The organism is Rahnella inusitata (genome assembly GCF_018288855.1).
In the GTDB taxonomy this organism is placed as follows: domain Bacteria; phylum Pseudomonadota; class Gammaproteobacteria; order Enterobacterales; family Enterobacteriaceae; genus Rahnella; species Rahnella inusitata.
This window is the reverse complement of the sequence record NZ_CP065024.1, coordinates 1,725,281-1,782,951: the sequence shown is the minus strand read 5'-3', so window position 1 is coordinate 1,782,951 and position 57,671 is coordinate 1,725,281. Positions and strand designations below refer to the sequence as shown.

The following is a 57,671-nucleotide window of genomic DNA, read 5'->3' as shown; positions in this document are numbered from 1 at the left end:
TGCCACGCGGCTGCGGCTTCGCCAAACGTACTTGCGAGATGTAATTCAATGGCGTGACCCGCACGCGCGGCGCACTCATCCAGCTCAGGCGCCCAGTCGGGCTGATGCTGCGCCGGATGCTGAAGCAGAAACGCCGGGACCGGAGTCTGAATACGACGACCGCGATGCTGCGCCGGATCCAGACGCCCCGGCAGTGCATCGATCAGCCAGTATTCTTCTGGCTGGCAGGCTGCCTGCCATTGCAATAACCGTTTACCGGTCAGCCCGCCACCGAACTGCACCACCAGCTGCGCGCGCTCAAGCACGCTTTTCGCCTGCGGTGATGCCAGCCATAAATCGGCGTACGGCAGCGGATTGCCGGTCGCAGCCTGTACGTCACTGATCAACGGCCAGCCGAGCTTATCAGCCCACTGCACCAGCAATTCACTTTCATGCGCGCATATCCGCCCGGCGATAATCACGCCGCGTTTCTGTCGCCAGGATAACCAGTCTGGCTGCGCGGGAGAATTCTGCACCGGCGCGAAACTCAGCCACGGCTGATGCCCCTGCCACCAGTCGCCGAGCTGCTCCAGCCATTCGGTATATTCGCCGGTATCCTCGCCGTAAAGCGGTTCTGCGAACGGACAGTTAATGTGGACCGCGCCGTGGGTTTGCTGCGCCATCGCGTTGTCGATGGCCGACACCAGCCAGCGCGCGCTGATTTCAGGGGTCGGACGTGGTAAATCCAGCGCCTGCACCGGATAGCTGGCGAACATTCCAGGCTGGCGGATAGCCTGATTGGCGCCGCAGTCAATCAATTCCGGCGGACGGTCGGCGGTCAGCAGAACAAGTTTTTCGCCGGTCAGACTGGCTTCGATCAGTGCCGGATAAAGGTTCGCCACCGCCGTGCCGGAGGTCACTATCACCGCCACCGGCGTGCCGCTGGCTTTCGCCAGACCGAGTGCCAGATGACCGAGGCCGCGTTCGTCAAAATGGGTGTGGCAGATGAGATGCGGATGCGCTGCTGCCGCGAGCGTCAGCGCGGTGGAACGCGAACCCGGCGCAATGCAGACATGCTTAACCTGATGGCGTGTCAGCGACTCAAGGATCAGCGTCGCCCAGCGGCGATTGAAGACGGCAACGGACATGAATGACTCTCCCGGCAACGGATTATCCGGCCTGAACGACAGGCGTGTAGTGTTCTTCCAGTAAAGTCCGCAATCCTGCGGCTTTATTTTCGATCTCCTGCCATTCCTGTGCAGCATCGGAACCGGCGACAATTCCTGCGCCCGCGAAGAGTTCCAGATGATGTCCTTTCACCGCCGCTGAACGCAGCGCCACGGTAAATTCGCTTTGTTCATTGCTCAGATACCCGGCGGAACCGGCGTACCACTGGCGGTCAAAAGGTTCATGCTCGGCGATAAATTTACGCGCCGCCTGACGCGGTAATCCGGCCACGGCGGCGGTAGGTTGCAGACGTTGCAAACATCCCGCATCGTCTGCGTCAGTCAGTTCACCGTGGATGCTACGGCGCAGATGCTGCACTTTGCGCAGTCGCAGGATTTCAGCGGGCATCACATCCAGAGAGTGAGCCCCGCCCTGCAAACGCTGGCAAATATCATCGACCACCAGCAGGTTTTCACGCTGATTTTTTCCGTCGCTGAGCAGCCATTCGCCGAGTTCATGGGCTTTCTGATTATCAGAATGATTAGCTACCGTGCCGGCCAGCGCTTCGGTGAAAAGCTCGGTGTGATCGCGCAGAAAAAGACGTTCCGGGCTGGAACCAAGAAACGCCTGTTGCGGCGTGAAAGCCAGCATAAAATGATAGCAATGATGATTCACCGCGCGGCTTGCGGCGAGGAACGCGCAGGCATTCAGCGGCTGACTGAGCGTCAAAGTGGTTTTGCGCGCCAGCACGACTTTGTCAAACCTCTGCTGTTCGATACTTTTCAGTGCGCGGGTAATAAGCTGGTTCCATTGCGGCTCTGCGGGTAAATGCTGGTGCTGGACGACGCGGGAAGTGATGGGCGGTAACGCGCGACTGGCGACCAGCGAACGGAGGAACAATCGCGTGCGGTGCGCTTCTTCATGCAGCGAAACCGCGCTGAATAACGTGCAGCGCAGCCAGTAAGTATTGCCAAGTCGGCAGAGTTCGATGCGCGGCAAAAACAGCGCATTTGCGGGGACGTCAGAAGAGTCAGCACCGTTGAAGGCATTGAGGCCCCAGATGTGCAGATCGGGAATGTCCTGATGCTGGCGGATAAATTCCTGAGCCCGCTGCATATCGCCGAAAGAACAGCAATCGCCGCAGACGGCGGCTTCTTCGTGGCCGTCGCGCTGTTGCCAATAGAATTTCGGGTAGCAGGGTTGCGCTGACAACCATTCAAGCAGGCCCGTATCAGGCTGTTTTTGCAGGGAATAACTGAGCTGCCGGATGCCCGGCGCGTCAGGCCATTCGCCTGCGAGCGCTGTATCAAGCTGGTCAATGATTGCTGAGATTTGTTTCACCGCTACCTCGGGCCATACCGGATGTTTTGTGACGGGCAGAAATGCCCTTCTGGATCAAAAAACGGGTTGGATCAATTACGGATGAATTATGCGGCGTTACGAAAAATGAAAATATGCGACAGATCAAGCTGCAGTGAGTGCAGTCAGATAGGAAGGAGTATAGGAGGAGAAAAAAGGATTATCCAAGCGAGAAAAACGAAAAAAACAAGGGCAGCCATAAGCTGCCCTGCGGTATTGTTTTTACATGGTGCTATCTGGTAATCAGTCTGCGGTTTAGCGGCGCAACAACAGGCCGACAACTAAACCTACCGCAGCGCCGACACCCACGCCGTGCCACGGATTTTCACGCACATAGCTGTCGGTTTGCTCGGCGACGTCACGAGCTTTGCGGCAGTATGAGCGCGCTTTCGGATCAAGACGGGATTTGATGTCTTTCAGCGCGTCTTCTGCGCGGGTCTTGATTTCAACGTATTTATCGTCAGCTTTATCACCGGAAGATTTCAGCACTTCTTCCAGCGTTTCAGTCAGCATGCGTAAATCGTCATCTAACGAATTCTGCTGTGCTTCAAATTGGTCAGCCATGGTTATCTCCTTATGATGTGATCGTTCACTTGCCTTTAACCCTAGCGCAGATCGGGATGAATTGCCTGTGAGATTTCACATAAACTTCCATAAAAACGGGGTTTTAAGAACCTTCCGAGCCTTTTGCCTGACCGAGTGCGTGCGTATTTTTCGCGTCCAGCAGCTGCTTCTCGCGCTGTTTCGCCAGCCATAATCCGCTGTTTTTCATCGCGTATCCGAAAACCAGTCCAACCAGCAATGAGATGACCACCAAACGCCAGTCGCCCTGTGCCGCAAATGTCGCACAAGCGCCAATGAATGTGCCAGGCACAAACGCCAGCCACTGCTGGCGTGCCTGAATGCACATCAGGAACGCCACGACGCCGGTCAGCATGTAACCCAGAATGCTCCACTCGGGGCGAATAGCGCTGCCCGCGATGATGACCACAGCCCAGAAGACGCCGCTCATGCAGGTCAGCGTGCTGATCGCCAGTCCGCGCAGGCCGCCCTGAGGGCAGGCGAAATAGGCCGTGCAACCGAGGAATCCCGCCCAGCCGATCAGACCCAGGCTGATAGCCACCCAGCCCCAGATACCAGAGAGGATCCCGGTAGTGATCGCGATCATTACTAAAACATTCATGGTTTAAAACCTGCGCAAATTTGGACAAGCGCGAAGTGTACTCATTGGCGGGAAGAATGGAATGGGCGAGATCACAAATTGAATGTAATTTTATGTTGAACGTACATATAAATGTGATTTAAGTCACACTAATGAGCATTATTGATTAAAAAAGCCGCTCAGGTGAGCGGCTTTATCATGCATTGCACTCTTGATCAGAGCATCGGTTGCGCCATCTGAACCAGCGTGATCAGCGGTTGCGGGAAGATCCCCAGCAACAGCACGAGAATCGCGGAAATCAGTACCACGACGCCGCCAGCCGTTAACGCCCAGTTATTCGGTGTGTCACGAACCAGCGTTTCCGGCGCACTGAGGTACAGACTCACGGTCACGCGCAGATAGTAGTAAAGACCAATAGCCGAACCGACGACGACTGCACCGGTCAGCCACCACAGATGCGCGGTCACACCGGTAGCAATCACGTAGAACTTACCAATAAAGCCAAGGGTCATCGGGATACCGGCCAGTGACAACATCATCACGGTCATGACCGCAGACAGAATCGGCTTGTGCCAGAACAGACCACGGTAGGAGAACAGTGATTCTGCGTCCGGACCTTTGTACGGGCTGGACATCAGACTGACCACACCGAACGCACCGAGGCTGCTGAACAGATAACCGGCCAGATACACACCGACGGTTTCCATCGACAGCTGATGGGTTTGCACCGCAATCAGCGCCACCAGCAAGTAGCCGAGGTGTGCGATGGAGGAGTAACCGAGCAGGCGTTTAATGTTGTTCTGACTGATCGCCATGATGTTACCGACCAGAATCGAGCAGAAGGCAATAATGCCCAGCACGATGCGAATCGCTTCGCTGTCGGCCACCGGTGCGTACAGGAACAGACGCATGACCACGGCAAAGATGGCGATCTTGCTGGCGGTGGCCAGGAAGGTCGATACCGGTGCAGGTGCGCCCTGATACACATCGGGTGTCCACAGGTGGAAGGGAACCAGCGACAGCTTGAAGCCCAGACCGACGATCATCATACCGAGGCCCGCCAGCAACAGCGGCTGGTGTAACATCACGCCATCTGCCAGGTTTTTACCCAGCGCCGCGAAGGACAAATCCCCTGACTGTGCGTACAGCAGCGCCATACCGAACAACAGGAAAGATGATGCGGCAGCAGACAGCAGCATGTATTTGATGGCTGCTTCCAGTGAGCGTTTCTGGCGGTAGGCATAACCGATCAGACCAAACAATGGCAGGGAAATCAGTTCGATTCCGAGGAACATTGACGCCAGATGGTTAGAGCATGCCAGCAGAATGCCGCCCATGGCCGCGATGAGCACTAACAGATAGAACTCTTCGCGGTTGTCCGGATAACCGGCCAGCCACGGGTAGGCAAATGTGCTGGTTGCCAGACTCGCCAGCAATACCAGCCCGATGTAAAACATCGAGTAACCGTCAATACGCAGCAGCGGCGTGACGTCCTGCGGCCCGGCCTGCCCGACGTAGTACAGGGAAAGTAAGGCAACGTTCAGCCCGATGACTGTCAGTGTGGCATTAAGAAAATGGTCGCGTCGCCACGCAATGGACAGCATCACCACCACCACCGTCAATCCGACGATCATCAGCGGTAATAGTGCGATCAGATTTTGAAGTGTAAATGTCATGGCGAGTTACGGCCTTGTCGTTGAAATAGTGGAAACTGATGACCCGAACCAGTGCTGAATGTTGGTCATCGCTGCACTTGAAGTATCGAGGATTGGCTGCGGGTACAGACCCAACGCCACCAGCAATACAACGAGTAACAGAATGATCGACAATTCGCGTGCGGTCATGCCTGGCAGCGGCTGGTCAGACTTCGCTTTACCGTAGTAAGCGCGCTGCATCATCACCAGGGAATACACCGAGGCAAATACCAGACCGAAGGTCGAGATGACAGCGATCACCGGTACAACCGGGAAGCTGCCAAACAGGATCATGATTTCACCCACAAAGTTACCGGTACCCGGCATCCCTAAGGTCGCCACGGCAAAGAACAGTGACAACGCTGGCAGGTATTTTATGCGTCCCCACAGTCCGCCCATCTGGCGCATATCGCGGGTATGCAGACGCTCGTATAGCTGACCACAGATGATGAACATACCAGCTGCGGACAGACCGTGTGCAATCATTTGAATCACTGCGCCCTGGTACGCCAGCTGGCTGCCGGTGTAGATAGCAATCAACACGAAGCCCATGTGCGAGACAGACGTGTAAGCAATCAGACGTTTGATATCAGTCTGCGCAAAGGCCATCCACGCACCGTAGAAGATACCAATCACACCCAGCCACATAGCAATCGGGGCGAATTCATGCGAAGCGTTAGGGAACAGCGGCAGACAGAAACGCAACATCCCGTAAGCAGCGGTTTTCAGCAAAATACCCGCTAAGTCAACGGAACCTGCAGTTGGCGCCTGACTGTGCGCATCTGGCAACCAGCCGTGCAACGGTACCACCGGCATTTTCACCGCAAAGGCGATGAAGAAGCCCAGCATCAGCAGATATTCAACATTATTCGACATCGGCGTTTTCAGCAGATCAGCGTAGTTGAATGTCCAGATACCGGTCGCGTTGTAGTGCACGAACACCAGACCGAGGATTGCAATCAGCATGACCAGACCGCTGGACTGCGTATAGATGAAGAACTTGGTTGCTGCGCTGATACGCGTTTTACCGTCTGACGCTTTGTGACCCCACAGAGCAATCAGGAAGTACATCGGCACCAACATCATTTCCCAGAAGAAGAAGAACAGGAACAAGTCGATGGCAAGGAACACGCCGATAACGCCGCCGAGGATCCACAGCAGGTTCAGGTGGAAGAAACCCTGATACTTCTGGATTTCACGCCACGAACAGAGGATCGCCAGTACGCCGAGCAAACCCGTCAGTACAACCATCAGCAGGGACAAACCGTCCAGTGCCAGATGGAAGCTGATACCAAAGCGAGGGATCCACGGCACCGAGTACTCGGATTGCCACTGTGGAATGCCCGCAGGTGATGTTAATGAGTATCCTCCCTGCAACCATAATTGCACGGAAAGAGCCAGCGTCAGCCCCATCGCAATCAACGCGATCCAGCGCGGTACTTTGCTCCCAAAGCGCTCAGTCTGCCAGCACAGCAGCCCGCCGATAAAGGGGATAAATATTAGCCAAGGTAATAGCATGGCGTGTCGTTCCCTTCTTTTATGCCCGTAGGCTATTTCACTTGCCGGCGGTCAGAGAGACAAACCGGCATTGATAATGACACTCGTAAGACAGGCTTAAATCACCAGCAGCAGTGCAAGTACTACCACTGCACCCAGCCCCATCGACGCGACGTACCAGCGGACCATACCGTTTTCGCTGAGGGTCAGACCGCGGTTACCCAGACGGGTAAAGATCGCAGGCAGATTCATCATCGAGTTCAGCGGGTCACGCTGCAGGAGTTTCGCGATAGCCAGATACGGTTTCACGAAAATCATGTCGTACAGCCAGTCGAAGCCCCAGGCGTGGAACCACCAGGTCGTGAAGAAACGGCCCGGGGCACTTTTCGCGATGCTGTTGACCAGCGAGCGTTTACCCAGGTACAGGGCCGCCGCCAGCAGAATACCGGCAATCGCAATCACGCCTGACGTGATTTCCAGGGTCAGCACGCTGCCATGCGCCAGCTCAGTGGTTTCCGGCAGTACGCCTTGCAGTGGCGGAACAATCATTGCGCCAATGAAGGTGGACAGAACCAGTAACACCAGCAGCGGCAGGTGGTGAGTGATGCCTTTACCCGCATGAGCTTTGATTTTTTCTTCGCCGTGGAACACGATGAAAATCATGCGGAAGGTGTACAGCGAGGTCATAAACGCACCGACCAGACCGGCAACCATCAGATTGAGATGACCGTTAGCCAGCGCACCGGCAAGGATTTCATCTTTACTGAAGAAACCTGCGGTAATGATTGGCAAGGCAGACAACGCCGCACCACCGACCAGGAAGCAGACATACACCAGCGGAATGGATTTACGCAATCCACCCATCTTGAAGATGTTCTGTTCGTGGTGGCAGGCCAAAATGACCGAGCCTGAAGAAAGGAACAACAGTGCTTTAAAGAACGCGTGCGTCATCAGGTGGAAGATCGCTGCATCCCACGCCTGAACGCCCAACGCCAGGAACATGTAACCAATCTGGCTCATGGTCGAGTAAGCAAGTACGCGTTTGATGTCGGTTTGCACCAGCGCGGCAAAACCCGCCAGCACTAACGTAACGGCACCGATAATGCCCACCAGATGCAGTACTTCCGGCGCCATCAGGAACAGGCCGTGTGTACGTGCAATCAGATAAACACCGGCGGTCACCATGGTCGCGGCGTGGATCAGCGCGGAAACCGGTGTCGGACCGGCCATGGCGTCTGCCAGCCAGGTCTGCAACGGCAACTGTGCGGATTTACCCACTGCGCCACCCAGTAACATCAGGGTTGCCCAGGTAATTGCCGTATCGCCGACCGCCAGTTTCTGTGGTGCCAGCACCATCAGTTCACGAATGTTCAGCGTACCGAGCTCGCGGTAAAGGATGAACAGTGCGAACGCCAGGAACACGTCACCAACGCGAGTCACAATGAAGGCTTTCATTGCTGCCGCGCCGTTAGCCGGATTGGTGTAATAGAAACCGATCAGCAGGTAGCTGCAGAGGCCTACGCCTTCCCAACCGAGATACATCAGCAGTAAGTTGTCTGCCAGTACCAGAATCACCATGCTGGCGATAAACAGGTTGGTGTAAGCGAAGAAGCGAGAGTAGCCCTCTTCACCGCGCATGTACCAGGATGCGAACATGTGGATGAAGAAGCCGACGCCGGTAACCACGGAAAGCATGGTCATCGACAAACCGTCGAGGGTTAGCGTTGCGGAGATATTGAAATCCCCGACCTGCATCCAGTTCCACAATGTCTGGTTGAAAACCTCAACGCCCGCCGCTTTCTGGCTAAGGAAGTTGATGCCCACATACACGGTGGTCAATGCTGCAAGACCAATCGAACCCACGCCAACCGTAGCCGACGTATTTTCAGACCAGCGACCGCGTGAGAAGGCCAGTAACAGGAAGCCAATCAGCGGGAACAGAATAGTTAAATAGAGTAAGTTCATCCGCGCATCTCACTGACAGTATCAATATTCAGGGTGTGGCGACGGCGATACAGTTGCAGCAGCAACGCCAGACCAATACTGGCCTCCGCCGCAGCCAGGCTGATTGCCAGGATGTACATCACCTGACCGTCTGCCTGACCCCAATAGCTTCCTGCCACAATGAACGCCAGCGCCGCTGCATTGATCATCACTTCCAGACTGATCAGCATAAACAGCAGGTTACGACGAACAAGCAGTCCGGTCAGACCCAACACAAAGAGGATCGCGGCCAGGATCAGGCCATGTTGTAGAGGGATCATGCTCTCTCCTCCGTTTTTCTTTTCGCCATTTCCGTCGTGGCCGGTGCGTCACCAAAGACTTCACCCGCTTTATGTTCACGACCAATGTGGAACGCTACGACCAGACCGGCCAGCAGCAGCATTGACGCCAGTTCAACCGCCAGAACGTAAGGACCAAACAGCGCGATGCCGACCGCTTTCGCGTCAACCATGTCACCTTTGATACCGTGATCGTGCAGACCCACGATAGAGGCGATCATTACGCCCAGCAGCACCACGGCCAGAATCGATGGCCCGATCCAGGTCGAAGGCTGTAACCATGCGCGTTCCTGTTCCTGGACGTTGCCAAGGTTCAGCATCATCACCACGAACACAAACAGCACCATGATGGCCCCGGCGTAGACGATGATCTCCAGCGCACCGGCGAAATAGGCGCCGAGCGAGAAGAACACCGCAGCAATCGCCAGCAAAGAGACGATCAGATACAGCAGTGCATGTACCGGGTTGGTGTGCGTGATAACACGCAATGTCGCCAACACGGCCACCAGGGCTGCAATATAAAATGCAAATTCCATGCTTGCGGCTCCTTAGGGCAACAGACCTTTGACGTTGATCGGTTTGGCTTCGTTTTCCGCATCGCCTTTCGGCTTGCCGTCAACGGCCATACCGGACATCCGGTAGAAGTTATATTCCGGATACTTACCCGGTCCAGAGATCAACAAATCTTCTTTTTCGTACACCAAATCCTGGCGCTTGAATTCACCCATTTCGAAGTCCGGCGTCAGCTGAATCGCTGTTGTCGGGCAAGCTTCTTCACACAGACCGCAAAAGATGCAGCGTGAGAAGTTGATGCGGAAGAATTCCGGATACCAGCGGCCATCTTTATGTTCTGCTTTTTGCAGAGAAATACAGCCTACCGGACAGGCTACCGCACACAGGTTACAGGCAACGCAGCGCTCTTCACCGTCGGGGTCGCGCGTCAGCACGATACGACCACGGTAACGCGGAGGTGGATTGACCGGTACTTCCGGGTACATCTGGGTTTCGCGCTTGGCGAAGGCATGCAAGCCTATCATCCACAAGCTACGAACCTGGGTCCCGAACCCGACCACTAAGTCTTTCAATGTCATGGTTTCATCACCCCTTATTGCGCGTTGTACAAGATGACCGCAGCGGTCGCCAGCAGATTAAGCAAGGTCAGTGGCAGGCAAACTTTCCAGCCAAATGACATCACCTGGTCGTAGCGGGGACGCGGTAAAGCAGCACGGATCAAAATGAACATCACCATGAAGAACGCCGTTTTCAGCGCAAACCAGATCACCGGGTAAAGGAACGGACCCTGCCAGCCACCGAAGAACAAGGTGACGATGAGTGCAGAGACGGTCACGATACCGATGTATTCCCCCACGAAGAACAAACCGAATTTCATACCGGAATATTCAATGTGGTAACCATCGGCCAATTCCTGCTCGGCTTCCGGCTGGTCAAACGGGTGGCGGTGACAGACGGCCACGCCGGCAATCGCAAAGGTCACGAAGCCGAAGAATTGCGGAATGATATTCCACATGTGCGCCTGAGAGATGACGATGTCTTGCAGGTTGAAAGACCCTGCCTGCGCCACGACGCCCATCAACGACAGGCCGAGGAACACTTCGTAGCTCAGCGTCTGGGCGGATGCACGCATCGCACCCAGTAACGAGTATTTGTTGTTACTGGACCAGCCAGCGAACAACACCGCATAGACAGTCAGACCAGCCATCATCAGGAAGAACAAAATACCGATGTTCAGATCTGCGGCGAACCAGGTCGGACTGACCGGAACGATCGCAAAGGAGATCAGCAGGGACGTAAACGCAATCATCGGAGCCAGTGTAAAGATGGCTTTGTCGGTGAATTTAGGTACCCAGTCTTCCTTGAAAAACATCTTGATCATGTCGGCAACCAGCTGCAGGGATCCGCCCCAGCCGACACGGTTTGGTCCGTAACGGTTCTGGAACAGACCGAGCAGACGGCGCTCACCGAAGCTCATGAAGGCCCCGCAGGTCACGACGACCAGCAGGATCACGATGGCTTTCAGGATAGCGATCAGCGAATCGATCACGACAGGTGTAAACCAGCTCATTGTGCTGCCTCCCGCAGATTTTCAACCGTAGTGCCTACCAGAATCGGTGGAATACCTGGCAGCCCCAGCGGCAGGCCAAGCTGGCCCTGATTCAGGGTTTCACTCAACCGCACCGGCAGTTTCAGCAACTGACCGGCGCAGGTGAATTCCACCTGAGAACCGGCGTTCACGCCTAACTGTGCGGCATCGACCGGGTTAACCATCACATAAGGCGCTGGCATACGCTGCTGAATTACAGCAGAACGCTGCGTCATCTCTTCACTGCCGAACAGATGGTAATAAGGCGCGATACGCCAGTTCCCTTCGGTCGCGGTGAAGACAGCAGGAATCGTGGTGAAGTACTCGAGACTCCCCTCCCCTGCTTCGATAAGACGCACACCCGGATCACCATGACGAAGACTGCCGCCAACTTCGCTCTGGAATTTGTTCCAGGCTTGCGGTGAGTTCCAGCCTGGCGCCCAGGCGAATGGCACCTGGTTGCGGTTAGCTGTCGGGCTGTTGTTACCTTCCATCGAGAAGGCAAACATGGTGTCTTTGTCTTGCGGCTGACGCGGTTCGTGAACGCTGATGTTTGCGCGCATCGCCGTACGTCCACTGGAACGGTTCGGAGAACGCGCCAGTTTCTGTCCGCGAATGCGGAAGCTGGCGTTAGGTGCCGCTTCAACCATGCCTTTCAGCTGCGGCAGTGCCTCGACGCAGGCTTCGATCACGTGATCAAGCTGCGTCCAGTCCACATGACGGCTGTTGACGGTAGAATGCAGCGAGTGCATCCAGCGCCAGCTTTCCAGCATCGCGACGGTGGTGTCGTAGTAAGCCGGATCGTAAACCTGGAAGAAGCGCTGAGCGCGGCCTTCCTGATTCACCAGCGTGCCGTCACTTTCTGCGAAACTCGCCGCAGGCAGGATCAGAGTGGCTTTATCCATAATACGCGTACGCTGATGGTCAACGACCAAAAGGTTCTGCACGTTGGCCAGCGCAGCATCCACTTTCGCTTCAGGTGCCTGACGATAAAGGTCGTTTTCCATCACGATGGCGCTGTCTGCGTCGCCCTGAGTCAGTAACTCAAGAGCTTCATCAAGCGATCCGCCGCCGATCATCGACAGGCCGATGCTGTTGGCGGCCGAAGCTACGAAAGTAATGCCGACATCGCTGCCTGCCACTTTCAGTGCTTTGGCAATGTTTGCCGCCGCTTCAATGATAGCGTCAGAACCGGCGTTGGAACCGGTGATGATCAGTGGCTTGCGCGCACCGGTCAGTGCCTGCACGATCACGTCGATTTTCTTGTTCAGGCCATCGGCCAGATCGTTGACCGCCGGGGCTGAATTATCCAGCGCGTGGGCGATAGCGAAGCCGAAACGGGCCTGCTCATCTACCGGCGCACGGTAATTGTAAGCCGCGATATCGTCGAGTTTGGTGTTGTCTACGTTGGTGATAAACAGCGGGTGTTTAGCATGCTGACCGATGTTTTGCACCGCAGCGATTTGCCAGTCAGCCACACGCTGAGCGGCGGCCATCGCGCGTGCTTTACCTTTTACTGCCTGACGAACAGACAGCGCGATACGTGCGCCGGTCTGCGTCAGGTCTTCGCCCAGCACCAGCACCGCATCGTACTCTTCAATTTCACGCAGCGCAGGTGTGTGAACACCGCTGTTGCGCAATACGTTGAGCATCAATTGCAGACGGCCCTGCTCTGCGGCATTAATACCGGTGTAGAAGTTTTCGGCTCCCACCAGTTCGCGCAGTGCAAAGTTGCTTTCAAGGCTGGCACGCGGAGAACCGATACCGATGGTTTTCTTCGCCTGACGGAGGATATCCGCCGCGCCCTGCATCGCCTGTTCGGCGTTAAGTTCGATCCAGTCGTTGCCACGTAACTGCAATGGCTTCTTAGGACGATCTTTCAGGTTGACGTAGCCATAACCGAAACGACCACGGTCGCAAAGGAAGTAGTGGTTTACGGTACCGTTGTAACGGTTTTCGATTCGACGCAATTCGCCATAACGCTCACCCGGGCTGGTGTTACAGCCAACGGAACATTGCTGGCAGATGCTTGGCGCAAACTGCATGTCCCATTTACGGTTGTAGCGTTCGGAGTGGGTCTTATCGGTAAACACACCGGTCGGACAGACTTCTACCAGGTTACCGGAGAACTCGCTTTCCAGCGGGCCATCTTCCGGGCGACCAAAGTAGACGTTGTCGTGCGCGCCATATACACCCAGATCGGTGCCGTCGGCGTAATCCTTGTAGTAACGGACACAACGGTAGCAGGCGATACAGCGGTTCATTTCGTGAGAGATGAACGGGCCGAGATCCTGGTTGTTATGGGTACGCTTGGTGAAGCGGTAACGGCGCATACTGTGGCCGGTCATCACTGTCATATCCTGCAGGTGACAGTTACCGCCTTCCTCACACACCGGGCAGTCATGCGGGTGGTTGGTCATCAGCCATTCCACAACGCTCTCACGAAACTCTTTCGCTTCGCCGTCGTCGATGGAAATGAAGGTGCCATCGGACGCTGGTGTCATACATGACATCACCAGACGACCGCGCGTATCTTCCGCGTTTTGGTATTGCTTAACCGCACATTGGCGGCAAGCGCCGACGCTTCCCAGCGCCGGATGCCAGCAAAAATAAGGAATATCGAGGCCGAGAGAGAGGCAAGCCTGCAACAGGTTGTCCGCTCCGTCTACATCGTATTCTTTGCCGTCTACATGAATCGTAGCCATAGTCAGCATGCTTCCACGTGGCCCACCTGACGGCGGGCGTTAATCAAAAATTCTTGCCGGGTTGGCGTCTATCAATCGACAGCGCGTCCCTTGTTTTGGGATTTCGCGCACAGCGGGCTCACGTCCGCTGCCTGTTGCCTTCACTACCAACGCTGTTTCAGCAGGTTGTTTGGCTGAATACCGCCAATCGCCCGCGCGTTGCTGTAATGCTGTTTGGCGATGCCCGCCTCGAACTCTTCCCGGAAATATTTAATCGCACTCTGCAATGGCTCCACGGCACCCGGCGCGTGTGCGCAGAAGGTTTTGCCCGGACCCAGTTGGCGGCAAAGCTGTTCGAGAGTTTCGATATCTCCCGGCTGGCCTTCACCACGCTCCAGCGCGCGCAGGATCTTCACACTCCACGGCAAACCATCGCGGCACGGGGTACACCAGCCACAAGATTCACGGGCGAAGAACTCTTCCAGGTTACGTACCAGCGGCACCATGCCTATTTCGTGATCGACGGCCATCGCCAGCGCAGTACCCAGACGACTACCGGCTTTGCCGATACTGGCGAAATCCATCGGCAGATCCAGATGATCAGCGGTCAGGAAGTCTGTCCCTGCGCCGCCTGGTTGCCAGGCTTTGAATTTCAGGCCATCGCGCATACCGCCGGCATAGTCTTCAAGAATTTCACGTGCAGTCGTTCCGAAAGGCAATTCCCAAACGCCCGGATTTTTCACCCGGCCGGAGAAGCCCATCAGTTTTGTACCCGCATCTTCGCTTTTGCCCGCGGACATGCCTTTGTACCAATCCACGCCGTGCTCCAAAATGGCAGGCACGTTGCACAGGGTTTCGACGTTGTTCACACAGGTCGGTTTCCCCCAGGCACCGGCAGAGGCCGGGAACGGTGGCTTGGAACGCGGGTTAGCGCGGCGGCCTTCGAGTGAGTTAATCAGCGCGGTTTCTTCACCGCAGATATAACGACCCGCACCGGTGTGGACGATAAGTTCAAAGTCAAAACCGGTACCGAGAATATTTTTACCCAACAGACCCGCTTCTGTGGCTTCCGCAATCGCGCGACGCAGATTCACAGCAGCTTCGATGTATTCACCACGCAGGAAGATGTAGCCACGGTAAGATTTCAGCGCGAAAGCCGAGATCAGCATGCCTTCAACCAGCAGGTGCGGCATTTGCTCCATCAGCATGCGGTCTTTGTACGTACCGGGTTCCATCTCATCGGCGTTACACAGCAGATAGCGGATATTCATGCTTTCGTCTTTCGGCATCAGGCTCCACTTCAGACCGGTGGAAAAACCTGCGCCGCCGCGCCCTTTCAGGCCAGCGTCTTTTACCAGATTGACTATCTCATCCTGCGCCATGCTTTTGAGCGCCTTCTCTGCGCCGACGTAACCGTTTTTACTGCGGTATTCGTCGAGCCAGACCGGCTGCTCATCGTCACGCATACGCCAGGTCAGCGGATGCATTTCCGGCGTGCGTTCAATGTGTCTTGGCGTATAACCGTTGATTGTCATACATAGCGCTCCAGTAGCTGGCCGATAGCTTCTGGTGTCAGGCGGCTGTGCGTGTCCTCATCGATCATCATCGACGGGCCTTTGTCACAGTTGCCAAGGCAACAGGTCGGCAGCAGAGTAAAACGTCCGTCTTCGGTCGTTTCACCCGGCTTGATGTGCAACTGTTGTTCAAGAGCGGCCTGGATCCCCTGATAACCGGTGATGTGGCACACCACGCTGTCACAGTAACGGATCACATGGCGACCTACCGGCTGGCGGAAGATTTGGCTGTAAAACGTTGCCACACCTTCCACGTCGCTGGCTGGAATGCCCAGAACATCGGAGATCGCGTAGATAGCGCCGTCAGGCACCCAGCCACGCGCTTTTTGCACGATCTTCAACGCTTCGATGGAGGCCGCACGGGCATCTTCGTAGTGATGTTTCTCGTGTTCAATCGCTTCACGTTCAGCATCACTCAGCTCAAATACCGGAGTAACCACCGGCTCGCTGATGTTGATGTACTGAACGCCTGAGTCTTTATTGATATCTGTCATCGTTAGCGGTCCACATCTGACATTACAAAATCGATACTGCCCAGATACACGATCAGGTCGGATACCAGGCTGCCACGGATTACGGACGGGATCTGCTGCAAATGCGGGAAGCTTGGCGTACGGACGCGCGTGCGGTAGCTCATGGTGCTGCCGTCACTGGTCAGGTAGTAGCTGTTGATCCCTTTGGTGGCTTCAACCATCTGGAAAGATTCTTGCGCAGGCATGATCGGACCCCACGACACTTGCAGGAAGTGAGTGATCAGGGTTTCGATGTGTTGCAGCGTACGCTCTTTCGGTGGCGGCGTGGTCAGCGGGTGATCCGCCTTGAACGGGCCTTCCGGCATGTTTTTGTAGCACTGTTCCAGAATGCGCAGGCTCTGACGAAGCTCTTCCACTTTCAGCATCACGCGGGAATAGCAATCACTGACGCCATCGCCGACCGGCACTTCAAAATCGAAGTTTTCGTAACCTGAATACGGACGCCATTTGCGGACATCGAAGTCGATCCCGGTCGCACGCAGGCCAGCACCGGTGGTGCCCCACGCCAGCGCATCATCGGCGTTGTATGCTGCTACGCCTTTGGAACGTCCAATCAGAATAGTGTTTTTCAGCGCTGCCTTGACGTAGGAATCCAGACGGGCTGGCATCCAGTCAAGGAATTCACGCAGCAGACGCTCCCAGCCTTTCGGCAGGTCGTGTGCAACGCCACCAATACGGAACCAGGCCGGGTGCATACGGAAACCGGTGATCGCTTCCACCAGATCGTAAATTTTCTGACGATCGGTAAAGGCGAAGAACACTGGCGTCATCGCGCCCACGTCCTGAATAAACGTAGAGATGTACAGCAGGTGGCTGTTGATACGGAACAGTTCAGACAGCATCACGCGGATGGTGTTAACGCGATCCGGCACGACGATACCCGCCAGTTTTTCAACAGCCAGTACGTATGGCATCTCGTTAACGCAACCGCCGAGGTATTCGATACGGTCCGTGTACGGAATGTAGCTGTGCCATGACTGGCGCTCGCCCATCTTCTCAGCACCACGGTGGTGGTAACCGACGTCCGGTACACAGTCGACAATTTCTTCGCCATCAAGCTGCAGGATGATGCGGAACGCACCGTGCGCAGACGGATGGTTAGGTCCGAGGTTGAGGAACATGAAGTCCTCGTTTTCGGTGCCGCGCTTCATTCCCCAGTCTTCCGGCTTGAAGGTCAGCGCTTCCATCTCGAGTTCTTCTTTTTGCTTGGTCAGCTCATAAGGATCGAACTCGGTGGCGCGTGCCGGATAGTCTTTACGCAACGGGTGCCCTTCCCACGTCTGCGGCATCATGATGCGCGTCAGGTGCGGGTGGCCGTCGAAGGTAATACCAAACATTTCCCAGGTTTCGCGCTCGTACCAGTTAGCATTCGGGAATACTTTGGTCAGAGTCGGAACATGGAGATCGTTTTCAGCCAATGCCACCTTGAGCATGATGTCGCGATTACGCTCGACGGAGATCAGATGGTAGAAAACGGAAAAATCCGCGGCCGGTAAACCGTCGCGGTGGGTACGTAAACGCTCATCAACGCCATGCAGGTCGAACAGCATGACGTAAGGTTTTGGCTGTTTTCGTAAAAAGGTAATCGCTTCCAGGATCTGTTCACGTTTGAACCACACCACGGGAATTCCGGTGCGGGTCGGCTGAACAGTAAAGGCCTCGGGCCCAAAACGGTTACGCAACTCGCCAATCACCGGATCATCAAGATGATCACGGGTATGCCATGCTGGCAGGGCGGTATTTTGCGTCGTCAAATCTGTCATATTTTTTTCACCACACTAAATGGTCATTTATGCCGTAAGGGGTTTACCACCCCTCAGGGTTGACTCTCAGACCGCAGTGTTAAATCTCGTCCGGCGAACGCAGATTTGTCACGGCTATGCGTTCAGCACGTTTACGCTCTTTTTCAGACTGCATATTCGCGCGGTAAACACCCTGATCGCCGACGACCCATGACAATGGGCGGCGTTCTTTACCGATAGATTCCTGCAGCAGCAATAGCGCCTGCATGTAAGCCTCAGGACGCGGAGGGCATCCAGGGATATACACATCGACAGGCAGGAACTTATCCACGCCCTGCACCACTGAATAAATATCGTACATGCCGCCTGAGTTCGCACAGGCGCCCATCGAAATCACCCATTTCGGTTCGAGCATCTGGTCGTACAAACGTTGAATAACGGGGGCCATCTTGGTGAAGCAGGTGCCTGCAACCACCATGAAATCGGCCTGACGTGGCGAAGCACGCAAGACTTCTGCGCCAAAACGCGCAACGTCATGCACCGCAGTGAATGACGTCACCATTTCTACGTAGCAGCAGGAAAGGCCGAAGTTGTAAGGCCAGAGGGAGTTTTTGCGTCCCCAGTTCACCATGCCGTGCAGTGATTCCTGAAGGTTTCCCATGAAAACGCTGCGCTTAACCTGCTCCTGAAGAGGATCGCCGACGACCTCCTGATTCTGCAGGGGGTAACGGTCGTTCTCACCGTCCGGGTCTACGCGGGTGAGCGTATATTCCATCTTATTGCCTCGCTATGACTTACTGAGGGTGACTGTTGGTATTAATCGCCGGGCTTGGTTTAACAGGTCCTTTCGAACGTGTTGGTGTCCAGTCCAGTGCGCCAATACGCACCAGATAAAACAAACCAGCCAGCAGTACCAAAATGAAAATGGTGGCTTCTACGAATCCGGTCCAGCCGCTTTCGCGAATAGACGTTGACCATGCGTACAGATACAAGGCTTCAACGTCGAAAATGACGAAAAACATGGCGACCAGGTAGAACTTAGCGGAAAGACGCAGGCGGGCGGTGCCCACCGAGGCGATACCTGATTCAAAAGGCGTGTTTTTGTAGCGTGCTCTGGCTCTCCCGCCAAGGAACGCGGCGCCCAGTAACATCAGGCAACAAAGCCCAACGGCAACGACAAGAAAAACGGCGAACGCCCAGTGTTGAGCGATGACTTCAGTGGCTGTTGACATACGCATTGCTTACTCATCAAAAGTGGCACTCTGGCATCTGCTCTATGGGATCGGCAGTTTGCGTACCACATCGATTCAAGGGAAGGATTAATAACCACACAGTTCACGGCTCAATAAGGCATTAAGCCAGTGATTTGTTGTGGGCTTTTTACCCTTTTCTATAACCTTTTGTCAACTTTGACAAAAGTATCTCCACATTAGTTTACATGCTTATCATTTAATTAACATATCATGCGCCGACACTTAAGCTAAATCGTGTCAGTTAAATACCGTGATAAAGCATGAGCCTGTGACGGGAGTTATGACATCTTTCTCACTTTCCTATTGTCGCAGGAATAGACAGCGCTTCCACTCTCTTATTAGGGTTATTTTTTTGATCCAGGTCAGAGTTCTGTCAATTTCGACAGCAAAAAAGCCATATTTTTAACAAGTTTTGTTGAATTACAGAAAGCAGCAAGCGGATTACGGCAAAAAACACTGGTTATTGTTAATGTGAAAAAACGTCGATATTTAGGTAATTTAGTGAGGTGCTTATTGATGATGAAAACAGTCACAGCGTGGGAAGAGACGGATTAACAGGGGAAAAAGGCACTTTGAGAGAAAATGGTAAACAAAACCACTAAAAGGAAAGGTTTTACTATCCAAAAGGAGTAGATGCCTTTACCTCCGCCCTTTACAACCATGGGCGGAAAGTAAAGCAGGCCAAATGTATTAACTTTTTGAATCAGCCACCAGCTCCTGATCGTCATCAACGACAGGACGAGGACCGTAGGCGCTCAGAGAATAGGGATCATTCCCCTGCTCTACCGCGTTAAAAATGGCCATGGCGAGTTCATTGGTGCAACGGGCATTTTTATACAACACGTATTGCGTATCCGGCAGACGCGGCAAGCCGTCCTGTTCACCCAACACACGCAATTCCGGGCTCATCATTTCGATAGGTCGTGCGGTCACGCCAAGCCCGGCACGCACGGCGGCGCGAATTGCAGACAAGGTAGATGCCACATAGGCAATGCGCCACGGGATACCAGCCTGATTGAGATACTCCGTTGCCATCTGACGGTAAGGGCTAGGCTCATCAAGCACCACCAGCGGCACGCTGTCGCCGGAAGGATAGGCAAAGTCAGCCGAGCAGTACCACAGCGTCGGTGAGGTTCTCAGTACAATATGCGGATGGTCGGTGCCCGTCATCGTGGTGATGGCCAGATCGATTTCTTCGCTTTCCAGCATGGATAACATAAACGGACTGCGTTTCACCCGAACGTCGATAGACAATTTTGGGTACACAGACGTCACGCGACTGAGCAGGAAAGGCAAAATAGTGTCGGCAGTATCATCGGATGCACCGATGGTGATCCCGCCCTGGACATTGCTGTACATCAAAGAGGTGCAGGCTTCATCGTTAAAACGAAGAATTTTCCGTGCATACCCCAATAACTGAATGCCGTGTTCAGTTAATAATTTATTACGTCCATGTCTGGCAAACAGTTCTTTTCCAACAAGTTGTTCAAGACGTTGCATTTGTTGACTGACCGCCGACTGAGTACGACACACGGCAGCAGCTGCTGCAGCGAACGTATTTAAATCCGCTACAGCTACAAATGTCCTCAACAGGTCAAGGTCGAGATTGAGGATTGGACGATTTGCATTTGTCATAGTTTTTCTTCGCTTTATAGAATCTAATAACAAGCTACCCTGATGATGCGTCAAAGTACCCGCAATAAGCAGAATACCAGATATGACAGATACTCACTCATTTGATAAGCAAGATTGAGAAATATTTGTGCATGAAAGTTTTCATTAAAGCCGTTTTCATCCCCTTAAATGCAGATGCAGAAATTCCACACAAAGGGTGAATGATTAGATAATCTTAATAAAAAAAGAATAGACCATTTTGACTAATTAACCGACATCTTTTCAGGCAACTTCCCTGCTGCCGCCTGCGATTGAGCGCTATCATCGCCCCAAAACCATAAGCAACATTAATTATTCACTTGTGATGTATAAAAATATACTTCAACAAATTCATTAACTCACGAGGATATCCATTACTCTTCGCAAAAAATCAGTTTAACTGACATTAAGATTTTTCTACACCCTGCCAAAATTCTTTATAGCCAATTGATCAAATATAGGTAAAGAACGTATTTATAAAACCTGACAAAATACATACGCCGACAGGCTTATCTTATGATCATTCATCCAGCGGTTATTAATAATCATTAGATAAATAAAACATATTCGTCTTCATGATTTGTGCCTGAATCTCAAAATCAGGGGATTTTTTTTCAGAATTTATCGAGGTTTAGTAAGTTTTAGTGATGTACTGTGCAAATTACCTACAAACTCCTGTCAGCTAATCACCTGTCAGGCAGTCAAAACAGTGAATTTTTCGGTCACAAATCAGGCGTTGGCAGAATTTAAAACTACCAATAACCTAATTGGCAAATAAACACACCAATTCAAAACCCCAAACGAAACAGAAATCCCCAACACCCGCGCTTTTCCTACTGTTTTTCACCAAAACGGTGCGCAGCCCTTCTCATGCCCGACTCTGGAGAGTAAATTGGCCGCTTCGCACTGTTCTACGGCGCTGTGCGCCAGGGAAGAACAGGCTTTACTGCAAAAGGCTCACATTTACATGTCCCCGATTGAAAAATCCCGCAAACTGGACAACGTCTGCTATGACATTCGCGGCCCGGTGCTCAAAGAAGCAAAACGTCTTGAAGAAGAAGGTAACAAAGTCCTCAAACTGAATATCGGCAATCCCGCGCCTTTTGGTTTCGATGCACCTGATGAAATTCTGGTAGACGTCATCCGCAACCTGCCGACCGCGCAAGGGTACTGTGACTCTAAAGGCCTGTTCTCCGCACGTAAAGCCATCATGCAGCACTATCAGGCACGCGACATGCGTGACATGACGGTGGAAGATATTTACATCGGTAACGGCGTTTCGGAGCTGATCGTTCAGTCAATGCAGGCGCTGCTTAATACCGGCGACGAAATGCTGGTACCGGCTCCCGATTACCCGTTATGGACTGCGGCAGTTTCTCTATCCGGCGGTAATGCGGTGCACTATCTGTGTGATGAAGGCGCCGACTGGTTCCCTGACATCGCCGATATTCGCGACAAAATCACCCCGCGCACCCGCGGTATCGTGATAATCAACCCGAATAACCCGACCGGTGCGGTTTACAGCAGAGAACTGCTGATGCAGATCGTGGACATCGCCCGCGAACACAACCTGATCATTTTCGCCGACGAAATCTACGACAAAATCCTGTACGACGAAGCCCAGCACATCTCTATTGCGTCACTGGCACCGGATTTGCTGACCGTCACGTTTAACGGGCTGTCGAAAACCTACCGCGTCGCCGGTTTCCGTCAGGGCTGGATGGTCCTGAACGGACCGAAGAAACACGCCAAGGGCTACATTGAAGGGCTGGAAATGTTGGCCTCCATGCGCCTTTGCGCCAACGTGCCGATGCAGCACGCGATTCAGACAGCGCTGGGCGGTTATCAGAGTATTAATGAATTTATTCAGCCGGGCGGTCGTCTGGTGGAACAGCGTGACCGCGCGTGGGAACTGATCAACCAAATCCCCGGCGTCTCCTGCGTGAAACCGAAAGGTGCGCTGTATATGTTCCCTCGTATCGACGCCAAACGTTTTAATATTCATGACGACCAGAAACTGGTGCTGGATTTGCTGTTACAGCAAAAAGTTCTGCTGGTGCAGGGGTCGGCGTTCAACTGGCCGTATCCGGATCACGTTCGTATCGTGACGCTGCCGCGCGTCGATGAGCTGGAAATGGCAATTAATAAACTGGGCCGGTTCCTCGAAACCTACCGTCAGTAATTCCCTAGGGCGCAGAATTCTGCGCCCTGTTTTATCTTTCTGATCACACTTGCCGATTGCCTTCACACTCCTCACAATGGACACTCATTTGCCGTTATTAATGAGAGTGCTATGAATCAGAGCCATTTCTTCGCCCACCTTTCCCGCCTGAAACTGATTAGCCGCTGGCCGCTGATGCGTAATGTACGCACCGAAAACGTCTCCGAGCATAGCTTGCAGGTCGCCTTCGTGGCTCACGCACTGGCCGTGATTAAAAACCGCAAATTTGATGGCAACCTGAACGTCGAACGCGTCGCCCTGCTCGCGATGTATCACGATGCCAGCGAAGTGCTCACCGGCGACATGCCGACACCTATCAAGTATTACAATCCGCAAATCGCGCATGAATACAAAAAGATCGAAAAGATTGCTCAGCAAAAGCTGATTGAGATGTTGCCTGAAGAATTGCAGGAGGATTTCCGCCCGCTGATCGATGAGCATTACTACAGCGATGACGAAAAACTGACTGTAAAACAGGCAGACGCGCTGTGCGCCTATCTGAAATGTCTGGAAGAGTTGTCGGCGGGTAACAACGAATTCACGCTGGCTAAGGCGCGTCTGGAAAAAACGCTGGCCGACCGTAAAAGCCCGGAGATGGACTACTTCATGGAGATCTTCGTCCCGAGCTTTAGCCTTTCCCTGGACGAAATCAGCCTCGATGAATCGCTCTGACCGTCATAGATGGTCAGCGCGATGGGCTTTCAACATGGCCGTGAATCAAAACGGATAGAGTACCGGCACCAGAAACACGCTGACGGCCATCACCAGCAACGTGAAAGGCACCCCGATACGCAGGAAATCACCAAAGCGGTAATTCCCCGGTACCATTACCAGCGTATTCACCGGAGATGACACCGGCGTCATAAATGCCGCCGAAGCCGCAATAGCGATAATCATCGTGAACGGGTATGGCGATACGCCCATCTGATGCGCCGCCGCGATAGCGATTGGCGCCATCAGTACCGCCGTCGCCGTATTGGAAATAAACAACCCGATGGTGGCGCAAAGGACAAACAAACTCAGCAGCATCATGTACGGTCCATAACCGCCACTCACCTGCATCAGACCTTCGACAATCAGTGCCACGCCGCCGGTTTTTTGCAGCGCCAGTGCGAACGGCATCATCCCGACGATCAGCAGCAAACTCGGCCAGTGAATGGCCCGATACGCACCTTCCATTGTGATACAGCGAAATTTTCCCATCAGCAGACAGGCGACGATTGCCGCAATGGCATTTGGCACGTCGTCGGTTAGCATCAGTGCGACCATCAGGGCCAGACAGAACAGCGCATGAGGTGCCTGGCTGAGTGCCGGAGCGACGTCATCCACTTCGGCGGGCAGGCTGAGCACAATGAAATCATGCATCTGCTGCTGAAGCTGGCGGATCAGTTTCCAGTCGCCAATCACCAGTAACATGTCGCCGAGCTGCAATTCCTCATCGACCAGTTTGCCCGGCAGCGCTTCGCCTTGTCGGCGGATGCCCACCACGTTCAGACCGTACGTGGAGCGAAACGCCACATCGCGTAAAGTTTTGCCCAACAACTCAGAATCAGGGATCAGCGACACTTCCGCCATCCCGACATCGCGGGACTGCTCGGAGAAATATTCGCCACGCAGCACCATGGGCTCCAGCATTTCATCGGTACACATTTGTCTGACGGAAATATCGGGATCCGTCATATCGAGCAGAAGCACGTCGCGGGCGCACAATTCGGTGTTACCGGTCGCGCTGACCATCACGCGGCGGAACTTGCGCCAGCGCTCGATCCCCACCACGTTGGCGCCATAGCGGGAACGCAGATGCAGATCGTCGAGCGTGCGCCCCACCAGCGGTGAGCCGGGACGGATGGTCATCCTCCTCGCGCGTCCGTTGAGCTGATAATCGCGGATCAGATCGCGGAAAGTGCGGCGCTTCCAGCGCTGTTTATCCTGCGAGGCCTCTTCGGCAGACAACCACCGACGGGCGATCAGCATATATCCGATACCCATGACAAGCACCACAAGCCCTACCGGCGTGACGCCAAAGAAGCCAAAACCGTCAAATCCTTCCCGCAACAGCTCGCTGTTCACCACCATATTCGGCGGCGTGGCGACCAGCGTCATCATGCCGCTGATGAGACCGGCAAAACTCAGCGGCATCATCAGCCGCGCCGGCGAGGTTTTCATGCGGGCAGAAACGCTGATCACCACCGGAATAAAGATTGCTACCACGCCGGTGGAGCTCATAAATGCACCCAGCCCGGCGACAGTCAGCATCAGCAAAATCAGCATCCGGATTTCACTGTGACCGGCGACTTTCATTAGCCAGTCACCTACCTGATACGCCACGCCAGTTCGCACCAGTCCGTGACCGACGACAAACAAAGCAGCGATCAAAATCACGTTCGGATCGCTAAATCCGGCCAGCGCTTCGTTAAGAGTCAGCGTACCACTGAGCACAAAGGCAATGATGACCAGCAAAGCGACGATGTCCATGCGCAGCGTATTGCGCGCGAACAGCACCATCGCAATCAGCAGCAGAACCACAACCCAGATTAATTCACCGGTCAAAACAAACTCCTTTTGCGTTGAGTTGGAAAACTTAAAATCGGTTTTAGCATGGCATAAAAAAACCCCGCCGGAGCGAGGTTCAGGTCAATGAATGTGTACTTTTAATCAACAATATGAATTAACGCAGGCTCACTGTGACGCCCTGCTCTGTACTGTTCACCAGCAGAACTTCCAGCGTGGTGAGTTCGAAATCGACATTCTCGATCCCCGGCGTATCGTCGGGCGCATTCACCGCAATCACTTTGCAGCCTGCCGCCAGACCGGCCATTACGCCTGCCGCGGCATCTTCCACCACGACGCACTCATGCGGTGCCAGACCTAAACGCTCTGCGCCAAGTAAATAGGCATCTGGCTGAGGTTTACCGTGTTTAACCTGCTCGGCGGTAATGAACACTTCCGGCGCGGGCAGATGTGCCGCGGCATGGCGCGCACTGGCAACCGGCATTGAGCCTGATGTCACAATCGCCCATGGAATATTCTGGCGATTCAGTTCGCTTAACAATAAATGTGCACCCGGCAGCGAACAGACGCCTTCGGTGTCAGTGGCTTCGATTTTTTCCAGCTTCAGAAACTCTTGTTGAATCGTCTCCTCACTTTCACCGGCCATGAAGTGACGTAAAGAGGTGATCGCCTGTTTGCCGTGAATAAAGGCCAGAACGTCCTGCGGGCTGACTCCCCAACTGAGTGCCCAGTTAACCCATGCACGCTCAACGGCCGGTAATGAATCCACTAACGTTCCATCAAGGTCGAACAAAAAACCTTTACACTCCACAGGTCATTCCTCTTTAGTTAATTCAAATCAGGCATTAATAATTTGCGCTATCTCGACGGCGCTCAGATGATACTGACGCGGGCACGATTGCCAGACCGCCAACATACGCTGGTATTTATCCCACATTTTGGTCTGCGAGTTAAACCCATGGGTGCCAGCGTCAAAGTCAGTGTAACGTCCTTCGGTGTTCACCATAAAGCGGACATAGCTTAAAAAGCGGGATTCTGTGGCAGCGTCAAAGCCGAGAAAATCGATACGGCGGCGATCCAGACCCTGAGTGTCTTTCAGATTGGTCCAGGACACCTGCATCGCATGGTGCATTTCCATAATGTTAATCACGGTGCGGCAGGTTTCTTCCGGCAGTTCACCGAAGTCCCTGTCAAGCTCGCGCATTTGCAAGCCGAAACCGCGTTCGATCACCGTTTGCAAACGGCGATAGCGTTCGGCGTTATCGGGATCCAGCATAGTCATCATTTTGTATTGATTCGACAAGATCAGGCGTTGCGCGTTAGTCATTTCCATCGTGAAAATCCTCATGTCTGCATAATGAGCAAAGCATGGCATAGCGCAAACTTCTGCGAAATCGCAAGCACACCATTCTTTGATTTGGGTCTGGATCTCATGTGAAATAATCACCGGAGGAGACTTTCCTCCGGTCAATATGCACTGCAGCGAAGCTTAACAATTATGAAGCTGAGAACGTAAGCGGGGGGAGAAACGGCTTACAGATCGTCTAGAAAGGTTTTATCGAGCTGCTTGAACGCACGTTTCAGGACGTCCGCGAGTGCCTGATAGGTCGGGGTGCCTTCCACTGGTGCGAGGGCCTGACCGGCTTCGGCGAGTTTGTTGCGAACATCGTGGAACCAGCTCAGCAATGTTGGCGGCAATGGCGTCAGTGAACGGCGGCCGAGCCACCACAGTCCTTGCATTGGCAAACTACAGGCAAATATCGCCGTGGCGACCGCGGGGCCAAGCTGGCCGCCGAGGGCTATCTGCCAGGTCAGCGTGAAAATCGCGACCGGCGGCATAAAGCGCACCGCAAAACGGGTCGCTGTGGAGATCCGGTTTTCCGGAAATACCGGAGCCAGGCGCTTATCAGACGGCCATGTTTTCATATAATGCTGCCCACGCTGGAATACTTGGAACCAGCTTACAGAGCCTGTTGGCTTACTCGTCATAATTGCACCTCAACTTCACGTGTAATAATTAAAAAATATTTGTAAAACACAAACTGGAGTTTACCACGATAAAATATATTTTGTTTTTGCTGAAACGTGCCGGTATCCTGTCGCAGCATTTACACCCTCATCATTAAGCATAGTGCCTCGGGCTGAGGTGTTTTGTAATTACTAATTGTATTCTTTGTTAGGGTTTTTACTAACAGATAACATTCTAAAGACGTAAAACAGAGACATTTTGTGCACTGCGCCACCACACTTCGGCGATGGATATGCACAAATAAAACCGGCGTCCTGCGATTCTTTAGCTTTTTCATTATCATGCCTGCTTTGGCTCTCTGGCATGATGTTAATCATAATTGTCACCGCCATTATGCGCTACGCTTGATGTCAGACTGACGATTTATTAACCATGTGTTTTGTTTTTTTCCTTAAACAGCACCAACAATAAATAGGTACTTCCATGTCGAGTAAGCTTGTACTGGTTCTTAACTGTGGTAGTTCTTCCCTTAAGTTCGCAATCATTGATGCTGTGAACGGCGAAGAGCACATTTCAGGTTTAGCCGAATGCTTCCACCTGCCAGAAGCGCGCATTAAGTGGAAAATGGACGGTGGCAAAGAAGAAGCCGCGTTGGGTGCGGGTGCCGCACACAGTGAAGCGCTGAAATACATCGTTAACAAGATCCTGAGCAAAAAACCTGAGCTGTCCGCAGAGCTGGTTGCCATCGGCCACCGTATCGTTCATGGCGGCGAAAAGCTGACCAAGTCCATGCTGATCAACGATGCTGTTATCGAAGGCATCAAAGAATCTATCCCGTTTGCACCGCTGCACAACCCGGCTCACCTGATTGGTATCGACGAAGCGCTGAAATCTTTCCCTAAACTGGCTGACAAAAACGTTGCCGTTTTCGACACCGCTTTCCATCAGACCATGCCAGAAGAATCTTACCTGTACGCTCTCCCGTACAAGCTGTACCGCGATCATCACGTCCGTCGTTATGGCGCACACGGCACCAGCCACTTCTATGTGACGCAGGAAGCCGCGAAAATGCTGAATAAACCAGTGGAAGAAGTGAACCTGATCACTTGCCACCTGGGTAACGGCGGTTCCGTCAGCGCAATCCGTAACGGTAAATGCGTCGATACTTCCATGGGTCTGACCCCGCTGGAAGGTCTGGTGATGGGCACCCGTAGCGGTGACATCGACCCGGCGATCATTTTCCACCTGCACGACTCTCTGGGCATGAGCGTTGATCAAATCAACAAAATGCTGACCAAAGAATCTGGTCTGCTGGGCCTGACCGAAGTCACCAGCGACTGTCGTTACGTTGAAGACAACTACACCACCAAACCTGATGCCAAACGTGCAATGGACGTATTCTGCCACCGTCTGGCGAAATACATCGGTAGCTATACCTCACTGATGGAAGGTCGTCTGGACGCGGTAGTCTTCACCGGCGGTATCGGCGAAAACGCAGCCATGGTGCGCGAACTGTCTCTTGGAAAACTGGGCCTGTTAGGCTTTGAAGTTGACCACGAACGCAACCTTGCAGCACGCTTTGGCAAATCCGGTGCCATCAATAAAGAAGGCACCCGCACCGCTCTGGTTATCCCAACCAATGAAGAGCTGGTGATTGCGCAAGACGCCGCACGTCTGACCGCATAATCCGATTCAACACTGCCAGCGATTGCTGGCAGTGATTTTTTAACTCAAGGCAAACGCCGCCCGTTTGGACGCACCGCGCAGGATAATCATCGCGCTTATGCTGATCATTATCTCCTCTGCACAAACCTGCGACCGTCTCTGCCTGGCAACCGTTAAAGAGGTTTAGCCGTGTCCCGTACAATTATGTTGATCCCCACAGGCACCAGCGTTGGTCTGACCAGCGTCAGCCTCGGCGTGATCCGTGCAATGGAACAAAAAGGCGTCAGCCTGAGCATCTTCAAACCGATCGCACAGCCACGTGCCGGCGGCGATGCACCTGATCAAACCACCACCATCATTCGCGCTAACTCTTCCGTGACCGCAGCTGAACCGCTGAAAATGAGCCACGTTGAAGCGCTGCTCAGTTCAAACCAGCAAGACGTGCTGATGGAAGAAATCATCGCGCGTTATCACGAAAACACCAAAGACGCAGAAGTGGTGCTGGTGGAAGGTCTGGTCCCAACGCGTAAACATCAGTTTGCTAACGCGCTGAACTATGAAATCGCTAAAACCCTGAACGCAGAAATCGTCTTCGTTCTGGCGCTGGGCAACGATTCTCCGGCGCAGCTGAAAGAACGTATCGAACTGGCCCGTTCCAGCTTCGGCGGCAGTAAAAACACCAACATCACCGGCGTTATCATCAACAAACTGAATGCCCCGGTTGACGATCAGGGCCGCACACGTCCTGACCTTTCTGAAATCTTTGATGATTCCAACAAAGCCAGCGTGGCGAACATCGACCCGACTCAGCTGTTCGCTAACAGTCCGCTGCCGGTGCTGGGCTGCATTCCATGGAGCTTCGAGCTGATTGCCACCCGCGCAATCGACATGGCGAAACACCTGAATGCCCGCATCATCAACGAAGGCGACGTGCAAACCCGCCGCGTGAAATCCGTGACCTTCTGCGCACGCAGCATTCCACATATGCTGGAGCACTTCCGTCCAGGTTCATTGCTGGTGACCTCCGCTGACCGTCCAGACGTGCTGGTATCAGCTTGTCTGGCAGCAATGAACGGCGTGGAAATCGGCGCTATCCTGCTGACCGGTGGCTACGAAATTGACGAACGCATTAACAGCCTGTGCGAACGTGCTTTCCAGACTGGCCTGCCAGTGTTCATGGTAGACACCAACACCTGGCAGACGTCCCTGAGCCTGCAAAGCTTCAATCTGGAAGTCCCGGCGGACGACCATCAGCGCGTAGAGAAACTGCAACAGTATGTGGCTTCTCACATCAACGCGGACTGGATCGAGTCTCTGAGCGCTCACTCCGAGCGTTCACGCCGTCTCTCTCCGCCAGCGTTCCGTTATCAGCTGACCGAGCTGGCCCGTAAAGCCGGTAAACGTATCGTTCTGCCGGAAGGCGACGAGCCACGTACCGTTAAAGCGGCAGCACTTTGTGCTGAACGTGGTATTGCAGAATGCGTGCTGCTGGGTAATCCGGATGAGATCAAACGCGTTGCCGCGGCTCAGGGTGTGACTCTGGGTGCAGGCATCGAAATCATCGACCCGGTTGCCGTGCGTGAAGAATACGTGGCGCGTCTGGTTGAGCTGCGTAAAAGCAAAGGCATGACCGAAGTGGTTGCGCGCGAGCAGCTGGAAGATAACGTAGTTCTCGGCACTCTGATGCTGGAACAAGGCAAGGTTGACGGTCTGGTTTCCGGTGCCGTTCATACCACCGCTAACACCATCCGCCCACCGTTGCAGTTGATTAAAACCGCACCGGGCAGCTCCCTGGTGTCTTCTGTGTTCTTCATGCTGCTGCCTGACCAGGTTCTGGTTTACGGTGACTGCGCGATCAACCCGGATCCAACGGCTGAACAGCTGTCTGAAATCGCGATCCAGTCTGCGGATTCCGCCGCGGCATTCGGTATCGAACCGCGCGTGGCGATGATTTCCTACTCGACCGGTAATTCCGGCGCGGGCAGCGACGTTGAGAAAGTGCGTGAAGCGACCCGTCTGGCGCAGGAAAAACGTCCTGACCTGATCATCGATGGCCCTCTGCAATACGATGCCGCGATCATGGCTGACGTTGCTCTGTCCAAAGCACCGAATTCACCGGTTGCAGGTCAGGCGACCGTGTTCATCTTCCCGGATCTGAACACCGGTAACACCACCTACAAAGCGGTACAGCGTTCTGCGGATCTGGTCTCTATCGGGCCGATGCTGCAGGGTATGCGCAAACCGGTTAACGACCTGTCCCGTGGCGCACTGGTTGACGATATCGTCTACACCGTGGCACTGACTGCGATTCAGTCTGCTCAGGCAGAAGAGGCAGCAAAATAATTCCCTGAATTATTTTACGCCCGAATAACAGTATGCAAGACAGCAAAACGCCGACATCTCGTCGGCGTTTTTATTTTCTGATTTCCTCACTTCTCGCTCACAGCAACTGCTTTGCAGCCTCGAGAATATGTTCGGCGGTCAGCCCGTATTCCTGCTGTAAAAACTCCTGCGTTCCGACCTGTCCATAACGCTCCTTCACGCCAACGCGACGCATCGGCACCGGATGGTTTTCTACCAGCACTTCCGCGACTGCTGACCCCAGCCCGTTGTGAATACTGTGGTTTTCGCAGGTGACGATTTTGCCCGTTTTGGCGGCGTATTTAATGATAATGTCTTTATCAATCGGTTTGAGCGTAAACATGTCGATCACCGCCGCACTCACTCCCTCGCGCTCCAGCATCTCTGCCGCTTTCAGCGCTTCCGCCACCATGATGCCGTTGGCAATCAGCGTCACATCTTTCCCGTCGCGCAGCACATTCGCTTTGCCGATGGTGAAGGTCGAACCTTCCTGATAAACCTGCGTCGCCTGTTTACGTATTGTTCGCACCCAGTAGAATCCTTTCAGATCCATCAGCTGTAACAGAATATCGCGGAACATCACGGCGTCGGTCACTTCCATCACTACCGAGTTCGCCAGCCCGCGCACGATGCCCATATCTTCAAAGGACATATGCGTACCGCCGTTGTGACAGGCGCTGACGCCAGCGTCGGATGCAATAATTTTGACGTTATTCTTCTGGTAATCCAGCGACATAAACAGCTGATCGAAGCAGCGGCGGCTGGCAAAAGCGGTGAACGTATGCACAAACGGCACGCGGCCAGTAAGTGATAGCCCCGCGGCCACGCCGATCACGTTGGCCTCCATGATGCCGCAGTTAATGACATGGGAAGGATGGTCTTTATGCACGCTGTCCATCGCCATCGAGCTCATCAAATCCGCTTCCAGCGCGATGATCGGCGTGTTCTCAACAATCTTTTCGCGCACGGTATTGGCGTAAACCTTACGCATTTCCACCGCGTCTTTTTGTAATTCCAGAGAGACTTCAAACATGGGTGGCCTCCAGCTCGGCGATCGCATTTTCGATTTCCAGTTTCACATCCGGCGTTAAGCGCAAATGGTGGGAATTCGCCAGTTGCTCAAGATAGGTCACGCCCTGCCCTTTAATGCTATCGAGGATCACGACCAGCGGACGCTGCTCGCCCTGACGCACCGGCGTGACTGCATTGCTGATTGCGACGACATCGTCGCCTTTGATGGTTTGCACATCAAAACCAAAGGCGCTGAATTTACCGGCCAGATCGAAAGGCCTGATCACTTCATCCAGCGTGCCGTCGAGCTGTTGTTTGTTGTAATCGATAAACAGCGTCAGGTTATGCAGATTATGGTGCGCGATAAACTGGAAGGCTTCCCAGCACTGGCCCTCGTTCAGTTCACCGTCGCCGAGAATGCAGAACACGCGGTTGGTACGGCCCGCCAGCTTGTGAGAAAGCGCCATGCCGGCGGCAATAGACACGCCCTGCCCAAGCGAACCGGTGGTGGCATCGACGCCAGTCGTGCGCAGGCGATCGGGATGGCTTGGCAGTTTGGTGCCATTTTCATTCAGCGTTTTCAGTTCGCTGACCGGAAAATACCCTTTCAGCGCCAGCGTGGCGTACAACGCCGGACCGGCATGACCTTTGGAGAGCACAAAATAATCGCGCTCCTGCCAGTCAGGTTTTTTCGGGTCAATGCGCATGACATCGCCGTATAATACCGCCAGCGTTTCCACCACTGACATACTGCCGCCGTAATGCCCGAATCCCAGACCGGTCAGCATTTTCAGCGTCTCGATGCGGATATGACGGGCCAGAGAACGAACCTCGTGGACATCTTTCATCTTTTTGGGTCCTTATTTTAGTGAGCACTTATCCAGACCTGCCATTGCTGGCAGGTCTGAACGGTGTTTCCCGGTGGGTGATAAGAGACGTAATGAGTGACTGAATTACTCTTCGCTGATTGCTTTCGCCGCAGCAGGTTTTTTACCGAGATAGTTGTAAGCGACGAGGACGGCAAAGATCCCGACGATCAGCGCCATAATGGCTTCTTTCGACATGAAGCGAGCCAGATTACCCAGCAGGATACCGATGACGCCGAAGTCCGCGTCAGAGAACGTGGCGTTGGCAAAGCCCAGGGCACCGAGTACCGGCAGCAACAGAACCGGCAGGAAGGTGATCAGCACACCGTTGGCAAAGGCACCAAACATCGCGCCGCGGCGTCCGCCGGTGGCATTGCCGAATACGCCCGCTGTGGCACCGGTAAAGAAGTGCGGCACTACGCCTGGCAGGATCAGCACCATGTGCATCTGCCCCAGCAGGAACAGCCCGACCAGACCGCCGAGGAAGCTGAACAGGAAGCCAATCAGCACTGCGTTTGGCGCATACGGATACACCACCGGGCAGTCCAGTGCAGGACGCGCGTTCGGCACCAGTCGCTCGGAGAAACCGACGAACGCAGGAACGATTTCAGCCAGAATAAGGCGTACACCTTGCAGGATGATGAACACACCCGCTGCGAAGGTAATTGCCATAATGATGGAATACACCAGATAGTTCTGGCCTGCGCTGTAGGTTGCTTCAACGAAAATCTGTCCGGCGAAGACCGCCATAATCAGATAAATAATGATCATGGTTAGCGAGATGGAGATGGAACTGTCGCGCAGGAAGCTGAGGTTTTTCGGCAGGTTCATCTCTTCGGTAGAGCGTGATCCTTTACCGACCTTACTGCCTATCCAGCCGGAAAGCACATAGCCGATGGTGCCGAAATGGCCGAAGGCGATATCATCGTTGCCGGTGATTTTACGCATGTAACGCTGCGCCAGTGCCGGGAAGAACGCCATGATAAGGCCGAGTGTCAGGGAACCGGTAAAGACCAGCGCCACGCCCTCAAAACCGGCCACCGTCAGAATGACGCTGATCATACAGGCCATATAGAACGTGTGGTGCCCGGTCAGGAAGACGTATTTGAGGCGGGTGAAACGTGCCACGATAAGGTTCGCGACCATACCAAAGGCCATAATTAATGCGGTAGGGGCACCGAATTTTTCCATCGCGATTGAGACAATCGCTTCGTTATTGGGAATAATTCCCTGAATATTAAAGGCGTGTTCGAACATTCCGCCTAACGGATTTAACGAGCCGACTAATACCGTCGCACCGCCTGCTAATACGAGAAAACCCAGTATGGTTTTCACCGTACCTTTTACCACATCAGAAAAGTTTTTCTTTTGTGCGACCAGGCCGATTAATGCGATGAGCCCGACCAGAACAGCCGGGACTTTTAATATATCAACCACAAACTTGAGCGTTTCCTGGATAAACATATCCACCTCATACTTTATTAGTTTTATATGTAGGGTTTAGTGGCCGTCAGGACACCGGATGTTTTTCAAAATGGGCGACTAATTTAGCTTCCAGCTCGTTGACATCCACAATATTGGTTATGACAACCAGCTGATTTTCCGGGATGTTAGCACTGGCAGCGATGTCCTTCGCCATGACGAACAGATCGGCCTCACCGGGAATGGCCGACGACAAATCAGAGTGCTCAACGTCAGCCTGAATATTTAATTTTTTCAGCACTTTTTTAATGTTCATTTCGACCATAAAGCTGCTGCCTAAACCGGAACCGCAAATCGCCATGATTTTCATCTTATTCACCTGTGTTTTTAAAAGTTTGTAGGTTCTCGCATCAGAATGTTTTCTGATGTCATTACGGGTCACTACTTCCGTGATGAATTAACGTCATTCCATTAATGAAGATTTCAGAGTCAGAATTTCGCGATGACATCCTGAATTGTTTTAATATCTGCCGCCTGATGTATTTTCTGCATCTCTTCATCGCTGGAGAATAACTCCGCCAGTTCAGAGATTAACTCGAGATGACTGTGTTTATCCGGTGCCGATAACATCACCACCGTATACACCGGGTCGTTATCTTCTGAATTAAATTTCACGCCGTGTGGTAGCGTGAGCAGCGACAGCCCTAATCCTTTCGCGCCCTCTTCCGGCCTGGCATGCGGCATCGCAATCCCCGGTGCCAGAACGAAGTACGGGCCCAACTTTTCCCGCTGGGCAAAAATCGCCGTCAGGTAATCAGGCGTGATAGTGCCATCTTTCAACAGTGGCTCAGCGCTGACTTCCACTGCCTGCCGCCAGTCCGTGATATCTGTTCTGATCTGAATCCTGTCAGACGTCAGCCAATCATTCAGCATAGGTAGAGCTCCGGTTTATTTTTTTATGAGCTGGCGTGCCGAATTCCCCCAGACAACACCAACGCCCTGACTCTACTCACCGGTAGCGTTAACATCTGTGATACATCTCACAAAGATAGCGCTACCAAGCTTCTATCATTGTGAAGTGTGATAGCGCTATCAAAAATAGTCACCTTCCGGTATCGCCGGACCGCAGTTCGCACAAATAACGGTATACTTTGTCGGGAAATCACCGATAATTTACCCAATTCTGCCGCAGAACCTTCGGGTATCACCCTGCTGTGGCTTGCTTTTTTCGCTATACCTGCGGGTGTAGGAGTCAGGATTGTGAATGTCCATTAACAAGAAAAGACGCAGTACCGGGAGGGTAACGCTGGCTGATGTGGCGCAGCTTGCGGGCGTGGGTAGCATGACCGTCTCCCGCGCATTGCGCACGCCAGAACAAGTCTCCGATAAGCTGCGTGAAAAGATTGAAGAAGCTGTCAGCCAGCTGGGTTATTTGCCCAACCAGGCCGCCAGTTCATTGGCCTCCGCCTCTTCTTATACCATCGCCATGATCGTCCCGAGCCTGTCAGAACCGGGCTGTGCCGAGATGTTTGCCGGGCTACAGAAAGTTCTGCAACCCGCCGGTTATCAGATAATGCTGGCTGAATCCCAGCACCGTATTGAGCGCGAAGAAAAGCTGCTCGAAACGCTGCTGTCATACAACCTGGCCGCAGCCATTTTGCTCTCCGTCGAGCACTCCGCCAATGTGCGGCAGTGGCTGGACAATCTGACTATTCCGGTGCTGGAAATCGGTGCGCTGACCGATTCCCCCATTGATATGAACATCGGCATTGATTATGTCGAAGCGATGTTTCAGCTCACGCAAACCGTGGTCGCCAAGGGATACCAGAACATCGGCATGCTGTGTGCCAATCAGGAGCAGTGGATTTTCCAGCAACATTTACAGGGCTGGCGCAAAGCGATGCTGAAAGCGCATATGTCACCGCACAGGGTGATCAACGCCGCCGAGCCCGCCAGCTTCTCTACCGGTGCTCAGCAGTTACCGGAGTTTCTGTTGGCGTGGCCCGAGATCGACGCGCTGGTGTGCGTTTCAGACGATTTGGCATGCGGTGCGCTGTATGAGTGCCAGCGCAGGCGTATCAAGGTGCCCGACAGTCTGGCAGTCGTTGGGTTTGGCAATGCCGACGTGAGCAAAGTCTGCCAGCCGCCGCTGACCACCATTGCCATTCCGCACAAAGAAATTGGCACCCGTGCAGCGCAGGCATTGCTGGCAAGAATCCATGATGAAGAGTGGGAAGAGGTGACGATCGCCTCGTCATTGTGTAAGCGGGAAAGCTGTTAAAGCGCGGGCTTAAAAGCAGCGGACGACGTGATATCGCCCGCTTTTATCGGATAATCAGACAGAAGGACCCTGATTTTTTTCCTCATCATTCACATCGGTTGTTTCAACGTCTTGCGTTTCAACAACCGGCGCAGCCATTTCGCGGGTTAACGGCTTGCCGTGTTCTTTCTCATTATTGCGTGTCATCCACAGCGACAGCGCTTTCAGAGAATCCGGCGTGAATTCGTCGCAGCGCGCGGTGATTTCTTCCGGCGTCATCCAGCGCACCGAATCAATCTCTTCTTCCTGTAGCGCGAACGGGCCATGCGATACGCAGCTGAACAGCGCGCCCCACACGCGGCATTTGTTCTCTTCTTCGAAGTAGAACTGGCCGTGTTCGGCAAAAGGTACACCGGCAATTCCTAACTCTTCTTCCGCTTCACGGCGGGCTGAATCAAGAATATTTTCGCCGCTTTGCACCACTCCACCTGCCGTTGCATCCAGCCAGCCAGGATAGAAGTCTTTGGTTTCTGTACGGCGCTGAACCAAAATATTTCCCATTCCGTCATGAACCACAATGTAGCTGGCACGGTGACGCAGGACCTGAGCACGCATTTGTTGTCGGCTGGCCTGGGCAATGACCTCGTTGTCTTCGTTGACGATATCAACCCATTCTTCCGTACTGATGTTTTGCTCTTGTTCTGACATCCGCTGAAACCTTCTGTTTTAAGCGCTGGTCTGTGCGCAATGGGTCTGTGCGCAGTAATTGGTGCAACACGTCGACAATGTCCGGAGATTCTATCTGGGTCTGCCACATGGCTTCAATAGCAATGGATGCGTTGGTGACAGGTAAAAGTTATGTTACCCCACAAACTTCGCCATAAGACAACTCCGACAAAGGTCTGAGGCAGGCCGGTATTCATCGGCGTTATGATACCCTACTCAATCACTTTAAAAACGTGTGATTGACGACTCCACATTGGCGTATCTCGTCCCGCAGCTCCCACAGAGTGATTAACATAACGCAGGAGGCAATATGATTGATCTTTATTACGCACCCACACCGAACGGCCACAAAATTACCCTCTTTTTGGAAGAAGCCGGATTGCCCTACCGCCTTCACCGAATTGATATCAGCGCAGGCGATCAGTTCAAACCCGAGTTTCTGGCCATCTCGCCTAACAATAAAATCCCGGCCATTGTCGACAGTCTGCCCGTAGACAACGGCGCACCGATAGGCGTATTTGAATCCGGCACAATCTTGCAGTATCTGGCGGAAAAAACCGGCAAGTTTCTCAGCAAGGAACTGCGCGAACGCACAACCACCCTGGAATGGTTAACATGGCAGGTGGCCGGACTGGGCCCGATGCTCGGACAGAATCATCACTTCACCCATTACGCCCCGCAGCCAGTCCCCTACGCCATCGAACGTTTTCAGCAGGAAACCAAACGTCTGTACGGCGTACTCAATACCCAACTGACCAAAAACGCTTACATCGCCGGAGACACTTATAGTATTGCAGATATTGCGACTTACCCGTGGATTGTGGCGCATGAGCGCCAGCGCATTGATCTGGCGGAGTATCCGGCGGTGCGTAACTGGTTCGAGCGCGTCAAAGCCCGTCCGGCGACGCAAAAAGCCTACGCACTGGCCGATACCACCCGCATCAACAATCAATAACCGCTCTGTCCCCGGTGTCTGCCGGGGGTTCTTCTTTTAAACTCCCGCTGTAAATAATTTCCACTAATTGTGCTCCATATCGCGCGTTAAGCGCGGCGACTCAACTATGATTACAAACAGTTCATTCGCATATTCAGACAGTTAAGGAACCTGACATGAAAATCCTGATCACTGGCGCTACCGGGCTCATTGGCCGCAGGCTCACCGAGAGACTTGTTGAGCAATCTCATCAGATTACCGCCCTCACCCGTGCTACCGAACGCGCCGCAAAAATACTGGGTTCACAGGTTCAGCTCTGGGAAACGCTGGACGGCAAAACGTCGCTGGATGGTTTCGATGCAGTGATCAATCTTGCGGGCGAGCCGATTGCCGATAAGCGCTGGACGAAAGAGTACAAAGCCAAACTTTGCGAAAGCCGCTGGCAGTTAACCGAAAAACTGGCCCAGCTCATCAACGCCAGCCAGACGCCACCGTCAGTCTTTATTTCAGGTTCGGCAGTGGGTTATTACGGCGATCAGGGGCAGGCGTTAGTCCCCGAGGATGAACCGCCTAATAAGCAGTTTACCTGGCAACTTTGCGCCCGCTGGGAAGCGCTGGCGCTGACGGCAGAAAGCCCGCGCACCCGCGTGTGTCTGCTGCGAACCGGCATCGTGCTGGCGGCCAAAGGCGGGGCGCTGGCGAAAATCGTTCTGCCTTTCCGCGCAGGTCTCGGCGGCCCGATCGGCGATGGTCAGCAATACATGCCGTGGATCCACATCGACGACATGGTCAGCGGCATCATTTTCCTGCTGATGCATGAAACCCTCACCGGCCCGTTCAACATGGTCTCGCCTTATCCGGCGCGTAATGAACAGTTCAGTGCCCTGCTCGGTGAAGTTCTGCATCGTCCGGCGTTTATGCGGGCGCCTGCGGGCGTTGTAAGGTTGCTGATGGGAGAATCGTCGGTGCTGGTGCTTGGCGGCCAGCGGGCGGTACCGAAGCGGCTGGAGGCAGCCGGGTTTGCGTATCAGCACCAGGAGCTGAAGGGAGCCCTGGAGGATTTGTTGGGGTAATGGACTGCCAGCTTTTCAAACATGAGCCATGCATCCCGGCTATATTTCAGGTAGTTCTGCTATTGCCAGCCATACTCCTCCCCCTTCGCAGGGGGAGGAGCAAACCGGTTCAATTTTTATATTTAAATTCCGAAATATAGACTCACTGTTCATTCGACTTACATAGCCAGTGGCCGCTTTCAAAAACGGCGTCGAATGAACGGCGAGAAACCGAAACCTTCCCGATCTAAGTCTTACTCCTTAATATCCACCTGATAAAACACATGTTTCCCAAACGGATCAATCTCATACCCGCTCACTTCTTTGCGAACCGGTTCGAAAATCGTCGAGTGCGCAATCATCACCGCTGGAGCCTGATCGTGCATCATCTGCTGTGCCTGCTCGTAAAGCGCGACGCGTTTGGCGTGATCGGTGGTTTCTTTGGCTTCGGTAATCAACTGGTCAAAGGGTGCGTAACACCACTTGGCTGAGTTGGATCCACCCTTCGCGGCGTTGCAGGTAAACAACGGGCCAAAAAAGTTGTCCGGATCACCGTTGGCGGTGGTCCAGCCCATCAACGCAGCCATGTGCTCGCCATTGCGGATACGCGTCTGGTACTCGCCCCACTCATAGCTGACGATGTGCGCTTTCACGCCAATCTTCGCCCAGTCAGACTGAATCATCTCCGCCATACGTCGGGCGTTCGGGTTGTAAGGGCGCTGTACCGGCATCGCCCACAGGTCGATGTCAAAACCGTTCGGCATGCCCGCTTCCGCCAGCAAAGCTTTGGCTTTTTCCGGTGAATAATCGTAATCGGTTACCTTGTCGTTGTAACCCCAGACGCCGGTCGGCAACAGCGTTTTCGCCGCTGTGCCGGTGCCACGGAATACTGCCTCGATGATTTGCGGCTTGTTGATCGCCATGCTCAGTGCCTGACGCACTTTCACGTTATCCAGCGGTGGTTTCTGGGTATTGAAGGACAGGAAACCGGTATTCAGGCCAGATTTGCTCATCAGATTGATATCTTTATTGGCGCGCATACGGTCAAGATCTGCCGGATTTGGGAACGGCATCACCTGACACTCATTTTTTTCCAGTTTTGCGAGACGCATCGAAGCATCCGGGGTGATGGTGTATACCAGACGATCGATTTTAGATTTGCCCTGCCAGTATTCCGGGAAGGCTTTGTACAGCAGACGCGTGTCTTTCTGGTACTGAACCAGCTCGAACGGACCGGTGCCCACCGGATTGAGATCGAGTTTTTCCGGTGTACCGGCTTTCAGCATCTGATCGGCATATTCTGCCGAGAGGATAGACGCGAAATACCAGGCCAGATCGGCGACAAACGGCGCTTCCGGGCGGGTCAGATTGAAGCGCACCGTGTAGTCATCAACCTTATCAATGCTGCCAATCAAATCGCCCAGCTTCAGACTGTCGAAGTTCAGGTACGTGCCGCCGGAGACTTTATGGTACGGATTATTTTCATCTTTCTGGCGCATGAACGAGAAGATCACGTCATCGGCGTTGAAATCACGGCTCGGCTTGAACAGCTTGCTGCTCTGGAATTTCACGCCTTTGCGCAGGTGGAAGGTATAGGTTTTGCCGTCAGGGCTGACGTCCCAGCTTTCCGCCAGACTCGGCACCAGCTCAGTGGTGCCGGTTTTGAAATCGACCAGGCGGTTATAAATCGGTACCGCGCTGGCGTCCACCGAGGTTCCCGAGGTGTAAAGTTGCGGATTGAATTGCTCAGGTGAACCTTCAGAACAATAAACCAGCGTTTTGGCGGATACACCACCAGTGATTGCCAGCGCCAGTAACCCTGTGCTTATTTTGAGGATGTTGTGTTTCATTTTTTCCCTTTTTTCCCCGTCCGGAGAGTGTTTAAAAGTTCTTCATCATGGAACCCAAAGCAAAAACAGATTAACATCTGAATAACAACTAGTAATACTTTGTTATATATGAAAATCTTATAACAAGTAAACCCATTGGCGATCATTCAGAGGTCAAGATGTCGACAACTATCGCAAAACAGCTTACCGAACGTTTCTACCACTATCTCTCCGTGACGTCACAAAGTGACGCCAGTGTGAACACCTTACCGAGCACGCCGGGTCAACATGACATGGCGCGTTTGCTGGCCGATGAGCTACATCAGCTCGGCTTAGAAAATATTCAGATTGATGAATATGCGACCGTCACGGCGGTTAAGCGCGGCACCAAACAGGGTGGCCCGCGCATTGGTTTTATTACGCATATTGATACCGTCGATGTCGGTCTTAGCGCTGATATTCACCCGCAGACTCTGCGTTTCACCGGCAGCGATGTGTGCCTGAACAAAGAAAAAGACATCTGGCTGCGCCCTTCCGAACGACCGGAAATTCTGCCCTATCAGGGCGAAGAGATCATTTTCAGCGACGGCACCAGCGTGTTGGGCGCCGATAACAAAGCTGCCGTGACCGTAGTGATGACCGTGCTGGAGAATCTCAGGGCCGATCAGGAATACGGCGATATCGTGGTAGCGTTTGTACCGGATGAAGAGATCGGACTGCGCGGCGCAAAAGCACTGGATTTGGCGCGCTTTGACGTGGATTTCGCCTACACCATCGACTGTTGTGAACTGGGCGAAGTGGTGTACGAAAACTTTAATGCGGCGGCGGTGGAAATCGACTTTACCGGCGTCACGGCGCACCCGATGTCAGCCAAAGGCGTGCTGGTTAATCCGCTGCTGATGGCACAGGATTTCATCAGCCATTTTGATCGCGCAGAAACACCGGAAAACACCGAAGGTCGCGAAGGCTACGTCTGGTTCAACGGTATGAGCGCAACGCAACAGGGCGCGCAGTTGAAGGCGTCAATCCGTGATTTTGACAGTGCCAGCTTTGCGGCGCGTAAACAGAAAATTCAGGATGTGGCGAAGATCATTGCCGCTCAGTATCCGACGGCGAAGGTCTCGGTGGATATCAGCGATACCTACAGCAATATCAGCAGTGCGATCGGCGAAGATCGCCGGGCGATTGATCTGATTTTTGCCGGGCTGAAAGAGATCGGCGTTGAGCCGAAAGTGATCCCGATGCGCGGCGGCACCGACGGCGCGGCGCTGTCAGCCAAAGGTCTGCTGACCCCGAACTACTTCACCGGTGCGCACAATTTCCACTCAAAGTATGAGTTTCTGCCTGTGAATTCGTTTGTGAAATCTTACGAGCTGACCGTGCAGCTGTGCCTGCTGGCTGCGAAAAGCTAATGACTTAAGCACCTCCCCCAGCGAAGGGGGAGGTGGAGGGAATATAGCCGGCGAATAAACGCCATCCCGCTCTTCTCAGTGGCTTTCAATTACTTCAGCGCACCCGACAAAAACTGTTGCAGACGCGTACTTTTCGGATTGCTGAAGACTTCCGCCGGATTGCCCTGCTCTTCAATCACACCTTTGTGCAGGAAAATCACGTGATTTGACACATGACGGGCAAATTCCATTTCGTGGGTGACCACAACCATGGTTTTCCCCTCTTCCGCCAGCTTCTGCATGATGCGCAGCACTTCGCCAACCAGCTCAGGGTCGAGCGCGGAGGTCGGTTCATCGAATAACAGTACTTCGGGCTCCATCGCCAGCGCACGGGCGATAGACACGCGCTGCTGCTGGCCACCGGACAAGTTCACCGGATATTTTCCCTGAGCACGTGCATCGATCCCGACTTTGTCGAGATACTTCACGGCACGTTCGCGCGCTTGCGCTTTGCTCAGCCCCAGTACCTGCACCGGCGCTTCCATGACGTTTTCCAGCACCGTCATATGGCTCCACAAGTTGAAATGCTGAAACACCATCGTCAGTTTGGTGCGCAACAGTTGCAGCTGCTTCTTGTCGAAGACTTTCAGCTGGCCGTCGGTGTCGCGCACCATACGGATGTCCTGATTATTGACGCTGATCGAGCCTTCACTTGGCTTCTCGAGAAAGTTTATACAGCGCAAAAAGGTACTTTTACCGGAGCCCGATGAGCCGATAATGCTGATCACATCTCCGGCGTTAGCCGTAAGCGACACGCCTTTCAGCACTTCATGGTCGCCGTAGCGCTTGTGTAAATCGAGAACAGCTAATTTGTTTTCTGACATAACGTTTCCCGCAATGGTGTCGATAGTTGGCTTTTTTTAATGAGCGGACTGAGGCTTAACGTGCGCCAGCCAGCGTTTTTCCGCCTTGCGGAACAGACCAATCAGAACAAAAGAAACACAAAGATAAATGACCGCCGCGATGCCGAAGGCGTAAAACGGCTGATAGGTCGCCGAGTTAATATCACGGGCAATCTTTAGCACATCCGGCACGGTGGCGGTAAAGGCCAGCGCGGTGGAGTGCAGCATCAGGATGACTTCGTTACTGTACGCAGGCAGCGCCGTGCGCAGTGCCGATGGCAAAATAATGCAGGTATAGAGTTTGAAGCGCGAAAATCCGTAGGCGTTCGCCGCTTCGATTTCACCGTGCGGCACCGAACGGATGGCACCGGCAAAAATCTCCGTAGTGTATGCGCAGGTGTTGAGCGTTAACGCCAGGATCGTACAGTTCAGACCGCTGCGAAAGAACGCGTTCAGAAAATCCGTTCCGCGCACGATTTCCAGACTGTACATCCCGGAATAAAACACCAGCAGCTGAACGTACAGCGGCGTGCCGCGAAAGATGTAGGTGTAAAGCCAGATAGGATAACGGATAAATTTATTGGAAGAGACGCGGCCCACCGCCATCGGTACGGCCAGCAATCCGCCAATGACGACGGAGCTGATCAGCAGCCACAGGGTGACAGCCAGACCGGTAAACCGGTAGCCATCGCTATAGAGCAGCGACCAGCCATATTGTTGAAGAATGTCGATCATAGCTCAGCCCTCTTCACACCCAGCGAATAGCGGCGTTCAAGCCATAACAACACGCCGTTCGACAGCGTGGTAAAGATCAGATAAACCACACCCGCGACAATCGCAAAGTAGAACGGCTGATATGTGCCCTTGCCTGCCAGCTGCGTGGCTTTTACCACATCATTGAGGCCGAGCAATGACACCAGCGCGGTGGCCTTCAAAATCACCTGCCAGTTGTTGCCAATCCCAGGCAGCGCAAAGCGCATCATGGCTGGAAAGAGAATTCGGCGGAAAATCTGTGAGCCGGAGAAACCAAAGGCGGTCGCCGCTTCGATCTGTCCACGGGGAACGGCCATAAACGCGCCACGGAATGTCTCGGTGAAGTATGCTCCGTAGATAAAGCCGAGCGTAATGATACCGGCGCTCATCGGATCGATATCAATTTGGGTCAATCCCAGGGATTCCGTTACGCTATTGAGCGCAATCTGCAAGCCGTAAAAAATCAATAACATCAATACCAGATCAGGTACGCCGCGGATAAGCGTGGTGTAACAACCAAAGAAACCAGAGATAACCCGGCTTTTTGACAGTTTCCCACCCGCTCCGATAAGCCCTATCACCAGCGCTAAAACCACTGACGAAATCGCCAGTTCCAGTGTCACCAACGTGCCCTGGATGATTACCTGGGAATACCCATACAGCATGGTTTTTTCCTGTCTCAGTGGATCCCGCCGCAGGCCAGCGAGCGCCCGCGCCAGAACCTCAGGGAGCGGCGCACCGCCCCCTGTGGCACATCACACAGCGGGCAATTAGCCGCCGTATACGTCAAAGTCGAAATATTTCTTCGCCAGCTTGTCGTAAGTCCCGTCTTTACGCATGCTGTCAAACGCCTTGTTCAGTGCGGCTTTCAGATCGGTATCGGTCTTGCGCAGCCCCATGCCGGTACCCACGCCGAAGAATTTATCGTCTTTCACAGAAGGGCCCGCAAACGCGTAATCTTTACCGGCTGACTGTTTCAGGAAGCCTTCGCTACCTGCTACTTCATCCTGGAAAGCTGCGTCGAGACGGCCAGATGCCAGATCCGCATAAATCAGATCCTGGTTCTGGTAAGCCACCACGTTGATGCCTTTTGGCTGCCACATTGCGTTGGCATACGCTTCCTGAGTGGAACCCTGCAATACGCCGACATTTTTGCCTTTCAGCGCATCCAGTTCAGGCAACACTTTTGAGCCTTTTGGCGCGATCAGACGGGCGTTGGCGGCGTACAGTTTCTCAGTGAAATCAATTTCCTGCTGACGCTTTTCAGTGATGGACAGTGAGGAAATGATCGCATCAATTTTTTTGGCTTTCAGGGAAGGGATCAGCGCATCGAAATCACTTTCAACGTAAGTACACTTGATGGCCGCACGCTTACACATTTCGTTAGCGAGATCGATATCAAAACCGACCAGCTTACCGCTGGAGTCTTTTGATTCAAATGGGGCGTAAGTCGGATCGGTGCCGATATTAATTGCTTTAGGCGCGGCAGCAAATGCACTGCCTGCACTGGCTAAGACCAGAACCAGCGGAAGAACCTTGAACAACTTTTTCATACATTAGCCTCAGTGATTATTCATCTGTTGTGGTTGTGTGTGCGTGAATGAACGTCTTTTTATAGTTTGCTGAACGAAGCAAATGGCTTTTTTGCCAGATTCTCTCATGCACTTTTCGTGCCGTTTCTCAGCAAGGACAATTTCCCTGCAAAGAGAGCGAAAACCGGTCAAAAAATCATCAGGAAGTTGAAAGTATTCAGAGGTCTGAAGAAAGGATAGCGTAAGGGGCGCTTAGCAATGCACCGCAATGAATCAATTTGTGATCACCGTTGGTGCAATGTTAGTTAAATGCTAGAAATGAGTGCGTAACAGGTGGGGAAAACTCAGTGGCTGCCCTGCCATCGAACAAATAAGTCATGCGGCAGCTCAATATCAAACTGGTCAATTACCCGGTTAACGGTTTGATTGATGATATCGTCCACCGATTCCGGGCGATGATAGAATGCCGGCACCGGCGGCATGATAATCGCGCCAAGCTCAGCAGCCTGCGTCATCAGACGCAGATGCCCGAGATGCAGCGGAGTTTCGCGCACGCACAGCACCAGACGGCGGCTTTCTTTAAGCACCACGTCCGCGGCGCGCGTCAGTAAACCGTCGGTGTAACTGTTCACAATGCCGGATAAGGTTTTAATCGAACACGGTAAAATCACCATACCGGTGGTTTTAAACGAGCCGGAAGAAATACTGGCAGCAATATCACGGGAATCATGCACCACATCAGCCAGTGCCTGAACGTCGCGCAGCGTCAGATCGGTTTCCAGAGTCAGCGTTTGCCGTGCGGCATTGCTCATCACCAGATGAGTTTCGATGTCGGGCACGCTTTGCAGCACCTGCAATAACCGGACACCATAAATTGCGCCACTGGCGCCTGAAATGCCGACAATAAGTCGTTTCATGAAAATGCCTTAGAAAAATGTTACCGGACCCGATGCTGCTAATACTGACATAAATTCAGGCATAAAAAAACGCGCCCGCCCGGCTGTTCACCGGAGGGGCGCGTTTAAGCGGATGTCAGCAACCGGCTAATCAGCCTTCGTTGTGCATCTCAAGGTTTTCAGCTTCCTGCTGGCCACGTAACGCCTGAGCGTCATCGTTGCGCAGGGCTTCGAGATATTCGAGGTAATTCTGATCAACGTCTTTGGTGACGTAAATACCGTCGAAGACTGAACACTCAAACTTCTCTATATCGCTGTTATCTTCTTTCACTGCGGCGATCAAATCGCTGAGATCCTGGAAGATTAACGCATCCGCACCGATGATCTGATTGATTTCGCTGACTTCACGACCGTGCGCAATCAGCTCGTTCGCGCTTGGCATATCGATGCCATACACGTTCGGGAAACGAATTTCCGGTGCCGCAGAAGCCAGATAAACGCGTCTCGCCCCCGCTTCACGCGCCATCTCAACGATCTGCTGAGAAGTGGTGCCGCGCACGATAGAGTCATCAACCAGCAATACGTTCTTATCACGGAACTCAGCACGGTTAGCGTTCAGTTTGCGACGCACCGATTTACGACGTTCCTGCTGACCCGGCATGATAAACGTACGGCCCACGTAGCGGTTTTTCACAAAACCCTGACGGTACGGTTTATTCAGGATGCGCGCAATTTCCAGCGCGATATCGCAAGAGGTTTCCGGGATCGGAATCACCACATCGATATCCAGATCTTCCCATTCACGGGCAATTTTCGCGCCCAGCTTTTCACCCATACGGACACGGGCGCTGTAAACGGAAATTTTGTCGATGAACGAGTCAGGACGTGCGAAATACACATACTCGAACAGGCATGGGTTGTACTGTGGATTCTCAGCACACATGCGGGTAAACAGCTGGCCTTTTTCGGTGATATACACCGCTTCGCCCGGCGCAACATCACGCAGGAATTCAAAGCCCAGCGTGTCTAACGCTACGCTTTCAGACGCCACCATGTACTCGTTGCGCTCGCCTTCCAGCGTACGTTTGCCGATCACCAGTGGACGGATGCCGTGCGGGTCACGGAATGCCAGCATGCCGTGGCCGATGATCATCGCTACACAGGCATACGCACCGCGGATTTTCAGATTCACCGCCGCAACGGCAGCGAAAATGTTGTCAGCTTCCAGCGGATAATGCTGGAAACGATCCAGCTCGCTGGCCAGGATATTCAGCAGAACTTCAGAATCGGAAGTCGTGTTGACGTGGCGACGCTGGCCTTCGAACAGGTTACTTCTCAGTTCATGGGCATTGGTCAGGTTACCGTTATGGGCCAGGGTGATGCCGAACGGAGAGTTGACGTAAAAGGGTTGAGCTTCTGAAGCGCTGGAACTGCCAGCCGTTGGGTAGCGAACATGGCCAATGCCCATGTTGCCTTGCAAGCGTTGCATATGGCGGGCTTCGAAAACATCCTTCACCAGGCCATTCGCTTTCCGTAAACGGAAGTTATTATTGGCGTCAATGGTGACGATGCCTGCGGCATCCTGCCCACGGTGTTGTAACACCGTTAACGCGTCATAAATCGACTGGTTTACCGGCATGAAACCGGCGATACCGACAATACCGCACATGTTGTCTTTTCCTCTTCAGCGCTGCCAAAACTAAAGATGTTTTGGCAAGAAACTCGACGTGCTCTGCAGGTAGTCAAAGAACCACCTGATGATATAACTGAACTGTGGGATCAACTGAGATTGTTTCCAGTCTTCACTTTGTGAGAAGCCGGTAAAGGTATCCAGGAAGAACAGCATCGCGGAGACAATCAACACACCGCGCAGTGCGCCAAAGCACACACCTAACACCCTGTCAGTGCCGGACAACCCGGTTCTTTCGACCAGCGAACCAATCACATAGTTGACAATTGCACCTACGATCAACGTCGCGATGAACAAGATGGCAATTGCGATCCCGTTTCGAACTAACTCATCTTCGAAACGCGTGAAGTAGATGGCGAGGTAAGGGTAATAATGGCTGGCAACGAAGAAGGCGCAAGCCCAGGTTACCAACGATAAAGCCTCACGAACAAAGCCACGAATCAAACTGACTAAGGCAGAAAATCCGATAACCGCAATGATGACGTAATCAATCCAGACCATTAACTATTCCAGTGTCTAATCCAGTCACGTCTACCCCGGCATCCAAATCGCTGCGAATTCTAACAGAAAAAGAAAACGTTTGCGTAGGGGAAATCTGCCGGTCAGACAAATTAATAATAGCGATTAAAAAAACCTCAATCGCAGCATAAACCTATAAAAATTCAGCGTACCTATTCTATAGAAAAAGGGCACAAATCGCTTGTGCCCTCATACTGATTAAATGAGTAGGTCTCACTCCTCCCCCGGCGAAGGGAGAGGCCGTTTAATCAGCGCGCGCTGTAAGCGCGAACCTGCCCGCCCAGTCCACTCAGCTGTTGCAGCTGTGGCAATGACGCCTCGAGTTTTTGCTTCGACGCATCCGGGCCGACGTACAACCGCGTGATTTGTCCCTGCACCGGAGTGGAAGGCACCGTGAAGGCACGGAACCCTGACAACCGCAGATTCGCGACGATCTCATTGGCTTTGGCGGCATTTTTCAATGCCCCCAGTTGCACGACGTAAGACTGACCCGCTGGCGCTTTTTCTTCCGGCGCGGCTTTCGGCTGTTCGACCGCTTTCGGCTGCTCAACAGGTTTAGGCTGTTCGATCTGCTTCGGCTGTTCGACCGGCTTCTGTTTAACTATTGGCGGCGCTTCGACCATTGGTTTAGGTTCGATGGTCTTCGGTTTTTGCACCACCGGTTTTTGCTCAACCGGTTTCTGCTTCGCCGGCTCGGTCCGCGTTGGCGTCACGGCCTTCTTCTGCTCTGGCAACGTGGTGGACGGCGGCGTTTCCACCGTGGTATTGCCTGGTGCGACTGCGCCGCGATTGGCAGCTGTAGTATTGTTCGCAGAATGGTCCTCTTCAGGCGCGCCACTCATCGCCTGATTGGCACCTTCCGGTGCCTGCGCTGGCAGTGACTGCGTCACCGGCGGCACCGAGTCCTGTTCTTCAACATCACCCGCTTTTGGCACCAATGGGATAGACGCAAATTCGTCTTCGTAATGTTTTTTCTTGCCGTCGAGTAAACCGGGCAAAATGATGACGCCCAGCGCCACCAGAATGACCGTCCCGACCAGACGATTTTGAAACTTACTTGCCACTGGTTTTCCCCGTATCTAAAGCATCCATTACGTGAGCGACGGTATGAAACGAACCGCAGACGATCACAATATCCTGAGGAGCCGCCTCCTGCATAGCCTGCCTCCAGGCTGATCCGACATCCGCAAACTCACGCGCAGAAGGCAGGTGCGCCGTCAGCTCTTTTGCGCTGGCACCGCGCGGACCTTCGAGCGGTGCGCAATACCAAACATCGACCTGAGGCGACAGACATGCCAGCGTACCGGCAATATCTTTATCTGACAACATGCCGACCACCGCACGCACTTTCCCGTCCTGACGCGGCAACTGCGCCAGACGTCCGGCCAGATAAGCCGCGGCATGAGGATTGTGCGCAACGTCGAGGATCAGGCGTGGCGATTCACTTACCGTCTGGAAACGTCCCGGCAGCGCGGCGCGCTGCAACCCCGAACGTATGGCGTCAGCAGGAATTTGCAGCGGCGAATAATGCAATGCAGCCAGCGCCGTGGCGGCATTCGCCAACGGAACGTTCGGCAGCGGCAGATTTTCCAGCGCACCGGTTTCTGCGCCGTTATGCAGCGCCGCCCAGCGCCAGCTCTGATCACTGGCGGTGAAATGCCAGTTCGTATCCCGACGGTACAAATCAGACTGTTTTTCCTGCGCGACGTCGGCAATCGACTGCGGCATATCCGGCTCACCGACGACTGCAGGTTTGCCCGCACGGAAAATACCGGCCTTTTCGCGGCCAATGCTTTCGCGGTCGGAGCCCAGCCAGTCGGTGTGATCCAACGCAATGCTGGTAACAACCGAAACGGCGGCATCCACGATATTCGTGGCATCCAGGCGCCCGCCCAGCCCCACTTCGAGAATAACCACGTCCAGCTTCGCCTGCTTAAACAGATACAGCGCGGACAAGGTGCTGTATTCGAAATAGGTCAGTGAAATATCACCGCGTCCGGCTTCCAGCAGCGCGAAAGACTCACAGTGCGCCGATTCCGGCAGCTCTTCGCCCTGAATGCGCACGCGCTCGGTGTAACGCACAAGATGGGGAGAGCTGTAGACGCCGACGCGATAACCGGCGGCCATCAGAATCGATTCGAGTGTGGCGCAGGTGGTGCCTTTACCATTGGTGCCCGCGACGGTAAAGACCAGCGGTGCGGGCGTCAGCAAATCGAGTTTTGCAGCAACCGCGCTGACCCGTGTAAGGCCCAGCTCAATCGCCTGAGAATGGAGGTGTTCGAGATAATAAAGCCACGTGGCTAAAGGCGACGTGGCTTGAGGGATATGTTGATTTTGCATGAGCCCGTTCAACCTGTTCAGGTTCGCTTCGACACGGCATCACCAGACTGAGACAGCAGGCAATGCCCTCTTTGTCAGATACCACTAACAGAGTAAAAGCACGGCCTGCCAGTCCTGAGCGATAACAGCTTGAGGCGACAGTTTGGGCGGCACAACGATGAGTGGCCGCCCTGAACAACTGACCGGCTTTTACTCTGATCGATCAGGCATCCTGATGATGGTCATCGGCAGAACCGTTGACAGCAGCCGGAACCTCGGCCACTTTTGGCTCCGGTTTCCCGGTCAGTTTCGCCAGAACGCTGCCTAATTTGGCACGCAGATCCGGACGACGGACGATCATATCGATCGCGCCTTTTTCGATCAGGAACTCACTGCGCTGGAAACCAGCAGGCAGTTTTTCACGCACGGTTTGCTCGATAACACGCGGTCCGGCAAAACCAATCAGGGCTTTTGGCTCAGCCACGTTGATATCACCCAACATCGCCAGGCTGGCTGAAACACCGCCCATCGTCGGGTCAGTCAGTACAGAAATGTACGGCAAGCCGCGTTCCTGTAACTTGGCCAACGCCGCACTGGTTTTCGCCATCTGCATCAGCGACATCAGTGCTTCCTGCATACGTGCGCCGCCACTGGCTGAGAAACACACCAGCGGGCAGTTATCTTCCATTGCCTGTTCAACGGCACGCACGAAACGCGCGCCCACCACAGAGGCCATGGAACCGCCCATGAAAGCAAACTCAAACGACGCGACCACAATCGGCATACCAAACAGAGTGCCTTTCATGACAACCATGGCGTCTTTTTCGTTGGTTTCTTTCTGCGCAGCCACCAGACGATCTTTGTATTTTTTGGAATCTTTAAACTTCAGAACATCTTTAGGCTCAAGCTCGCTACCTAATTCAACCTCACTCCCCTCGTCCATGAAAGAGGCCAGACGCATACGCGCAGAAAGACGCATATGGTGGTCACACTTAGGACAAACCATGAGATTGCGCTCGAGCTCGGCGCGGTAAAGTACCTGTCCGCAGCTGTCACATTTAGTCCAGACGCCCTCAGGAATGCTTGCCTTACGGGTTTGCGAGTCAGTGCTCTTACTAAGAATTCGTTCAATCCAGCTCATCGATAACCTTTCTGTTTGAACCCGGCCAAAGCCAGTCCGCTGTTCATGCTGTAACAAGTCCCCTGAAACCTACCCAAAAACGTCTGCCCGCGAGGTGATAAAAAAACTCACACGCCGCATCACAGAAGGGTTGTTCGCAGGAACAGACCATAAATTGTCGCTCATTAAACCATAACAGCCAGAGACTGTGGATAAAAAACTGGTGAGTCTGCGGGTTTAATGACCGTCAATATCCTGTTAATTCATAAAAATCGTCACGGGATTAACCCTGATGACGTTTCTCTTTCGCCGCTGCACGTTTGTGCCGCCAGATTTCAATCACACCCGGCAGGACCGAAACCACGATGATGCCGACGATCAGTAATTTCAGATTTTCCTGAACAATCGGAAGATCGCCGAAAAGGTAGCCTGCGTAAGTAAACAGCAGCACCCAAATTAACGCACCAATCACGTTATACGCAGCAAAGTGACGATAAGACATGTGTCCCATACCGGCGACAAACGGCGCAAATGTCCGGACGATCGGCACGAAGCGCGCAAGAATAATCGTTTTGCCGCCATGTTTCTCGTAAAACTTATGCGTCTTGTCCAAATAACTGCGACGGAAAATCTTCGAATTCGGGTTGCTGAACAAGCGCTCACCGAAGACCCGCCCGATGGTGTAGTTCACGGCGTCTCCCACAATGGCAGCAATTGCCATCAGAAACACCATCAGATGCACATTAAGATCGTTGGTCGGCAACGCGGCCAGTGCCCCCGCGACGAACAGCAACGAATCCCCTGGCAGGAAAGGCGTCACCACCAGCCCGGTTTCACAAAACAGGATCAGGAACAAAATTCCGTAAACCCAGGCGCCATACTGTGCAACCAGTTCTGCCAAATGCACGTCAATATGTAGAATAAAATCGATCACAAACTGGATGAAACCCATTTGATTTTCCGTCCTTTCTTACATCTTCAGAGGTTCTTAATCTTCTAAGAACAGCGGCCCCATATTGACCTGAGGTAATGCAAATTTCTCGGGGTAATCCACAGAGACCAGATACAGCCCTTCGGCTTTACCGGTCGCCGCCGCCAGATTGCGATCTTTCGCCGCCAGCAGTTCGGCCATCCAGTTCACCGGCTGATTCCCCGCACCAATTTCCACCAGACTGCCAACGATGTTACGCACCATATGATGCACAAACGCGTTAGCCTTGATATCCACCACAACATAATTGCCGTGACGGGTGACGTTCAGATGCATCATGTAGCGCCAGGGCGTGCGTGACTGACATTGCGACGCGCGAAACGACGTGAAATCGTTCTCGCCCAGCAACGCCTGACCGGCCAGCTGCATTTTTTCCACATCCAGCGGCATATGCACGTGCGTCACGCCGGTATGTAAAATCGCCGAACGGTAGCGATGATTGTAGATGACGTAGCGATAACGGCGGGCTGTGGCACTGAAGCGCGCGTGGAAATCTTCCCCGACGTTCGCACACCAGCGCACCGCAATATCTTTCGGCAGATGAGTATTCACACCCATCGTCCAGGCCGCGTCATTACGCATCACCGGCGTATCAAAATGCACCACCTGACCGGTGGCGCTGACGCCTGCATCAGTGCGACCGGCGCAGAACACCACAATTGGCGTATCTGCCACGCGGCTCAGCGATTTCTCCAGGCACTCCTGAACACTGGCAGCACCCTGCTGACGCTGCCAGCCATAATAAGCGCTGCCGTTGTACTCAATACCTAACGCAATGCGTCCCACGACGGGAGCAGCACTGACGTCAGCAATAACTTGGTCGGACATAATCAGTACCAGTACTCATTAATCAGTTTTTCTGCGGTTTCCACCGCCATCAGGGCACCGCCAAAACGCACGTTATCTGCCACTGACCAGAACTGCAATAACTCAGGCACGCCGTAATCGTTACGCAGACAGCCAATGCTCAGATTGGCATTGCCGGAAGCATCGCTCACCTGAGTCGGAAAATCGTCTTCGTCACTCAGGGAAATATCGTCAATACGTTCCAGTTCCGTGCGCGCTTCTTCCGCAGACAGCGGACGCAAACCTTCCAAATGCACAACCTGCGCGTGGCCGTAGAAAACCGGCGACTGCACGCAGCTGACAGAAATTGGCAGGCCATCGTCCTGCAACACCTTACGCACCTGATCCACCAGACGACGTTCCTGCAGCACGCTGCCCTCTTCGTCGCTTACCAGCGGCAACATGTTGAACGCCAGCTGCTTGCTGAACAGACCGCCCTCTTCAGCCGGAATGCCGTTCAGCAGGCGCGCACTTTGCCCGGCTAAATCATCCACCGCGACTTTACCCAGCGCGGAAACGGACAGCAGTGAGGTGACATGCAGACGCGACAAACCAGCCTGTTCGGTCAGCGGTTTGATGGCGGTCAGCAGCTGACTGGTCAGGCTGTCAGCGACGGCGACGATATTGCGGTTGCGATAATGAGACAGCGCATCAGGATTCACGCCCGGTACCACCAGCGGAATGTCGTGCTCGAGCGAGAACAGACCACTGCTGTCGATCACCAGGCAGCCCTGATTGGCAGCTTCTTCGGCATACAGTGCAGAGGCTTCGCTGCCCGCTACAAAGAACGCCAGCTGAACCTGCGACCAGTCAAATTCGGACGCCAGCTGTACGCGCAGGCTTTTGCCATTAAAACGCACGGTCTGGCCGGCGCTGCGCTCACTCGCCAGCGGGAAGAGCTCACCAACCGGGAACTGACGCTCGGCCAGTAAATCCAGTAACGCATCACCGACTGCGCCCGTTGCGCCAAGCAGCGCAATATTCCAGCCATCAGACATGTTGGTTTTCTCCAGAAATAAAAGTGCAAAATACAAAGGGGCGATGAATGATCACCGCCCTGTTTTCGAAATCGTTATCACATCACTGTATGCGCAAAAGCTTAAGGGCGCGTTAAGGCTCAGCCCATCACGCTGTTAAAGCCCAGCTTTTTCAGCACATCGGCGGTCGCCGGATCGTCACAGACCACCCGCAAAGATGACCACTCGCGACGCTCTTCATAGAACTTACGCAGCTTGTCGAATTCACCCGGTTTTCCGGCGACACGGCGCAAAGGCCGGTCATCGCGGCGCACATCATACACTAAGTGAATAAGTCGCAGCAGTTTGGCTTCACTCAGCGCACCGCGCAGCGTTACTTCGGCAAATTCAGGCGCAGGCAACAGCGATTCCAGCGGCACGGTTTGCGGCTGACCGATAAACTGGCTGAATGCCTCAAACACCTGCGTGGTGCCGCGCGCTTTGCCTTCCAGGCTGTAGCCTGCAATATGCGCGGTGCCAATGGCCACTTTATCGAGCAGCGCCAGTGACAGATCAGGCTCCGGCTCCCAGACATCCAGCACGGCGGTGAGTTTTTTGGTGCCGTTTAGCGCCTCGAGCAAGGCGGCGTTATCCACCACTTCACCGCGACAGGCGTTGATCAAGATACGGTCAGCAGGCAGTTGCGCCAGCAAATCAGCGTCCACCAGATGATGGGTGGCATAAGGGCCGGACATATTCAGCGGCGTGTGGAAGGTCAGAATATCGGCTTCAGCGACCAGTTTTTCCAGCGGCCAGAATTCACCGGCGTCGCCGCGATCGGCACGCGGCGGATCGCATAACAGCGTACGTATACCCAGCGCTTCAAGGCGGGCATTGAGTCGCGAACCGACGTTACCGACGCCGATAATGCCCACGGTTTTGTCATGCAGCTGGAAGCCATCACGCTGGGCGATAATCAGCAGTGAGGAGAAAACGTACTCAACCACGGCAATGGCATTGCAGCCCGGCGCGGCGGAAAAGCCGATGCCCTGCGTCGCCAGCCACGCGTCATCCACATGGTCAGTGCCCGCCGTGGCTGTACCGACAAATTTCACCGGTTTTCCCGTCAGTAAACCTTCGTTCACCTTAGTCACAGAACGTACCATCAGCGCATCGGCGTCATTCAGGGCGTCTTGCGGGATCGGACGGCCGGGAACGGACTGTACAGTGCCCAGCCGGCTGAACAGCTCGACGGCGTAAGGCATATTTTCATCAACCAGGATTTTCACGTTTGTCTCCGGCAGCATGGCCTAAGAAAGAATAGAAAATAAAGAAGAGTGAGATTTTGCCACGTTCGCCGCGCCGATCCCAACTTTCAGGGCACAACTTTACCTGTCGTTACGAAAACGCTGCGGCGTGGTGCCGGAAATCTGCTGAAACATGGTGATAAACGCCGACGACGAGCTGTAGCCCACTTCGTGCGCGACGTCCTGCACATTTTTGCCCTGCTCGAGCAGCGAGATGGCGTGTAAAAAACGCAGCCGCTGACGCCACTCAGAAAAGCTCATGCCCAGTTCCTGCTGGCATCGGCGCGATAGCGTGCGCTCGGTGGTGTAAATTTTCGCTGCCCATTGCGCCAGCGGGGTGCTGTCCGCCGGATTCTTTTCCAGTCCGGTCAGCACCTGCGATAACAGCTTATCTTCCGACGTCGGGAGGTAAGTATTCTGACGCGGTGCCAGACTGATTTGATCGAGCAATACGCGGCACATGCGCAGATCGGCGTCGGTTTGCGGCTCGGTCAGCTTGCGCGAAAAGCAATCGTCGGCGATGGCATTGAAAATCCCCGTCGGCGTAAGCAGGCACGGCGCAGCAGGCAGGTTTTGACTCATCTGTGGCGCGATATCAATTGCGCAAAACCGCGTGGTCTTACGGTTATAACTTGAATGCTCGGTGCCCGCCGGCAACCAGACGGCAAACTCACGCGGCGCCAGATAACGCTGTCCGGCGACCAGCATGGCAAGAACACCGGACTTCACGCAGATAATCTGGCTCCACGGATGCGAATGCCGCACATATTCGGAATTCCCTTCAATAATTTCACCACGAAATAACAGCGTCGTCGGAGGCTTTTCCGGTAACGGTGGATAATAGCGCGGGAGCGGTGATGTCCGGCGAGTCGGCATAAAAACCTTTTGTCTGTGACGGCGCAGGTTGTCTGAATTACAGAAAGAATTGTCTGATTATCGTTA

52 protein-coding genes (1 of these 52 cut by a window edge) are annotated in these 57,671 nt (G+C 53.7%); 8 read left to right on the top strand and 44 right to left on the bottom strand.

What is annotated here, in order from left to right:
* The 18 genes from menD to lrhA all read right to left on the bottom strand — a co-directional run.
* On the bottom strand, positions 1–1,127 hold the 5' portion of the coding sequence (gene menD / locus I2123_RS08410; protein ID WP_112166934.1) for a 2-succinyl-5-enolpyruvyl-6-hydroxy-3-cyclohexene-1-carboxylic-acid synthase. It extends 547 nt beyond the left edge of the window; only the first 1,127 of its 1,674 coding nucleotides appear in the window; it begins with the start codon at positions 1,125–1,127; its stop codon lies off the left edge, out of view.
* A 22-nt stretch (positions 1,128–1,149) separates the two neighbouring features.
* Positions 1,150–2,487 carry an isochorismate synthase MenF gene (menF, locus tag I2123_RS08405; RefSeq protein ID WP_213052188.1) on the bottom strand — a complete coding sequence of 446 codons (1,338 nt, stop codon included), beginning with the start codon at positions 2,485–2,487 and terminating at the stop codon, positions 1,150–1,152.
* A gap of 273 nt (positions 2,488–2,760) precedes the next feature.
* On the bottom strand, positions 2,761–3,069 hold the full coding sequence (locus tag I2123_RS08400) for a DUF883 family protein (RefSeq protein WP_112166932.1): 309 nt from the start codon (positions 3,067–3,069) through the stop codon (positions 2,761–2,763).
* 103 nt (positions 3,070–3,172) lie between these two features.
* Positions 3,173–3,688 (bottom strand): DUF1097 domain-containing protein, encoded by a 516-nt coding sequence (locus tag I2123_RS08395; protein ID WP_213052187.1) that lies wholly within the window; start codon positions 3,686–3,688, stop codon positions 3,173–3,175.
* Between the two features lie 194 nt (positions 3,689–3,882).
* Positions 3,883–5,343 carry an NADH-quinone oxidoreductase subunit NuoN gene (gene nuoN / locus I2123_RS08390; protein WP_112166930.1) on the bottom strand — a complete coding sequence of 487 codons (1,461 nt, stop codon included), beginning with the start codon at positions 5,341–5,343 and terminating at the stop codon, positions 3,883–3,885.
* 6 nt (positions 5,344–5,349) lie between these two features.
* Positions 5,350–6,879: an NADH-quinone oxidoreductase subunit M gene (gene nuoM / locus I2123_RS08385; RefSeq protein ID WP_112166929.1), complete on the bottom strand. Its 1,530-nt coding sequence runs from the start codon at positions 6,877–6,879 to the stop codon at positions 5,350–5,352.
* Positions 6,880–6,975: 96 nt separating this feature from the next.
* On the bottom strand, positions 6,976–8,823 hold the full coding sequence (gene nuoL, locus I2123_RS08380; protein WP_112166927.1) for an NADH-quinone oxidoreductase subunit L: 1,848 nt from the start codon (positions 8,821–8,823) through the stop codon (positions 6,976–6,978).
* Positions 8,820–9,122, bottom strand: coding sequence for an NADH-quinone oxidoreductase subunit NuoK (gene nuoK, locus I2123_RS08375; RefSeq protein WP_004936014.1), 303 nt, complete (start codon positions 9,120–9,122; stop codon positions 8,820–8,822). The genes nuoL and nuoK overlap by 4 nt, the downstream gene beginning before the upstream one ends.
* On the bottom strand, positions 9,119–9,676 hold the full coding sequence (gene nuoJ, locus I2123_RS08370) for an NADH-quinone oxidoreductase subunit J (RefSeq protein WP_112166925.1): 558 nt from the start codon (positions 9,674–9,676) through the stop codon (positions 9,119–9,121). Before nuoJ ends, nuoK begins: the two co-directional genes overlap by 4 nt.
* Before the next feature lie 12 nt (positions 9,677–9,688).
* A complete protein-coding gene (gene nuoI, locus I2123_RS08365) occupies positions 9,689–10,231 on the bottom strand; it encodes an NADH-quinone oxidoreductase subunit NuoI (protein WP_112166923.1) in 543 nt (180 codons plus the stop codon).
* A 14-nt stretch (positions 10,232–10,245) separates the two neighbouring features.
* The gene (nuoH, locus tag I2123_RS08360) at positions 10,246–11,223 is read right to left on the bottom strand and encodes an NADH-quinone oxidoreductase subunit NuoH (RefSeq protein ID WP_112166921.1); all 978 of its coding nucleotides are present in this window, start codon (positions 11,221–11,223) and stop codon (positions 10,246–10,248) included.
* Positions 11,220–13,946, bottom strand: coding sequence for an NADH-quinone oxidoreductase subunit NuoG (gene nuoG / locus I2123_RS08355; RefSeq protein WP_213052186.1), 2,727 nt, complete (start codon positions 13,944–13,946; stop codon positions 11,220–11,222). The genes nuoH and nuoG overlap by 4 nt, the downstream gene beginning before the upstream one ends.
* A 143-nt stretch (positions 13,947–14,089) precedes the next feature.
* Positions 14,090–15,460, bottom strand: coding sequence for an NADH-quinone oxidoreductase subunit NuoF (gene nuoF, locus I2123_RS08350; protein ID WP_112166919.1), 1,371 nt, complete (start codon positions 15,458–15,460; stop codon positions 14,090–14,092).
* The gene (nuoE, locus tag I2123_RS08345; protein ID WP_244207705.1) at positions 15,457–15,993 is read right to left on the bottom strand and encodes an NADH-quinone oxidoreductase subunit NuoE; all 537 of its coding nucleotides are present in this window, start codon (positions 15,991–15,993) and stop codon (positions 15,457–15,459) included. The genes nuoF and nuoE overlap by 4 nt, the downstream gene beginning before the upstream one ends.
* A gap of 2 nt (positions 15,994–15,995) precedes the next feature.
* The gene (nuoC, locus tag I2123_RS08340) at positions 15,996–17,795 is read right to left on the bottom strand and encodes an NADH-quinone oxidoreductase subunit C/D (RefSeq protein WP_112166917.1); all 1,800 of its coding nucleotides are present in this window, start codon (positions 17,793–17,795) and stop codon (positions 15,996–15,998) included.
* A 79-nt stretch (positions 17,796–17,874) separates the two neighbouring features.
* The gene (locus tag I2123_RS08335) at positions 17,875–18,549 is read right to left on the bottom strand and encodes a NuoB/complex I 20 kDa subunit family protein (protein WP_112166915.1); all 675 of its coding nucleotides are present in this window, start codon (positions 18,547–18,549) and stop codon (positions 17,875–17,877) included.
* Positions 18,550–18,568: 19 nt separating this feature from the next.
* Complete coding sequence (locus tag I2123_RS08330) at positions 18,569–19,012, bottom strand: NADH-quinone oxidoreductase subunit A (protein ID WP_112166913.1); 444 nt, start codon at positions 19,010–19,012, stop codon at positions 18,569–18,571.
* 705 nt (positions 19,013–19,717) lie between these two features.
* Positions 19,718–20,662 carry a transcriptional regulator LrhA gene (gene lrhA, locus I2123_RS08325; RefSeq protein ID WP_112166911.1) on the bottom strand — a complete coding sequence of 315 codons (945 nt, stop codon included), beginning with the start codon at positions 20,660–20,662 and terminating at the stop codon, positions 19,718–19,720.
* Between the two features lie 985 nt (positions 20,663–21,647).
* On the opposite strand from lrhA, the gene I2123_RS08320 reads away from it, so the two are divergent.
* Together I2123_RS08320 and yfbR are read left to right on the top strand one after the other, a co-directional pair.
* Positions 21,648–22,862: a pyridoxal phosphate-dependent aminotransferase gene (locus tag I2123_RS08320; RefSeq protein WP_112167387.1), complete on the top strand. Its 1,215-nt coding sequence runs from the start codon at positions 21,648–21,650 to the stop codon at positions 22,860–22,862.
* 111 nt (positions 22,863–22,973) lie between these two features.
* Positions 22,974–23,573 (top strand): 5'-deoxynucleotidase, encoded by a 600-nt coding sequence (gene yfbR / locus I2123_RS08315; RefSeq protein WP_112166909.1) that lies wholly within the window; start codon positions 22,974–22,976, stop codon positions 23,571–23,573.
* A 45-nt stretch (positions 23,574–23,618) separates the two neighbouring features.
* Here yfbR and I2123_RS08310 read toward each other — a convergent pair whose 3' ends face one another.
* The 4 genes from I2123_RS08310 to yfbV form a co-directional block, all read right to left on the bottom strand.
* Positions 23,619–25,451 (bottom strand): SLC13 family permease, encoded by a 1,833-nt coding sequence (locus tag I2123_RS08310; RefSeq protein ID WP_213052185.1) that lies wholly within the window; start codon positions 25,449–25,451, stop codon positions 23,619–23,621.
* Positions 25,452–25,569: 118 nt separating this feature from the next.
* Complete coding sequence (locus tag I2123_RS08305) at positions 25,570–26,223, bottom strand: sugar phosphatase (protein WP_213052184.1); 654 nt, start codon at positions 26,221–26,223, stop codon at positions 25,570–25,572.
* A 27-nt stretch (positions 26,224–26,250) separates the two neighbouring features.
* Complete coding sequence (locus tag I2123_RS08300) at positions 26,251–26,745, bottom strand: YfbU family protein (protein ID WP_112166902.1); 495 nt, start codon at positions 26,743–26,745, stop codon at positions 26,251–26,253.
* Between the two features lie 200 nt (positions 26,746–26,945).
* Positions 26,946–27,401, bottom strand: coding sequence for a terminus macrodomain insulation protein YfbV (gene yfbV / locus I2123_RS08295; protein ID WP_112166900.1), 456 nt, complete (start codon positions 27,399–27,401; stop codon positions 26,946–26,948).
* Between the two features lie 463 nt (positions 27,402–27,864).
* Here yfbV and ackA point away from each other — a divergent pair, with 463 nt between their 5' ends.
* Together ackA and pta are read left to right on the top strand one after the other, a co-directional pair.
* Positions 27,865–29,067 (top strand): acetate kinase, encoded by a 1,203-nt coding sequence (gene ackA, locus I2123_RS08290; RefSeq protein ID WP_213052183.1) that lies wholly within the window; start codon positions 27,865–27,867, stop codon positions 29,065–29,067.
* A gap of 183 nt (positions 29,068–29,250) precedes the next feature.
* The gene (pta, locus tag I2123_RS08285) at positions 29,251–31,389 is read left to right on the top strand and encodes a phosphate acetyltransferase (RefSeq protein ID WP_208640419.1); all 2,139 of its coding nucleotides are present in this window, start codon (positions 29,251–29,253) and stop codon (positions 31,387–31,389) included.
* Positions 31,390–31,486: 97 nt separating this feature from the next.
* Here the strand turns inward: pta and I2123_RS08280 are convergent, their stop codons facing one another.
* The 5 genes from I2123_RS08280 to I2123_RS08260 form a co-directional block, all read right to left on the bottom strand.
* The gene (locus I2123_RS08280; protein ID WP_213052182.1) at positions 31,487–32,440 is read right to left on the bottom strand and encodes a transketolase family protein; all 954 of its coding nucleotides are present in this window, start codon (positions 32,438–32,440) and stop codon (positions 31,487–31,489) included.
* Positions 32,433–33,266 carry a transketolase gene (locus I2123_RS08275; protein WP_112166890.1) on the bottom strand — a complete coding sequence of 278 codons (834 nt, stop codon included), beginning with the start codon at positions 33,264–33,266 and terminating at the stop codon, positions 32,433–32,435. Before I2123_RS08275 ends, I2123_RS08280 begins: the two co-directional genes overlap by 8 nt.
* Positions 33,267–33,371: 105 nt before the next feature.
* Positions 33,372–34,748, bottom strand: a complete 1,377-nt coding sequence (locus I2123_RS08270) for a PTS ascorbate transporter subunit IIC (RefSeq protein WP_213052181.1) — start codon at positions 34,746–34,748, stop codon at positions 33,372–33,374.
* Positions 34,749–34,794: 46 nt separating this feature from the next.
* Positions 34,795–35,076 carry a PTS sugar transporter subunit IIB gene (locus tag I2123_RS08265; protein ID WP_213052180.1) on the bottom strand — a complete coding sequence of 94 codons (282 nt, stop codon included), beginning with the start codon at positions 35,074–35,076 and terminating at the stop codon, positions 34,795–34,797.
* A 119-nt stretch (positions 35,077–35,195) separates the two neighbouring features.
* Positions 35,196–35,639, bottom strand: a complete 444-nt coding sequence (locus I2123_RS08260; RefSeq protein WP_213052179.1) for a PTS sugar transporter subunit IIA — start codon at positions 35,637–35,639, stop codon at positions 35,196–35,198.
* Between the two features lie 331 nt (positions 35,640–35,970).
* On the opposite strand from I2123_RS08260, the gene I2123_RS08255 reads away from it, so the two are divergent.
* The gene (locus I2123_RS08255) at positions 35,971–36,987 is read left to right on the top strand and encodes a LacI family DNA-binding transcriptional regulator (protein ID WP_213052178.1); all 1,017 of its coding nucleotides are present in this window, start codon (positions 35,971–35,973) and stop codon (positions 36,985–36,987) included.
* A 54-nt stretch (positions 36,988–37,041) separates the two neighbouring features.
* On the opposite strand, the gene yfcD is transcribed toward I2123_RS08255, so the two are convergent.
* Positions 37,042–37,674 (bottom strand): NUDIX hydrolase YfcD, encoded by a 633-nt coding sequence (gene yfcD / locus I2123_RS08250; RefSeq protein ID WP_244879899.1) that lies wholly within the window; start codon positions 37,672–37,674, stop codon positions 37,042–37,044.
* A gap of 328 nt (positions 37,675–38,002) precedes the next feature.
* Here yfcD and yfcG point away from each other — a divergent pair, with 328 nt between their 5' ends.
* Together yfcG and I2123_RS08240 are read left to right on the top strand one after the other, a co-directional pair.
* Positions 38,003–38,647 (top strand): GSH-dependent disulfide bond oxidoreductase, encoded by a 645-nt coding sequence (gene yfcG / locus I2123_RS08245; protein WP_112166879.1) that lies wholly within the window; start codon positions 38,003–38,005, stop codon positions 38,645–38,647.
* Positions 38,648–38,802: 155 nt separating this feature from the next.
* Positions 38,803–39,699, top strand: coding sequence for a TIGR01777 family oxidoreductase (locus I2123_RS08240; RefSeq protein WP_213052177.1), 897 nt, complete (start codon positions 38,803–38,805; stop codon positions 39,697–39,699).
* Positions 39,700–39,932: 233 nt separating this feature from the next.
* Here I2123_RS08240 and I2123_RS08235 read toward each other — a convergent pair whose 3' ends face one another.
* Entirely contained in the window at positions 39,933–41,528 is a 1,596-nt protein-coding gene (locus I2123_RS08235; RefSeq protein ID WP_213052176.1) for an ABC transporter substrate-binding protein, read from the bottom strand.
* 158 nt (positions 41,529–41,686) lie between these two features.
* Here I2123_RS08235 and pepT point away from each other — a divergent pair, with 158 nt between their 5' ends.
* Positions 41,687–42,919, top strand: coding sequence for a peptidase T (gene pepT, locus I2123_RS08230; RefSeq protein ID WP_213052175.1), 1,233 nt, complete (start codon positions 41,687–41,689; stop codon positions 42,917–42,919).
* An 89-nt stretch (positions 42,920–43,008) separates the two neighbouring features.
* On the opposite strand, the gene hisP is transcribed toward pepT, so the two are convergent.
* The 15 genes from hisP to I2123_RS08155 form a co-directional block, all read right to left on the bottom strand.
* Positions 43,009–43,782: a histidine ABC transporter ATP-binding protein HisP gene (gene hisP, locus I2123_RS08225; protein WP_112166871.1), complete on the bottom strand. Its 774-nt coding sequence runs from the start codon at positions 43,780–43,782 to the stop codon at positions 43,009–43,011.
* A gap of 36 nt (positions 43,783–43,818) precedes the next feature.
* A complete protein-coding gene (locus I2123_RS08220; protein ID WP_112166869.1) occupies positions 43,819–44,535 on the bottom strand; it encodes an ABC transporter permease in 717 nt (238 codons plus the stop codon).
* A complete protein-coding gene (locus tag I2123_RS08215) occupies positions 44,532–45,218 on the bottom strand; it encodes a histidine ABC transporter permease HisQ (protein ID WP_112166868.1) in 687 nt (228 codons plus the stop codon). Before I2123_RS08215 ends, I2123_RS08220 begins: the two co-directional genes overlap by 4 nt.
* A gap of 105 nt (positions 45,219–45,323) precedes the next feature.
* On the bottom strand, positions 45,324–46,106 hold the full coding sequence (gene argT / locus I2123_RS08210; RefSeq protein ID WP_112166866.1) for a lysine/arginine/ornithine ABC transporter substrate-binding protein ArgT: 783 nt from the start codon (positions 46,104–46,106) through the stop codon (positions 45,324–45,326).
* Positions 46,107–46,429: 323 nt separating this feature from the next.
* Entirely contained in the window at positions 46,430–47,002 is a 573-nt protein-coding gene (locus I2123_RS08205; RefSeq protein WP_213052174.1) for a UbiX family flavin prenyltransferase, read from the bottom strand.
* A gap of 130 nt (positions 47,003–47,132) precedes the next feature.
* Complete coding sequence (gene purF / locus I2123_RS08200; RefSeq protein WP_112166862.1) at positions 47,133–48,650, bottom strand: amidophosphoribosyltransferase; 1,518 nt, start codon at positions 48,648–48,650, stop codon at positions 47,133–47,135.
* 30 nt (positions 48,651–48,680) lie between these two features.
* Positions 48,681–49,172, bottom strand: coding sequence for a colicin V production protein (gene cvpA, locus I2123_RS08195; protein ID WP_034791821.1), 492 nt, complete (start codon positions 49,170–49,172; stop codon positions 48,681–48,683).
* A 266-nt stretch (positions 49,173–49,438) separates the two neighbouring features.
* Complete coding sequence (dedD, locus tag I2123_RS08190; RefSeq protein WP_213052173.1) at positions 49,439–50,254, bottom strand: cell division protein DedD; 816 nt, start codon at positions 50,252–50,254, stop codon at positions 49,439–49,441.
* Positions 50,244–51,530 carry a bifunctional tetrahydrofolate synthase/dihydrofolate synthase gene (folC, locus tag I2123_RS08185; protein WP_213052172.1) on the bottom strand — a complete coding sequence of 429 codons (1,287 nt, stop codon included), beginning with the start codon at positions 51,528–51,530 and terminating at the stop codon, positions 50,244–50,246. Before folC ends, dedD begins: the two co-directional genes overlap by 11 nt.
* A 202-nt stretch (positions 51,531–51,732) precedes the next feature.
* Entirely contained in the window at positions 51,733–52,650 is a 918-nt protein-coding gene (accD, locus tag I2123_RS08180; protein ID WP_112166856.1) for an acetyl-CoA carboxylase, carboxyltransferase subunit beta, read from the bottom strand.
* A gap of 262 nt (positions 52,651–52,912) precedes the next feature.
* Complete coding sequence (locus tag I2123_RS08175; RefSeq protein ID WP_112166855.1) at positions 52,913–53,581, bottom strand: DedA family protein; 669 nt, start codon at positions 53,579–53,581, stop codon at positions 52,913–52,915.
* 36 nt (positions 53,582–53,617) lie between these two features.
* Positions 53,618–54,448 carry a tRNA pseudouridine(38-40) synthase TruA gene (gene truA, locus I2123_RS08170; RefSeq protein ID WP_112166853.1) on the bottom strand — a complete coding sequence of 277 codons (831 nt, stop codon included), beginning with the start codon at positions 54,446–54,448 and terminating at the stop codon, positions 53,618–53,620.
* Between the two features lie 2 nt (positions 54,449–54,450).
* Positions 54,451–55,464: an aspartate-semialdehyde dehydrogenase gene (locus tag I2123_RS08165; protein ID WP_112166851.1), complete on the bottom strand. Its 1,014-nt coding sequence runs from the start codon at positions 55,462–55,464 to the stop codon at positions 54,451–54,453.
* Positions 55,465–55,583: 119 nt separating this feature from the next.
* Positions 55,584–56,711, bottom strand: coding sequence for a 4-phosphoerythronate dehydrogenase PdxB (pdxB, locus tag I2123_RS08160; RefSeq protein WP_213052171.1), 1,128 nt, complete (start codon positions 56,709–56,711; stop codon positions 55,584–55,586).
* 99 nt (positions 56,712–56,810) lie between these two features.
* Positions 56,811–57,605 (bottom strand): AraC family transcriptional regulator, encoded by a 795-nt coding sequence (locus tag I2123_RS08155; protein ID WP_213052170.1) that lies wholly within the window; start codon positions 57,603–57,605, stop codon positions 56,811–56,813.
* Positions 57,606–57,671: the final 66 nt, after the last annotated feature.

What these genes read in the sequence shown, in the direction of transcription:
- I2123_RS08400 (WP_112166932.1), bottom strand. Translation starts at nt 3,069, where the DNA reads ATGGCTGACCAATTTGAAGCACAGCAGAATTCGTTAGATGACGATTTA.
- I2123_RS08395 (WP_213052187.1), bottom strand. Translation starts at nt 3,688, where the DNA reads ATGAATGTTTTAGTAATGATCGCGATCACTACCGGGATCCTCTCTGGT.
- nuoN (WP_112166930.1), bottom strand. Translation starts at nt 5,343, where the DNA reads ATGACATTTACACTTCAAAATCTGATCGCACTATTACCGCTGATGATC.
- nuoM (WP_112166929.1), bottom strand. Translation starts at nt 6,879, where the DNA reads ATGCTATTACCTTGGCTAATATTTATCCCCTTTATCGGCGGGCTGCTG.
- nuoL (WP_112166927.1), bottom strand. Translation starts at nt 8,823, where the DNA reads ATGAACTTACTCTATTTAACTATTCTGTTCCCGCTGATTGGCTTCCTG.
- nuoK (WP_004936014.1), bottom strand. Translation starts at nt 9,122, where the DNA reads ATGATCCCTCTACAACATGGCCTGATCCTGGCCGCGATCCTCTTTGTG.
- nuoJ (WP_112166925.1), bottom strand. Translation starts at nt 9,676, where the DNA reads ATGGAATTTGCATTTTATATTGCAGCCCTGGTGGCCGTGTTGGCGACA.
- nuoI (WP_112166923.1), bottom strand. Translation starts at nt 10,231, where the DNA reads ATGACATTGAAAGACTTAGTGGTCGGGTTCGGGACCCAGGTTCGTAGC.
- nuoH (WP_112166921.1), bottom strand. Translation starts at nt 11,223, where the DNA reads ATGAGCTGGTTTACACCTGTCGTGATCGATTCGCTGATCGCTATCCTG.
- nuoG (WP_213052186.1), bottom strand. Translation starts at nt 13,946, where the DNA reads ATGGCTACGATTCATGTAGACGGCAAAGAATACGATGTAGACGGAGCG.
- nuoF (WP_112166919.1), bottom strand. Translation starts at nt 15,460, where the DNA reads ATGACAATCAACGGTTATACGCCAAGACACATTGAACGCACGCCGGAA.
- nuoE (WP_244207705.1), bottom strand. Translation starts at nt 15,993, where the DNA reads ATGACAGATATCAATAAAGACTCAGGCGTTCAGTACATCAACATCAGC.
- nuoC (WP_112166917.1), bottom strand. Translation starts at nt 17,795, where the DNA reads ATGACAGATTTGACGACGCAAAATACCGCCCTGCCAGCATGGCATACC.
- I2123_RS08335 (WP_112166915.1), bottom strand. Translation starts at nt 18,549, where the DNA reads ATGGAATATACGCTCACCCGCGTAGACCCGGACGGTGAGAACGACCGT.
- I2123_RS08330 (WP_112166913.1), bottom strand. Translation starts at nt 19,012, where the DNA reads ATGCGTATGTCAACAGCCACTGAAGTCATCGCTCAACACTGGGCGTTC.
- lrhA (WP_112166911.1), bottom strand. Translation starts at nt 20,662, where the DNA reads ATGACAAATGCAAATCGTCCAATCCTCAATCTCGACCTTGACCTGTTG.
- I2123_RS08320 (WP_112167387.1), top strand. Translation starts at nt 21,648, where the DNA reads ATGTCCCCGATTGAAAAATCCCGCAAACTGGACAACGTCTGCTATGAC.
- yfbR (WP_112166909.1), top strand. Translation starts at nt 22,974, where the DNA reads ATGAATCAGAGCCATTTCTTCGCCCACCTTTCCCGCCTGAAACTGATT.
- I2123_RS08300 (WP_112166902.1), bottom strand. Translation starts at nt 26,745, where the DNA reads ATGGAAATGACTAACGCGCAACGCCTGATCTTGTCGAATCAATACAAA.
- yfbV (WP_112166900.1), bottom strand. Translation starts at nt 27,401, where the DNA reads ATGACGAGTAAGCCAACAGGCTCTGTAAGCTGGTTCCAAGTATTCCAG.
- ackA (WP_213052183.1), top strand. Translation starts at nt 27,865, where the DNA reads ATGTCGAGTAAGCTTGTACTGGTTCTTAACTGTGGTAGTTCTTCCCTT.
- pta (WP_208640419.1), top strand. Translation starts at nt 29,251, where the DNA reads ATGTTGATCCCCACAGGCACCAGCGTTGGTCTGACCAGCGTCAGCCTC.
- I2123_RS08280 (WP_213052182.1), bottom strand. Translation starts at nt 32,440, where the DNA reads ATGTTTGAAGTCTCTCTGGAATTACAAAAAGACGCGGTGGAAATGCGT.
- I2123_RS08275 (WP_112166890.1), bottom strand. Translation starts at nt 33,266, where the DNA reads ATGAAAGATGTCCACGAGGTTCGTTCTCTGGCCCGTCATATCCGCATC.
- I2123_RS08270 (WP_213052181.1), bottom strand. Translation starts at nt 34,748, where the DNA reads ATGTTTATCCAGGAAACGCTCAAGTTTGTGGTTGATATATTAAAAGTC.
- I2123_RS08265 (WP_213052180.1), bottom strand. Translation starts at nt 35,076, where the DNA reads ATGAAAATCATGGCGATTTGCGGTTCCGGTTTAGGCAGCAGCTTTATG.
- I2123_RS08260 (WP_213052179.1), bottom strand. Translation starts at nt 35,639, where the DNA reads ATGCTGAATGATTGGCTGACGTCTGACAGGATTCAGATCAGAACAGAT.
- I2123_RS08255 (WP_213052178.1), top strand. Translation starts at nt 35,971, where the DNA reads ATGTCCATTAACAAGAAAAGACGCAGTACCGGGAGGGTAACGCTGGCT.
- yfcD (WP_244879899.1), bottom strand. Translation starts at nt 37,674, where the DNA reads ATGTCAGAACAAGAGCAAAACATCAGTACGGAAGAATGGGTTGATATC.
- yfcG (WP_112166879.1), top strand. Translation starts at nt 38,003, where the DNA reads ATGATTGATCTTTATTACGCACCCACACCGAACGGCCACAAAATTACC.
- I2123_RS08240 (WP_213052177.1), top strand. Translation starts at nt 38,803, where the DNA reads ATGAAAATCCTGATCACTGGCGCTACCGGGCTCATTGGCCGCAGGCTC.
- I2123_RS08235 (WP_213052176.1), bottom strand. Translation starts at nt 41,528, where the DNA reads ATGAAACACAACATCCTCAAAATAAGCACAGGGTTACTGGCGCTGGCA.
- pepT (WP_213052175.1), top strand. Translation starts at nt 41,687, where the DNA reads ATGTCGACAACTATCGCAAAACAGCTTACCGAACGTTTCTACCACTAT.
- hisP (WP_112166871.1), bottom strand. Translation starts at nt 43,782, where the DNA reads ATGTCAGAAAACAAATTAGCTGTTCTCGATTTACACAAGCGCTACGGC.
- I2123_RS08220 (WP_112166869.1), bottom strand. Translation starts at nt 44,535, where the DNA reads ATGATCGACATTCTTCAACAATATGGCTGGTCGCTGCTCTATAGCGAT.
- I2123_RS08215 (WP_112166868.1), bottom strand. Translation starts at nt 45,218, where the DNA reads ATGCTGTATGGGTATTCCCAGGTAATCATCCAGGGCACGTTGGTGACA.
- argT (WP_112166866.1), bottom strand. Translation starts at nt 46,106, where the DNA reads ATGAAAAAGTTGTTCAAGGTTCTTCCGCTGGTTCTGGTCTTAGCCAGT.
- I2123_RS08205 (WP_213052174.1), bottom strand. Translation starts at nt 47,002, where the DNA reads ATGAAACGACTTATTGTCGGCATTTCAGGCGCCAGTGGCGCAATTTAT.
- purF (WP_112166862.1), bottom strand. Translation starts at nt 48,650, where the DNA reads ATGTGCGGTATTGTCGGTATCGCCGGTTTCATGCCGGTAAACCAGTCG.
- cvpA (WP_034791821.1), bottom strand. Translation starts at nt 49,172, where the DNA reads ATGGTCTGGATTGATTACGTCATCATTGCGGTTATCGGATTTTCTGCC.
- folC (WP_213052172.1), bottom strand. Translation starts at nt 51,530, where the DNA reads ATGCAAAATCAACATATCCCTCAAGCCACGTCGCCTTTAGCCACGTGG.
- accD (WP_112166856.1), bottom strand. Translation starts at nt 52,650, where the DNA reads ATGAGCTGGATTGAACGAATTCTTAGTAAGAGCACTGACTCGCAAACC.
- I2123_RS08175 (WP_112166855.1), bottom strand. Translation starts at nt 53,581, where the DNA reads ATGGGTTTCATCCAGTTTGTGATCGATTTTATTCTACATATTGACGTG.
- truA (WP_112166853.1), bottom strand. Translation starts at nt 54,448, where the DNA reads ATGTCCGACCAAGTTATTGCTGACGTCAGTGCTGCTCCCGTCGTGGGA.
- I2123_RS08165 (WP_112166851.1), bottom strand. Translation starts at nt 55,464, where the DNA reads ATGTCTGATGGCTGGAATATTGCGCTGCTTGGCGCAACGGGCGCAGTC.
- I2123_RS08155 (WP_213052170.1), bottom strand. Translation starts at nt 57,605, where the DNA reads ATGCCGACTCGCCGGACATCACCGCTCCCGCGCTATTATCCACCGTTA.